General features: G+C 66.6%; 61 protein-coding genes and 3 riboswitches (1 of these 64 cut by a window edge). Of the genes, 40 read left to right on the top strand and 21 right to left on the bottom strand.

All coding sequences use genetic code 11. From position 1 onward, the window contains the following. The 6 genes in view from ureC to RBB31_RS14565 are tightly spaced (at most 20 nt apart) and all read right to left on the bottom strand, a layout consistent with a single transcriptional unit that may run on beyond the window. Positions 1–1185: the 5' portion of an urease subunit alpha gene (ureC, locus tag RBB31_RS14590; RefSeq protein ID WP_306130033.1), read on the bottom strand. The gene continues 576 nt to the left of window position 1, outside the view; the window shows 1185 of its 1761 coding nt (coding positions 1–1185); the start codon lies at positions 1183–1185; the stop codon falls past the left edge of the window. A gap of 4 nt (positions 1186–1189) precedes the next feature. Further along, positions 1190–1504, bottom strand: a complete 315-nt coding sequence (locus RBB31_RS14585) for an antifreeze protein (protein WP_306130032.1) — start codon at positions 1502–1504, stop codon at positions 1190–1192. Further along, positions 1504–1809 (bottom strand): urease subunit beta, encoded by a 306-nt coding sequence (locus RBB31_RS14580; RefSeq protein ID WP_306130031.1) that lies wholly within the window; start codon positions 1807–1809, stop codon positions 1504–1506. The genes RBB31_RS14585 and RBB31_RS14580 overlap by 1 nt, the downstream gene beginning before the upstream one ends. 4 nt (positions 1810–1813) lie before the next feature. Further along, positions 1814–2389 carry a HupE/UreJ family protein gene (locus RBB31_RS14575; RefSeq protein ID WP_306130030.1) on the bottom strand — a complete coding sequence of 192 codons (576 nt, stop codon included), beginning with the start codon at positions 2387–2389 and terminating at the stop codon, positions 1814–1816. A gap of 20 nt (positions 2390–2409) precedes the next feature. Next, on the bottom strand, positions 2410–2712 hold the full coding sequence (locus RBB31_RS14570) for an urease subunit gamma (protein ID WP_306130029.1): 303 nt from the start codon (positions 2710–2712) through the stop codon (positions 2410–2412). A gap of 5 nt (positions 2713–2717) precedes the next feature. Continuing rightward, a complete protein-coding gene (locus tag RBB31_RS14565; protein ID WP_306130028.1) occupies positions 2718–3554 on the bottom strand; it encodes an urease accessory protein UreD in 837 nt (278 codons plus the stop codon). Positions 3555–3789: 235 nt separating this feature from the next. On the opposite strand from RBB31_RS14565, the gene RBB31_RS14560 reads away from it, so the two are divergent. The 6 genes from RBB31_RS14560 (at position 3790) to urtE (ending at position 10453) form a co-directional block, all read left to right on the top strand. Continuing rightward, the gene (locus tag RBB31_RS14560) at positions 3790–4164 is read left to right on the top strand and encodes a hypothetical protein (protein ID WP_306130027.1); all 375 of its coding nucleotides are present in this window, start codon (positions 3790–3792) and stop codon (positions 4162–4164) included. Positions 4165–4458: 294 nt separating this feature from the next. Beyond that, positions 4459–5733 carry an urea ABC transporter substrate-binding protein gene (urtA, locus tag RBB31_RS14555; protein ID WP_306130026.1) on the top strand — a complete coding sequence of 425 codons (1275 nt, stop codon included), beginning with the start codon at positions 4459–4461 and terminating at the stop codon, positions 5731–5733. A 66-nt stretch (positions 5734–5799) separates the two neighbouring features. Next, positions 5800–7755, top strand: coding sequence for an urea ABC transporter permease subunit UrtB (gene urtB, locus RBB31_RS14550; RefSeq protein WP_306130025.1), 1956 nt, complete (start codon positions 5800–5802; stop codon positions 7753–7755). Between the two features lies 1 nt (position 7756). After that, positions 7757–9019: an urea ABC transporter permease subunit UrtC gene (gene urtC / locus RBB31_RS14545; RefSeq protein ID WP_306130024.1), complete on the top strand. Its 1263-nt coding sequence runs from the start codon at positions 7757–7759 to the stop codon at positions 9017–9019. Continuing rightward, positions 9016–9756 carry an urea ABC transporter ATP-binding protein UrtD gene (gene urtD, locus RBB31_RS14540; RefSeq protein WP_306130023.1) on the top strand — a complete coding sequence of 247 codons (741 nt, stop codon included), beginning with the start codon at positions 9016–9018 and terminating at the stop codon, positions 9754–9756. The genes urtC and urtD overlap by 4 nt, the downstream gene beginning before the upstream one ends. Before the next feature lies 1 nt (position 9757). Further along, entirely contained in the window at positions 9758–10453 is a 696-nt protein-coding gene (gene urtE / locus RBB31_RS14535; RefSeq protein WP_306130079.1) for an urea ABC transporter ATP-binding subunit UrtE, read from the top strand. A gap of 165 nt (positions 10454–10618) precedes the next feature. On the opposite strand, the gene RBB31_RS14530 is transcribed toward urtE, so the two are convergent. After that, entirely contained in the window at positions 10619–10948 is a 330-nt protein-coding gene (locus RBB31_RS14530) for a nuclear transport factor 2 family protein (RefSeq protein ID WP_306130022.1), read from the bottom strand. Between the two features lie 244 nt (positions 10949–11192). Here RBB31_RS14530 and RBB31_RS14525 point away from each other — a divergent pair, with 244 nt between their 5' ends. The 3 genes from RBB31_RS14525 (at position 11193) to RBB31_RS14515 (ending at position 14471) form a co-directional block, all read left to right on the top strand. Next, positions 11193–11972: an SDR family oxidoreductase gene (locus tag RBB31_RS14525; RefSeq protein ID WP_306130021.1), complete on the top strand. Its 780-nt coding sequence runs from the start codon at positions 11193–11195 to the stop codon at positions 11970–11972. 193 nt (positions 11973–12165) lie between these two features. Beyond that, the gene (locus tag RBB31_RS14520; RefSeq protein ID WP_306130020.1) at positions 12166–13809 is read left to right on the top strand and encodes a GMC family oxidoreductase; all 1644 of its coding nucleotides are present in this window, start codon (positions 12166–12168) and stop codon (positions 13807–13809) included. A gap of 182 nt (positions 13810–13991) precedes the next feature. Next, positions 13992–14471: an Lrp/AsnC family transcriptional regulator gene (locus RBB31_RS14515; protein WP_306130019.1), complete on the top strand. Its 480-nt coding sequence runs from the start codon at positions 13992–13994 to the stop codon at positions 14469–14471. Between the two features lie 42 nt (positions 14472–14513). Here RBB31_RS14515 and wrbA read toward each other — a convergent pair whose 3' ends face one another. Next, the gene (gene wrbA / locus RBB31_RS14510; protein WP_306130018.1) at positions 14514–15137 is read right to left on the bottom strand and encodes an NAD(P)H:quinone oxidoreductase; all 624 of its coding nucleotides are present in this window, start codon (positions 15135–15137) and stop codon (positions 14514–14516) included. A 99-nt stretch (positions 15138–15236) separates the two neighbouring features. Between wrbA and RBB31_RS14505 the strand changes: the two genes are divergently transcribed. After that, positions 15237–16142 carry a LysR family transcriptional regulator gene (locus tag RBB31_RS14505; RefSeq protein ID WP_306130017.1) on the top strand — a complete coding sequence of 302 codons (906 nt, stop codon included), beginning with the start codon at positions 15237–15239 and terminating at the stop codon, positions 16140–16142. Between the two features lie 12 nt (positions 16143–16154). On the opposite strand, the gene RBB31_RS14500 is transcribed toward RBB31_RS14505, so the two are convergent. The 3 genes from RBB31_RS14500 to RBB31_RS14490 all read right to left on the bottom strand — a co-directional run bounded on the left by RBB31_RS14500 (position 16155) and on the right by RBB31_RS14490 (position 19174). Then, positions 16155–17063: a LysR family transcriptional regulator gene (locus tag RBB31_RS14500; RefSeq protein ID WP_306130016.1), complete on the bottom strand. Its 909-nt coding sequence runs from the start codon at positions 17061–17063 to the stop codon at positions 16155–16157. 120 nt (positions 17064–17183) lie between these two features. Continuing rightward, positions 17184–17840, bottom strand: coding sequence for a response regulator transcription factor (locus tag RBB31_RS14495; RefSeq protein WP_306130015.1), 657 nt, complete (start codon positions 17838–17840; stop codon positions 17184–17186). After that, the gene (locus RBB31_RS14490; RefSeq protein ID WP_306130014.1) at positions 17837–19174 is read right to left on the bottom strand and encodes a histidine kinase; all 1338 of its coding nucleotides are present in this window, start codon (positions 19172–19174) and stop codon (positions 17837–17839) included. Before RBB31_RS14490 ends, RBB31_RS14495 begins: the two co-directional genes overlap by 4 nt. 152 nt (positions 19175–19326) lie before the next feature. Here RBB31_RS14490 and RBB31_RS14485 point away from each other — a divergent pair, with 152 nt between their 5' ends. After that, positions 19327–20310, top strand: coding sequence for a MoxR family ATPase (locus RBB31_RS14485; RefSeq protein ID WP_306130013.1), 984 nt, complete (start codon positions 19327–19329; stop codon positions 20308–20310). A 29-nt stretch (positions 20311–20339) separates the two neighbouring features. Here the strand turns inward: RBB31_RS14485 and RBB31_RS14480 are convergent, their stop codons facing one another. Beyond that, entirely contained in the window at positions 20340–20567 is a 228-nt protein-coding gene (locus RBB31_RS14480; RefSeq protein WP_306130080.1) for a hypothetical protein, read from the bottom strand. Between RBB31_RS14480 and RBB31_RS14475 the strand changes: the two genes are divergently transcribed. From RBB31_RS14475 to RBB31_RS14415, 13 genes are all read left to right on the top strand, one after another. Beyond that, positions 20463–21152, top strand: a complete 690-nt coding sequence (locus tag RBB31_RS14475) for a DUF58 domain-containing protein (RefSeq protein ID WP_306130078.1) — start codon at positions 20463–20465, stop codon at positions 21150–21152. The genes RBB31_RS14480 and RBB31_RS14475 overlap by 105 nt on opposite strands. After that, positions 21149–21517 (top strand): hypothetical protein, encoded by a 369-nt coding sequence (locus tag RBB31_RS14470; protein WP_306130012.1) that lies wholly within the window; start codon positions 21149–21151, stop codon positions 21515–21517. The genes RBB31_RS14475 and RBB31_RS14470 overlap by 4 nt, the downstream gene beginning before the upstream one ends. Continuing rightward, a complete protein-coding gene (locus RBB31_RS14465) occupies positions 21514–22470 on the top strand; it encodes a VWA domain-containing protein (RefSeq protein WP_306130011.1) in 957 nt (318 codons plus the stop codon). The genes RBB31_RS14470 and RBB31_RS14465 overlap by 4 nt, the downstream gene beginning before the upstream one ends. Beyond that, on the top strand, positions 22467–23402 hold the full coding sequence (locus tag RBB31_RS14460; protein WP_306130009.1) for a VWA domain-containing protein: 936 nt from the start codon (positions 22467–22469) through the stop codon (positions 23400–23402). Before RBB31_RS14465 ends, RBB31_RS14460 begins: the two co-directional genes overlap by 4 nt. Next, complete coding sequence (locus tag RBB31_RS14455) at positions 23399–24052, top strand: hypothetical protein (protein WP_306130008.1); 654 nt, start codon at positions 23399–23401, stop codon at positions 24050–24052. The genes RBB31_RS14460 and RBB31_RS14455 overlap by 4 nt, the downstream gene beginning before the upstream one ends. After that, positions 24046–25251, top strand: a complete 1206-nt coding sequence (locus tag RBB31_RS14450) for a hypothetical protein (RefSeq protein ID WP_306130007.1) — start codon at positions 24046–24048, stop codon at positions 25249–25251. The genes RBB31_RS14455 and RBB31_RS14450 overlap by 7 nt, the downstream gene beginning before the upstream one ends. A 48-nt stretch (positions 25252–25299) precedes the next feature. After that, positions 25300–25511: riboswitch (cobalamin riboswitch) on the top strand. Positions 25512–25635: 124 nt separating this feature from the next. Further along, entirely contained in the window at positions 25636–27582 is a 1947-nt protein-coding gene (locus RBB31_RS14445) for a TonB-dependent siderophore receptor (RefSeq protein WP_306130006.1), read from the top strand. 4 nt (positions 27583–27586) lie between these two features. Further along, positions 27587–28438 carry an ABC transporter substrate-binding protein gene (locus RBB31_RS14440; RefSeq protein WP_306130005.1) on the top strand — a complete coding sequence of 284 codons (852 nt, stop codon included), beginning with the start codon at positions 27587–27589 and terminating at the stop codon, positions 28436–28438. Beyond that, on the top strand, positions 28435–29418 hold the full coding sequence (locus tag RBB31_RS14435; RefSeq protein ID WP_306130004.1) for an iron ABC transporter permease: 984 nt from the start codon (positions 28435–28437) through the stop codon (positions 29416–29418). The genes RBB31_RS14440 and RBB31_RS14435 overlap by 4 nt, the downstream gene beginning before the upstream one ends. Then, the gene (locus tag RBB31_RS14430) at positions 29415–30170 is read left to right on the top strand and encodes an ABC transporter ATP-binding protein (protein ID WP_306130003.1); all 756 of its coding nucleotides are present in this window, start codon (positions 29415–29417) and stop codon (positions 30168–30170) included. Before RBB31_RS14435 ends, RBB31_RS14430 begins: the two co-directional genes overlap by 4 nt. Beyond that, a complete protein-coding gene (locus RBB31_RS14425; RefSeq protein WP_306130002.1) occupies positions 30170–30832 on the top strand; it encodes an adenosylcobinamide amidohydrolase in 663 nt (220 codons plus the stop codon). Before RBB31_RS14430 ends, RBB31_RS14425 begins: the two co-directional genes overlap by 1 nt. Continuing rightward, on the top strand, positions 30819–31820 hold the full coding sequence (locus tag RBB31_RS14420; protein WP_306130001.1) for a hypothetical protein: 1002 nt from the start codon (positions 30819–30821) through the stop codon (positions 31818–31820). Before RBB31_RS14425 ends, RBB31_RS14420 begins: the two co-directional genes overlap by 14 nt. Before the next feature lie 49 nt (positions 31821–31869). Then, positions 31870–32214 (top strand): DUF1636 family protein, encoded by a 345-nt coding sequence (locus RBB31_RS14415; protein WP_306130000.1) that lies wholly within the window; start codon positions 31870–31872, stop codon positions 32212–32214. Here the strand turns inward: RBB31_RS14415 and RBB31_RS14410 are convergent. From RBB31_RS14410 to RBB31_RS14400, 3 genes are all read right to left on the bottom strand, one after another. Continuing rightward, complete coding sequence (locus tag RBB31_RS14410) at positions 32198–32695, bottom strand: hypothetical protein (protein WP_306129999.1); 498 nt, start codon at positions 32693–32695, stop codon at positions 32198–32200. The two genes, RBB31_RS14415 and RBB31_RS14410, sit on opposite strands and share 17 nt — an antisense overlap. A gap of 73 nt (positions 32696–32768) precedes the next feature. Next, on the bottom strand, positions 32769–33470 hold the full coding sequence (locus RBB31_RS14405) for a CbtA family protein (RefSeq protein ID WP_306129998.1): 702 nt from the start codon (positions 33468–33470) through the stop codon (positions 32769–32771). Between the two features lie 4 nt (positions 33471–33474). Continuing rightward, positions 33475–33651, bottom strand: a complete 177-nt coding sequence (locus RBB31_RS14400; protein WP_306129997.1) for a CbtB domain-containing protein — start codon at positions 33649–33651, stop codon at positions 33475–33477. Positions 33652–33686: 35 nt separating this feature from the next. Then, a riboswitch (cobalamin riboswitch) is annotated at positions 33687–33893 on the bottom strand. Between the two features lie 263 nt (positions 33894–34156). Between RBB31_RS14400 and bluB the strand changes: the two genes are divergently transcribed. After that, entirely contained in the window at positions 34157–34831 is a 675-nt protein-coding gene (bluB, locus tag RBB31_RS14395) for a 5,6-dimethylbenzimidazole synthase (protein WP_306129996.1), read from the top strand. A 19-nt stretch (positions 34832–34850) separates the two neighbouring features. On the opposite strand, the gene RBB31_RS14390 is transcribed toward bluB, so the two are convergent. Genes RBB31_RS14390 through cobU form a run of 3 tightly spaced genes read right to left on the bottom strand, consistent with a single transcriptional unit; the run spans position 34851 to position 37103 of the window. Then, complete coding sequence (locus tag RBB31_RS14390) at positions 34851–35576, bottom strand: adenosylcobinamide-GDP ribazoletransferase (protein WP_306129995.1); 726 nt, start codon at positions 35574–35576, stop codon at positions 34851–34853. Beyond that, positions 35573–36589 carry a nicotinate-nucleotide--dimethylbenzimidazole phosphoribosyltransferase gene (gene cobT, locus RBB31_RS14385; protein ID WP_306129994.1) on the bottom strand — a complete coding sequence of 339 codons (1017 nt, stop codon included), beginning with the start codon at positions 36587–36589 and terminating at the stop codon, positions 35573–35575. Before cobT ends, RBB31_RS14390 begins: the two co-directional genes overlap by 4 nt. Further along, the gene (gene cobU / locus RBB31_RS14380) at positions 36573–37103 is read right to left on the bottom strand and encodes a bifunctional adenosylcobinamide kinase/adenosylcobinamide-phosphate guanylyltransferase (protein ID WP_306129993.1); all 531 of its coding nucleotides are present in this window, start codon (positions 37101–37103) and stop codon (positions 36573–36575) included. Before cobU ends, cobT begins: the two co-directional genes overlap by 17 nt. On the opposite strand from cobU, the gene RBB31_RS14375 reads away from it, so the two are divergent. Genes RBB31_RS14375 through cobD form a run of 4 tightly spaced genes read left to right on the top strand, consistent with a single transcriptional unit; the run spans position 37103 to position 40419 of the window. Then, positions 37103–37735, top strand: coding sequence for a histidine phosphatase family protein (locus tag RBB31_RS14375; protein WP_306129992.1), 633 nt, complete (start codon positions 37103–37105; stop codon positions 37733–37735). The two genes, cobU and RBB31_RS14375, sit on opposite strands and share 1 nt — an antisense overlap. Further along, positions 37732–38505 (top strand): hypothetical protein, encoded by a 774-nt coding sequence (locus tag RBB31_RS14370; RefSeq protein WP_306129991.1) that lies wholly within the window; start codon positions 37732–37734, stop codon positions 38503–38505. The genes RBB31_RS14375 and RBB31_RS14370 overlap by 4 nt, the downstream gene beginning before the upstream one ends. Then, the gene (gene cbiB, locus RBB31_RS14365; protein WP_306129990.1) at positions 38502–39437 is read left to right on the top strand and encodes an adenosylcobinamide-phosphate synthase CbiB; all 936 of its coding nucleotides are present in this window, start codon (positions 38502–38504) and stop codon (positions 39435–39437) included. Before RBB31_RS14370 ends, cbiB begins: the two co-directional genes overlap by 4 nt. 16 nt (positions 39438–39453) lie before the next feature. Next, positions 39454–40419: a threonine-phosphate decarboxylase CobD gene (gene cobD, locus RBB31_RS14360; RefSeq protein WP_306130077.1), complete on the top strand. Its 966-nt coding sequence runs from the start codon at positions 39454–39456 to the stop codon at positions 40417–40419. 2 nt (positions 40420–40421) lie between these two features. Here the strand turns inward: cobD and RBB31_RS14355 are convergent, their stop codons facing one another. Together RBB31_RS14355 and cobO are read right to left on the bottom strand one after the other, a co-directional pair. Then, positions 40422–41867 carry a cobyric acid synthase gene (locus RBB31_RS14355; protein ID WP_306129989.1) on the bottom strand — a complete coding sequence of 482 codons (1446 nt, stop codon included), beginning with the start codon at positions 41865–41867 and terminating at the stop codon, positions 40422–40424. 64 nt (positions 41868–41931) lie between these two features. Continuing rightward, positions 41932–42555 carry a cob(I)yrinic acid a,c-diamide adenosyltransferase gene (gene cobO, locus RBB31_RS14350; RefSeq protein ID WP_306129988.1) on the bottom strand — a complete coding sequence of 208 codons (624 nt, stop codon included), beginning with the start codon at positions 42553–42555 and terminating at the stop codon, positions 41932–41934. Positions 42556–42588: 33 nt separating this feature from the next. Further along, positions 42589–42789: riboswitch (cobalamin riboswitch) on the top strand. A gap of 76 nt (positions 42790–42865) precedes the next feature. Here cobO and RBB31_RS14345 point away from each other — a divergent pair. The 7 genes from RBB31_RS14345 to cobJ are packed head-to-tail and all read left to right on the top strand — an operon-like array spanning position 42866 to position 50804. After that, on the top strand, positions 42866–43243 hold the full coding sequence (locus tag RBB31_RS14345; protein ID WP_306129987.1) for a DUF1636 domain-containing protein: 378 nt from the start codon (positions 42866–42868) through the stop codon (positions 43241–43243). Further along, the gene (gene cobW, locus RBB31_RS14340) at positions 43240–44292 is read left to right on the top strand and encodes a cobalamin biosynthesis protein CobW (protein WP_306129986.1); all 1053 of its coding nucleotides are present in this window, start codon (positions 43240–43242) and stop codon (positions 44290–44292) included. The genes RBB31_RS14345 and cobW overlap by 4 nt, the downstream gene beginning before the upstream one ends. Before the next feature lie 3 nt (positions 44293–44295). Further along, on the top strand, positions 44296–47571 hold the full coding sequence (cobN, locus tag RBB31_RS14335) for a cobaltochelatase subunit CobN (protein ID WP_306129985.1): 3276 nt from the start codon (positions 44296–44298) through the stop codon (positions 47569–47571). Then, positions 47568–48698 (top strand): cobalamin biosynthesis protein CobG, encoded by a 1131-nt coding sequence (locus tag RBB31_RS14330; protein ID WP_306129984.1) that lies wholly within the window; start codon positions 47568–47570, stop codon positions 48696–48698. The genes cobN and RBB31_RS14330 overlap by 4 nt, the downstream gene beginning before the upstream one ends. Further along, positions 48698–49327: a precorrin-8X methylmutase gene (locus RBB31_RS14325; protein WP_306129983.1), complete on the top strand. Its 630-nt coding sequence runs from the start codon at positions 48698–48700 to the stop codon at positions 49325–49327. The genes RBB31_RS14330 and RBB31_RS14325 overlap by 1 nt, the downstream gene beginning before the upstream one ends. Next, complete coding sequence (locus RBB31_RS14320) at positions 49324–50055, top strand: precorrin-2 C(20)-methyltransferase (protein WP_306129982.1); 732 nt, start codon at positions 49324–49326, stop codon at positions 50053–50055. The genes RBB31_RS14325 and RBB31_RS14320 overlap by 4 nt, the downstream gene beginning before the upstream one ends. Then, a complete protein-coding gene (gene cobJ, locus RBB31_RS14315; RefSeq protein WP_306129981.1) occupies positions 50052–50804 on the top strand; it encodes a precorrin-3B C(17)-methyltransferase in 753 nt (250 codons plus the stop codon). Before RBB31_RS14320 ends, cobJ begins: the two co-directional genes overlap by 4 nt. Here cobJ and RBB31_RS14310 read toward each other — a convergent pair. Continuing rightward, positions 50777–51526 carry a cobalt-precorrin-6A reductase gene (locus tag RBB31_RS14310; protein WP_306129980.1) on the bottom strand — a complete coding sequence of 250 codons (750 nt, stop codon included), beginning with the start codon at positions 51524–51526 and terminating at the stop codon, positions 50777–50779. The genes cobJ and RBB31_RS14310 overlap by 28 nt on opposite strands. Here RBB31_RS14310 and cbiE point away from each other — a divergent pair. The 4 genes from cbiE to RBB31_RS14290 form a co-directional block, all read left to right on the top strand. Continuing rightward, positions 51525–52709 carry a precorrin-6y C5,15-methyltransferase (decarboxylating) subunit CbiE gene (gene cbiE, locus RBB31_RS14305; protein ID WP_306129979.1) on the top strand — a complete coding sequence of 395 codons (1185 nt, stop codon included), beginning with the start codon at positions 51525–51527 and terminating at the stop codon, positions 52707–52709. The two genes, RBB31_RS14310 and cbiE, sit on opposite strands and share 2 nt — an antisense overlap. Further along, positions 52706–53062: a cobalamin biosynthesis protein gene (locus RBB31_RS14300; protein ID WP_306129978.1), complete on the top strand. Its 357-nt coding sequence runs from the start codon at positions 52706–52708 to the stop codon at positions 53060–53062. Before cbiE ends, RBB31_RS14300 begins: the two co-directional genes overlap by 4 nt. Further along, positions 53059–53862 carry a precorrin-4 C(11)-methyltransferase gene (gene cobM, locus RBB31_RS14295; protein WP_306129977.1) on the top strand — a complete coding sequence of 268 codons (804 nt, stop codon included), beginning with the start codon at positions 53059–53061 and terminating at the stop codon, positions 53860–53862. The genes RBB31_RS14300 and cobM overlap by 4 nt, the downstream gene beginning before the upstream one ends. Continuing rightward, positions 53859–54571 (top strand): cobyrinate a,c-diamide synthase (locus tag RBB31_RS14290; RefSeq protein WP_306129976.1); only part of this gene is annotated, 713 nt, incomplete at its 3' end. The genes cobM and RBB31_RS14290, both read left to right, overlap by 4 nt.

Here is a 54571-nt window from a genome sequence, read left to right as displayed (position 1 = left end):
CTGCCACGTGCGGATGATCACCTCTCCGACACGACCCATGGCCTGGCTGTCCGAAGCGATGATGCTGAACGCTCCCATGTCGTGCAGGATATCCTCGGCGGCGATGGTCTCGCGCCGGATGCGGCTTTCGGCAAAGGCGATATCCTCGGGGATCGACTTGTCGAGGTGGTGGCAGACCATCAGCATGTCCAGATGCTCTTCCAGCGTGTTCACCGTGAAGGGCCGCGTCGGGTTGGTCGAGGAGGGCAACACGTTTCCCTGCCCGCAGATCTTGATGATATCGGGTGCGTGCCCGCCACCCGCGCCCTCGGTGTGGAAGGCATGGATCGTCCTGCCCTTCATCGCCGCCACGGTGTTTTCCACGAAGCCCGACTCGTTGAGCGTGTCCGTGTGGATCATTACCTGCACATCCATCGCGTCCGCGACGGACAGGCAGCAGTCTATGGCCGCCGGGGTCGTGCCCCAGTCCTCGTGCAGTTTTAGCGCGCAGGCCCCGGCGATAATCTGCTCTTCCAGCGCCGCCGGCAGCGACGCGTTTCCTTTTCCCGCGAAGGCCAGGTTCATCGGAAAGGCATCGGCGGCCTGCAACATCCGCCCGAGATGCCACGGCCCCGGCGTGCAGGTGGTGGCGAGCGTACCGTGCGCCGGCCCCGTACCACCGCCCAGCATCGTCGTCAGTCCCGAATGCAACGCGTCCTCGATCTGTTGCGGACAGATGAAATGGATATGACTGTCGAAGCCGCCTGCCGTCAGGATGCGGCCTTCGCCTGCAATGACCTCGGTTCCGGGGCCGATGATGATGTCGACGCCCGGCTGGGTGTCGGGGTTGCCGGCCTTGCCGATCTTAAGGATGGTGCCGTCCTTCAGACCGACATCCGCCTTGTAGATGCCGGTGTAGTCCAGGATCAGGGCATTCGTGATCACGGTATCCACCGCGCCTTCGGACCGGGTGGCCTGGGACTGCCCCATGCCGTCCCGGATAACCTTGCCACCACCGAATTTGACCTCCTCGCCGTAGAGGGTGGCGTTGTCTCCGGTACCGCCCGTCGTGGCTGCACCCGCGTTCAGGGCCGTCAAGTCGCGTTCGACCTCGATGATCAGATCAGTGTCGGCCAGCCGCACCTTGTCGCCGGTCGTGGGACCGAACATGGCGGCATAATCCGAGCGAGAGATACTGGTGGGCATAAACTTACCTTCTCTTCGGACCGCGTTTGGCGAGGCGGCGGGCGTTGGCACGGGTTTTCTGCCGGACGGGCTTCATCGCGGCGGCGATGATCCGGGACGGGTCACCACCGCGAAAGGCAGCGGTGTTGGCATCGAGCATCGAGCGCGTCAATGCCGCCGCCTTTTCGGACATCATGCGGTGGTTTTCGGACGGTGTGACCGCCCACAGCCCGGCCATGCCCCAAAGCCGCATGGCGATGACGGCATAGGCCTCGGCCATGATCATCCCGGCTTCGAGCGCGTTCGACCAAGCATTCATTGCGTCGGATGTGCGACCCATCATAGCTCTCCCATGACCTGCTGGTTGAATCCAAAAATTCGGCGCGCGCCCGAGATGGGGATCAACTGTACCTCGCGGCGCTGGCCCGGCTCGAACCGCACGGCAGTACCGGCGGCGATGTCCAGACGGTGGCCACGGGCGGCGTCACGATCGAAATCAAGCGCCGGGTTCGTCTCGGCAAAGTGGTAGTGGCTGCCCACCTGAACGGGCCGGTCGCCTGTATTCGCGACCTCCAACGTGATAGCCTGACGGTCAGCGTTCAACTCCAGCGCGCCTTCTGCGGCAAAAATTTCTCCGGGTATCATCGCCTCATCCCCCCATGACCAGCGCAGACCCGCCAATGGCGACCGCCAGCCCGGCCCCACGTGACAGCAAAGCGCCGCCCGACCGGCCCAGTGCCCAGCCGGCGGCGGCGCCCAGCGCGTGCAGCACCCCCGTCGCGACGACGAAACCCGCAAGGTAGGCCAGCGCCCCCGCGCTGCCGATCTCGGCCCCGTGCGCGTGACCGTGAAAGAGACCCATCGCCGCCACGATCGTCACGGCCGCAGGCAATGGCAGCCGCGCCGCAAGCGCGATCAACAGCCCAAGCAAAAGCACCGAAGCGAGGATCATCGGCTCGACCAGGGGCAGCGGCACACCGCCCAGTGCCATCACGAACCCACCGGCCATCGCGCCCACAAATCCCGCCGGCAATGCCCAAAAGGCCCGTCCGCCAAGGCTGGCCGCCCACAGCCCTACCGCAACCATCGCCATAATATGGTCGGCCCCGAATACCGGATGCGAGAAACCCGCCGCGAAAGAACCGTGTTCACCCGGATCGAGATGGGCAAGTGCCGGGCCGGCAGCCAGCAAGGCAGGAACGAGGGTAAGGGCGAGGCGTCGCATGGATTATGTCTCCTATCGGGTCAGCGGATGGGATTGTGAACGGTGACAAGCTTGGTGCCGTCGGGAAAGGTAGCCTCGACCTGAACCTCATGGATCATTTCAGGTACCCCTTGCATGCATTGACCGCGCGAGACCACTTCGGCCCCGGCCGCCATCATGTCTGCGACAGATCGGCCGTCGCGCGCGCCCTCCACGACCGCATCGGTGATCAGGGCAATCGCTTCGGGGTAATTCAGCTTCACCCCCCGCGCGAGGCGCTTGCGCGCGACTTCTGCCGCCATCGCGATCATCAGCTTGTCCTTTTCTCTTGGCGTAAGTTGCATGTTTCTCAAAGCCTCCAGGATCTTGGCAGTACGGCCCCGGACAATGCCTCAAGCACCGGACACAGCGCCGACCGCAGCATGAAACCATCCCCCCCAAGCAGTCGGACCACGAGTATATCCGGACGAAGCAGGCTGGCCCCTCCGGTTGCCGGCAGAAGCGCGCGCACCTGTTGCAGCAGAGCTTCGGCACGGGGGCCGACATAGAGCGCGCTGGCCATCGCCTGCATCCCGCCTGCGGTCGCGGTCTGATCCAGAAGCGCCTGCACATCGCCCGTCAGCGAAAGGCGGTCTTCATAGACCGGTCGCCCGCCGCGCCGAACGCTGATCCTGTCGAGAAAGGTCGCATCATGGATCACTTCGCGCATGGCGGTACGGCCCAGGACGATCGGCTCGGCCATTAAGAATTCCGCCGCTTTCGCGGACAGGTCGACATCCAGCCGCCGATCGAGAGCCGCCCCTTCGAAGATCAGCAATTCCTGCGGAAGCCAGCACATCGTCGCCTCTGCCTCTACGGCAATCTTCGTTCTGACGCGCGCCTGCCCGCTGGTGCTGCGATATGCCCGTTCGGCGGCTTGCGTCGTGATCACCAGCCTGCTGCCACGTCCGGCGCGTGCGTCGACGTCGAAACTGTCACCCCCCGTCAGCCCTCCCGACGTGTTCACCACGATGGCCTCAACGGCATCCGTTCGGCGCGGAAAGACAGCCCGTGCGCAGCCCGCGCTGTACAGCGCGTCGATGCAACTGGTCCCGTCGCGCATCTTGGAGGACACGCGCAACTGGCCGATCGCCCGGGGAAGGCGCGGTGCGTCGGCGGAGGCCTCGAAGTTCTGAACAAGGTGCATAGGGGCTTTCGCTTACCAGGACGCCGGAACCGAGCATGCACCGCGCCACCTGATCCAGCCCAAGCGTTTCCGGCGGCCACAACGCCCCATCCATGCGCCTATTAATTTTGCGATATTCTTGCACCTGCCTTTAAAACAGGCGTGCATGAGATGGATTGGCCACACGTCAAGCGGGCCTTGAAGCGGTGGAAAAACATCACTTGCCCGCCTGCTTTATTGGCGTGATGATCAAGAAATGAGCGGATTGAAAACTATCATCATTGCTCTGAGCATCCTGCTTGGCGGCCCGGCCGCCGCCGCCACGCTACCGCAAGTTTTCGCCGGGTGCACCGGGCGCTTTTCCGCAGAACTTGAACATGCGTGGCTGATGCGGGATGCCAAGGCCGAAGCGCTGGAACGGCGGCGGGCGCGTTTCGAGGACATGCTCGCTTCCGTGACTCCACATGGCATGCGCAGCGTCCTCATGGACCAACGGATAAAGGCCAAAAGCGCGCATGCGCACATTCTGAACCTGGCACAATTCTCTGGCGATCCCGGCATCGCCCGCTGGGCCAGACGCCGCGCCGAAGTCGAGATCGGCTATTGCCAAAGCTTGCTGCTGGACAGCTGATCGTCGCGCACAGAGCGACCGGTCAAAAAACAGGCGAACACCGCGAATCGCGCTGAAAAATTGGGCTCCTGCCGCAGGTTTTGGCTCGTTACGCCGCTGCATCCTCGCCGCAGCGCAGAAGCTTGTGGAAGCACTGTTCCCGACGGACGAATCTTGTCCTGTCGAACGTGCGATGGTGCAGGCCTTGCAATCCAGATCACCACCGCACTCCGCAACAAGTTGCGTGGGGGATATATGGGACATTCGACTTTAGTCCACAAGCACCCTGCGCGTTACGCAAAGGGGACTGAATAAATGTCTAAAAAGCTGTTGAGCACTGTCGCTGCCGTAATGGCGACCGCGCTGCCCGCGATGGCGCAGGACTGCCCGATCAAGGTCGGCGTGCTGCACTCGTTGTCCGGCACCATGGCAATCTCGGAGACCACGCTCAAGGACACCATGGAAATGCTGATCGAGCAGCAGAACGAAAAAGGAGGCGTTCTGGGCTGCCAATTGGAAGCGGTGGTCGTCGATCCTGCCTCTGACTGGCCGCTCTTCGCCGAGAAGGCGCGCGAACTTCTGACCGTACACGAGGTCGACGTGATCTTCGGCAACTGGACGAGCGTCAGCCGCAAGTCGGTTCTGCCCGTAATCGAGGAACTCAACGGCCTGCTGTTCTACCCAGTCCAGTACGAGGGCGAGGAAAGCTCCAAGAACGTGTTCTACACCGGCGCCGCGCCCAACCAGCAGGCGATCCCCGCCACGGATTACTTCCTCGATGAACTGGGCGTCGAAAGCTTCGCGCTACTGGGCACCGATTATGTCTATCCGCGCACCACGAACAACATCCTGGAATCCTACCTTAAATCCAAGGGCATCGCTGACGAGGACATCTTCGTCAACTACACCCCCTTCGGTCACTCCGACTGGTCCAAGATCGTGTCGGACGTCGTGGCGCTCGGCGCAGGTGGCAAGCAGGTGGGCGTGATCTCCACCATCAACGGCGACGCCAACGTGGGCTTCTACAAGGAACTGGCGGCCCAAGGCGTGTCAGCCGATGACATCCCCGTAGTCGCGTTCTCGGTGGGCGAGGAAGAGCTTTCGGGCCTCGACACCTCGAACCTCGTCGGCCACCTGGCGGCATGGAACTACTTCCAGTCCGCCGATACCGACGCCAACGCCGAATGGGTCGAAGCGTGGAAAGCCCGCATGGGCGAGGAACGCGTAACCAACGACCCGATGGAGGCGCATTACATCGGCTTCAATATGTGGGTGAACGCCGCGGAAGAGGCCGGCACCACCGATGTCGACGCGGTCCGCACCGCCATGTACGGGCAGGAATTCCCGAACCTGACCGGCGGCACCGCGGTCATGCTGCCGAACCACCACCTGGCCAAGCCCGTCCTGATCGGCGAGATCCAGGAAGACGGGCAGTTCGACATCATCAGCCAGACCGAGGAAGTGCCGGGTGACGCGTGGACCGACTTCCTGCCGGAATCGGCCGTGCTGAAGTCCGACTGGCAGGAGCTCGAGTGCGGTATGTACAACACCGAGACCGAGACCTGCGTGCAGATCGAATCGAACTACTGATCTCCTGAGAACCGAAAGGGCGGCCACGCGCCGCCCTTTACCCCCTTCCGATAAGGAGGCCCGTGCATGGCACGCCTGCCGCTGATCCTCGCATTCCTCGTCGCATGTCTGCCCGCAACGGCGCAACAGGCCGACGCACCGATCCAGCAACTCCTGCAGGTACATGCAGACCAGTTGGCCAAGCCATCGCGCACCAAGGTCGCGCCCACCATCGACGCCATCGCATCCAGCGGCCTCCCCGAGGCGCAGACCGTCCTGCGCAAATGGCAGGACAAGGAACTCTGGCGCAACGTTGAGACCGGCCTTTTCATCTGGGCCGAAGAGATCGACCGCGACACGATCCGCGGCTTCGACTTTGCCGGTGACACGGCCCTGGGCGAGTTGCCCGACGACGACTACGACCAGTCCAAACCCAATTCCGGTGTCCGCAAGATGATCGGTGCCGCGCTGGTCAAGTTCCAGCTGACCGCCGAAGACATCGCCACCCGCCGCACCGCAATCAATAACATCGAGCGTGACGCCGAAGCCTCGCACCTCGCCCCCCTGCGCGAGGCGATCGAGGCCGAGACGAGTCCGACCCTCAAGGCTCGCGCGGAACGGCTCGAACGTCTGCTGACCATCCGTTTCGGTGAAACCGAAGACGAACGCATCGCCGCCATCGAAAGCTTCAAGGGTGACTTGGGCGTCGACCTGCGCGGCGCGCTCAACCCGCTGGTCACGACAGACCTCGAGGCGACCGAAACCGAACCTGAAGGCCCGGAAGTTGCCCGCGTCCTGAAACCGGGCTCCGAAGCTCTGACGCGCGAAGCGGCCTATGACCTTCTGGTCACCGAAGGTTTCGCCAAGCCCCGCATCAGCCGCGCCGACAAGGCTGCAGCACTTGTCGCCAATATAGACGGAGAGGCTGTCGCTGGCATCCAGGTGGCATCCCTCGACACCGAAGACGCCCGCGACATGGCCTACGCCAAGCTGGCCGAGCAAGGCACGGTCGACCCCGTCGCCACAGAGGCCGAGATCGACGAGACGCTGGACCGATACACCTTCTACGAGATCTTCACCGGCGCCCCGCCTGCCGTCGCGATGGCCGCGATGGACGCGCTCAACGGCATCGAGACCCGCGTCGCGGTCAATCAGGCCGCAGACCTCGCGCTCGATGCCATCTCGCTCGGCTCGATCTATTTCCTCGCCGCCATCGGTCTCGCCATCACTTTCGGCGTGATGCGGGTGATCAACATGGCCCATGGCGAATTCATCATGATGGGCGCTTATACCGGCTTCGTCGTGCAGCAGATCATCCCCGACCAGACGCTGTCGGTCATCCTCGCCATCCCGCTGGCCTTTGCCGTGACCTTCGCGGCGGGTGTGGCGATGGAACGGCTGGTCATCCGCTGGCTCTATCACCGCCCGCTGGAAACGCTGCTGGCCACCTTCGGCATCTCCATCGCGCTGCAACAGATCGCCAAGAACATCTTCGGCACGCAGGCCCGCCCGCTGACGGCCCCCGGCTGGCTCGACGGGTCGCTTGTATTCAACGACATCGTTTCAATCAGCTATATCCGCATCGCGATCTTCGTGCTGGCGCTGCTCTTCCTTGCGCTGTTCCTCCTGGTGATGAACCGCACCCGGCTGGGGCTGGAGGTGCGCGCGGTGACGCAGAACCCCCGCATGGCGGCCTCTATGGGCATCAACCCCGACCGGATCAACATGCTGACCTTCGGCTTCGGCTCGGGCATCGCGGGCATCGCGGGCGTTGCCATCGGGCTATACGCCAAGGTCACGTCCGAAATGGGCGCGGACTACATCGTGCAAAGCTTCATGACCGTGGTCGTCGGCGGCGTCGGCAACATCTGGGGCACGCTGCTGGGCGCCACGCTGGTCGGCTCGCTTCAGAAAGGCATCGAATGGCTCAACCCCTCGAATACCTTGGCGGCCCAGACCTACATGATCCTCTTCATCATCCTCTTCATACAGTTCCGGCCGCGCGGCATCATCGCGCTCAAGGGCCGGGCGGCGGAGGCCTGACATGACCGACAGCACCCTAACCGGCACCGCCCCGCGCCAGCCCTTGGCTCTGCGCTTTCCGGCGATCCTGATCTTCATGGCCTGCCTCGCGCTCTTTACTGTCGGCGTCACCATCCTGTCCGAAGGGTTCGGCATCGGCGTGATTTCCACCAGCTTCGTCAAGACGCTGGGCAAGACGCTCTGCCTTTGCCTCGTGGCACTGGCGATGGACCTCGTCTGGGGCTATTGCGGAATCCTGTCGCTCGGGCACATGGCCTTTTTCGGGCTGGGCGGCTACGCCATCGGCATGTGGCTGATGTATGAACGCACCCGCCTCATCGTGGTCGAAAGCATGTCCGCACAAGCACTGCCGCCCACGCCCGAACAAATCTCCGACGGCATCGCCAGCCAGATCTTCGGCGTCGTCGGCGCGTCCGAGTTCCCGCCCATCTGGGCGGTCGCCCACTCCCTGCCCCTGCAACTTGCCGCCGTGGTGTTGGTGCCCGGTCTGCTGGCCCTGGTCTTCGGCTGGTTCGCCTTCCGCAGCCGGGTGACGGGAGTGTACCTGTCGATCCTGACCCAGGCGATGACCCTCGCCCTCGCCCTCTACCTCTTTCAGAACGACAGCGGGTTGCGCGGCAACAACGGCCTTTCGGGCCTGCAAAACCTGCCCGGCCTCGGCAATGTCCCGCAATCCGTCGTCTCGGTGTGGTTCCTCTGGGCCTCGGCGCTTGCTCTCGCCTTGGGCTTCTGGTTGGCCACATGGGTCGTGTCGGGCAAGTTCGGCTCGGTCCTGCGCGGCATCCGCGATGACGAGGCCCGGGTGCGATTCCTCGGTTACCCGGTCGAGGCGTACAAGCTTTTCGTCTTCACCCTGTCGGCGGTCATCGCCGGCATCGCCGGCGCGCTCTATTACCCGCAGGCCGGCATCATCAACCCCGCCGAACTGGCGCCCATCGCCTCGATCTATCTCGCCGTCTGGGTCGCCATCGGCGGGCGCGGGCGGCTTTACGGGGCAGTCATCGGCGCCGCTTTCGTATCGCTTCTATCGACGTGGTTCACTGGTGGACAGGCCCCCGACATCGTGCTGGGCAGCTGGCGCATCCAGTGGGTCGACTGGTGGACGGTCTTGCTTGGCGTGTCATTCGTTGCGGTCACGCTCTTTGCCCCCAAGGGAATCGGCGGGCTCTTCGACCTGCTGGCGGATTGCCTGACCCCCAACCGCCACGGCGCCGACCTCGGCCCCGACCAGGGCGCTCTGCGCGAACAGGAGGCCGACAAATGAGCCAGCTTCTGGAGGTTTCCGGCGTCTCGGTCAGCTTCGACGGTTTCAAGGCATTGAACAACCTGTCCTTCTCTATCGCCAACAAGGAACTACGCGCCGTCATCGGCCCCAACGGCGCGGGCAAGACCACCTTCATGGACGTGGTCACCGGCAAGACGAAGCCCGACGAAGGCCGCGTGCTCTGGGGCGAGCCGCCCATCTCCCTGCTGGGCAAATCGGAAAGCACCATCGCCATGGCGGGTGTCGGCCGCAAGTTTCAGCGCCCCACCGTGTTCGAGGACCAGACCGTGTTCGAGAACCTGATGATGGCCCTGCGCAAACCCCGCTCGCCCTTCGCCGTCCTCTTCTTCAAGCCCAGCGCCGAAGACCGCGACCGCGTCGCCGATTTGGCGGGCACGATCGGCCTCGCGCAGGCGCTTCAGCGCAAATCTGGCGAACTCTCGCACGGTCAGAAACAATGGCTGGAGATCGGGATGCTGCTGGCGCAGGAACCGCAGCTTCTGCTGGTCGATGAACCCGCGGCGGGCATGACCACCGCCGAGCGCGAGAAGACCACCGACCTGCTGCGCGAAGCCGCCAGAACCCGCGCCGTCGTCGTCGTCGAACATGACATGGAATTCGTCCGCCGCCTCGGCTGCAAGGTCACGGTGCTGCACGAAGGCTCGGTGCTGGCCGAAGGCTCCATCGACCATGTCACCAAGAATGAAAACGTGATCGAGGTGTATCTTGGCCGATGACATCCTGAGCGTCGAGGGCCTGACCCTCCACTACGGCGGCAGCCAGATCCTGAACGGCATCGACATGGGCGCACGTCTGGGCGAAGTGACTTGCATCATGGGCACCAACGGCGTCGGCAAGACCTCCCTGCTCAAGGCGCTCTCCGGCACTCATCCCCGCTCGGGTGGCACTTATACGCTGGCGGGCGAGACCGTCGGCAAACTCGGCGCCTATGACATGGCGCGGCGCGGCATCGGATACGTGCCACAGGGGCGCGACATCTTCCCGTTCCTGACGGTCGAGGAAAACCTCGAGACCGGCTTCGCCTGCCTGCCGCGCAGCGAACGCCACCTGCGCGACGATATCTTCGACCTCTTTCCGATCCTCAAGGAATTCATGCCCCGGCGCGGCGGAGACCTGTCGGGCGGGCAGCAACAGCAGCTTGCCATCGCCCGCGCGCTCATCACCAAGCCCAAGGTCCTGCTCCTCGATGAGCCGACCGAGGGCATCCAGCCCAACGTGATCCAGCAGATCGGCGAGGCAATCCGCCTGCTGCGGTCCCAGGGCGACATCGCAATCATCCTGGTCGAGCAGTATTTCAGCTTTGCCTTCGACCTCGGCGACCGTTTCTATGTGATCGAACGCGGAGCGGTCAAGCTGAGCGCGGACAGGGATAGCGTGACAAGCGAAGAACTCGCCAGAAGCACTGCCATCTAACCACCCGCAAGGACCGCTTCAATAAACGCGAGGCACGTCAGACGACATGCCTGCGTTTCTTGATGCGGTCCGGCGCGGGCGTTTGCTGTCACGTCGACGTCTGATCTCGAAACAAGCTCGCAAAAGGTCTCGAACATCACACACCGCCCCGGACAACGCGTCTCGTCAGGGAACGATCTCCAGCTCCGCGATCCTGTCCCCCTCGAGACGGAACAGGTAACGCAGATCGACCGGGCTGCCGGGAAAGTTGCCGACAAGGTGGCTGGTCACGATCGTGCGCTCACCTTCCTCGGTCAGGGAAAACGGCTCGACGGTATAGGTATATTGGGTCGAGGCATTGGCCATCCACTGCCGGATCGCCTCCCGGCCCTTGTACGTATTTCCTTCATCAACGACCACGGCGTCCTCCGTAAAGCACTCCGCTATAGCTTGCGCGTTGCCCTTCTTGTCGGCCGAGAAATACTTGGCGATCACTGTCGGTAGTTCGGGTTTCATGGTCATTCTCCTGTTGTGGTTCAAGGCGCTGCGACCTCTGCCAGTCGCGCTGAAAGCCAATTTAGGACCAGATGAAAATTTAAGAATGTGGATAAATCGATACGTCAAATCCCGAAAATCAGGATAATGCCATTATCCGGAAATTCAGAACAGCGCATACTCGTTTATCCCAGTTATCCAAACCACACATATTGCCTAGGTTTTCCAGCAAGCAACACTCAGCGATAAATCTGGAGCTCGGATCATGCACGATTTTCTCAACCTGAAAGACAAGCGCGCACTCGTGACCGGGGGCACCCAGGGCGCCGGCGCCGCCACCGTCGAGTTGCTGCGAATGCTCGGCGCGACGGTCCTGACAACCGCGCGCTCGCGCCCGGACCAGATGAATGCCGACGCATTCGTTGCCGCAGACCTGACGACACCCGCAGGCTGCAAGGCGGTTGCCGACGCAGTCAAAGACGAGCTGGGCGGCATCGACATCATCGTCCACATGGTCGGCGGATCCTCCGCACCGGGTGGCGGATATGCGGCACTCGATGACGATCAATGGCAAAGGGAGCTTGACCTGAACCTGTTCCCGTCGGTTCGGCTCGACCGCTTGCTGGTGCCGCAGATGGTGGCTCAGGGCCACGGCGTCGTCATCCACGTCACCTCGATCCAGCGTCTCCTGCCCCTGCCGGAGGCCACGACAGCCTATGCCGCGGCCAAGGCCGCGCTCTCGGCCTATAGCAAGAGCCTCTCCAAGGAAGTCTCCCCGAAAGGTGTCCGCGTCCTGCGCGTCTCCCCCGGCTGGATCGAGACCGAGGCATCGGTGCGCCTCGCCCAGCGCCTCGCCGAGGAGACGGGGACCGATTACGAAGGCGGCAAGCAGATCATCATGCAGTCGCTCGGCGGCATCCCCATAGGCCGCCCGACCAAACCCGACGAGGTCGCCAGCCTGATCGCCTTTCTGGCCTCGGATCGCGCGGCCACGATCACGGGCACCGAGTACACCATAGACGGTGGAACCGTTCCGACCGTCTGAGCCCCTGACCCTTTGCCCGTCGGGCCCCGAAACACCGGCTCCAGACCGCATGGCCAACGGTCGGCGCTGCATCGTCCACCCCGGTGAACGGTGAAACCACCAATGGTGGTCTGTTGGTTGCGCCCCGCCGCAACCACGTGATCGCGATCTGACCCATTTCGACCAGACGACAAACATCCCCAAGGAGATCCTTATGGACACCAATCCTGACCTCTCGCGACACGACATTGACGTCGCGGAAAACCAGAATGCCCTGCGCCAAGCGCTTCGCTCCGAATACGATTTCATCGTCTGCGGTGCCGGGTCCAGCGGTTCGGTCGTCGCCGCCCGGCTGGCAGAACAGCCGGAGGTCAGCGTTCTCCTGGTCGAGGCCGGCGGCGACGACACGGCAGACACGGTCACCAACCCCGCCATGTGGCCCTTGAACCTCGGCAGCGAGCGCGACTGGGGCTTCTCTAGCGAACCCAGCCCGACCCTCAATGGCCGCAGGCTTCCGCTCAGCATGGGCAAGGGCCTGGGTGGCGGGTCGAGCATCAACGTCATGGTCTGGGCCCGTGGCCACAAGGAAGACTGGGATCACTTCGCCGCCGAATCCGGCGACCCCGCCTGGGGGTACCAATCCGTCCTTGGCTACTACCGCCGCATCGAGGATTGGCAGGGCACACCCGACGACGAACGGCGCGGCAAGGGCGGCCCCGTCCATGTCGAACAACCCGCCTCGCCTCAGCCCGCCGCCCGCGCGATGCTCGAGGCCGCCGGCCAGATGGGCATCCCGGTTTTCGACAGCCCGAACGGGGCGATGATGGAAGGCCCCGGCGGCGCCGCGATCGCCGATTTGCGCATCCGCGACGGCCGGCGCCAGTCGATCTTCCGCTCCTACACCCACCGCGTCATGCACCAGCCCAACCTGACCGTCCTGACCGGCGCCCTGGTCACCCGCATCCTGCTGGAGGGCACCTCCGCCACCGGCGTCGAACTCCTGCTCGACGGCAAGCCCCGGCAGATCCGCGCGCGTTGCGAGACGATCCTGTCGCTCGGCGCCATCCAGACGCCGAAGGTGCTGATGCAGTCCGGCATCGGCCCCGAGGAAGAGCTCGCCGCCCACGGCATCCCGATCGTGCGCGACCTTCCCGGCGTCGGCCGCAACCACCAGGACCACCTCGCCTTCGGCTGTACCTGGGCCTATCACAAGCCCGAAGGCATCGGCGGCGGCGGGTGCGAGGCGACGCTCTATTGGCAGAGCGACTCGCGCCTCCGACAGCCGGATATCCTGCAATGCCAGCTCGAATTCCCGGTGCCCGCGCCCGCCGAAGCCGGCATCGAGACGCCCCCGCATGGTTGGACCATGTTCGCCGGGCTGGCCCAGCCGAAAAGCCGGGGCCGCCTGCGGCTGTCCGGGCCGGATGCCGACGATCCGCTCCTGATCGAGCCCAACGCCCTCAGCGAGGCCGAGGATCTGGAGACCGCCTTTGCCGCCGTCGCGATGTGCCGCGAGCTCGGCAACCACCAGGCCTTCACGCCCCTCGTCCGGCAGGAAGTCGCGCCCGGCAGGCGGGATCGCAAGGCGTTGGCCGATTTTATCCGCAACTCCGCGGTCACCTACTGGCACCAATCCTGCACCGCCAAGATGGGACGGGACGAGATGTCGGTCGTCGATCATCAGCTCAAGGTCTACGGCATCGACAACCTGCGCATCGCCGATGCCTCGATCATGCCGCGCATCACCACCGGCAACACGATGGCCCCCTGCGTTGTGATCGGGGAACGTGCCGCCGACATGATCCGCCTTCAGCACGAACTGGCGCACACCGCAATGCCCGTCGAAGCCGGGGCATAAGCGAAACGTCAGCGGATCGGTGGCAAGCCCTTCGATCCGCACGACCTGCCGACTTCGCCCCCGGTTTGCGCGCGCCACACGCGGCGAGGCGCCCACAGCACGCTTTCACCCACACCCGATCTGTGTCTTAGATGATCCAGAAAGGTGCACAAGAGCGCCTGAAAGCCGCAAAAGGGCATAGAATGCCGGAAGATCCCATCAGTCCGGACCTCGACCGGATCGACCGAAACATCCTGCGCGCGCTGCAGAAAGACGCCCGCGTGCCCAACTCCGACCTGGCCCAACTGGTGAACGTGAGTGCCGCGACATGCCACCGCCGCACCCAGCGCCTGATCGAACAGAAGTACATCTCGTCCGTCCGCGCGCAGATCGCACCGGCCAGCGTGGGGCTGGGCACGCTCGTGATGGTCGGCGTCGTGCTGGACCGCTCCACACCCGAGAGCTTTTCCGAGTTCGAAGAGGCTGTCGGAGGGATGAAAGAGGTCCTGGACTGCAACCTTGTCGCCGGAGACTTCGATTATCTTCTGAAGATCAGGACGCGCGACATGGAAGGGTTCAATCTGTTGCACGGCCGCAAACTCATCACCCTGCCGGGCGTCCGCCAGATCCGTACCTTCTTCGTGTTAAAGGAAGTCAAGGACAACGCACCTCTGGCGTTCTGACTGAGAGTCCGGGGGCCATGCCCCCGGACCGCCCTTGCGCTCTCACCCTGCCCTGACACGTCGCGCCGCCTGCGCCCATGTGGCCGTCCGCGACCCCTGGTGCCGCGCCGCTTGCAACGTCGTCTGGGGCAGCGCCGCGCCCTGCCCGTCGGTAAAGCTGGTGCCGTAAGGATTTCCGCCGGCCGCATGGATCGCCGGATCGGTATAGCCCGGAGGCACCATGATCCCGCCCCAGTGGTAGAACACGTTATGCAGCGCAAGCAGGGTGGATTCCTGTCCACCGTGAACGTTACCGGCCCCGGTGAATGCACTGACGACCTTGTCCGTCAGCGCCCCGTTCATCCACAGACCGCCGCAGGTGTCCAGGAACTGCTTCAACTGCGCAGCCGGCAGTCCGAAACGCGTCGGCGTGCCGAAAACGAAACCGTCCGCCCATTCCAGGTCCTCGTGAGTCGCCACGGGAACCTCGCGCGTGGCCTCGAGGTGTTTCCGCCACGCCGGGTTCGCATCGATCGCCGCGTCAGGCGCCAGTTCCGCCACCCGCCGTATCCTGACCGCGGCGCCGCGTGCTTCGGCGCCTGCGGCGATTTCCCGTGCTATCGTGTAGGTGTTGCCGGTACTGCTGTAATAGACGATTGCCAGCCGGACGGGTTCTTGATCTGTCATGTCGCTTTCCTCTTGTTGAGAAAGGAAAGCTATGCGCGCCCAACCGTCGCCACTATAGAGTGGAATTTCGTTTCACTGTCTGCCCGGATGGACAATCACATGCCGAAAACGCCCAGCCTCGATGACCTGGCCCGCTTCAGGAAAGTCGTCGACAAAGGCTCTTTCGCAGCCGCAGCGCGGGACCTCGGCATACCCAAAAGCACCCTAAGCAAGGCCATCGCCCGGCTCGAACAGGATCTTGGCGTGCGCCTGCTGGAGCGAACGACGCGCAACATGCGACCCACCGACATCGGGCGTATCGTTGCGGATCACGGCAAGACGATGGTCGACGCGTTCGACGCGGCAAGGCTTGCAGCCAGCGACAGCGACGGGCCCTCGGGCCGCGTCCGCGTCGGGTGTCCGCCGGGGCTGTTGGATGATCTGCTCGATGATGTCATCGCCGATTTCCTCACCGACTTTCCCAAGGTCCGGATCGAACTGGTCGCGATGGCGGGCCCGCTCGACCTCGTCAGGGACGATGTGGATATCACGATCCGCGCGCGGTCGCAGGTCGAGGCCGGCGCCTCGCATGTCGTACGGCGGCTCGGCGTGTCGCGTGGCATCCTGGTTGCCGCGCCGTCCCTTGCCGGTACAAGCCATCTGCTGACGCCTCGGGACTTGCAGACTGTCCCCACCCTGTGCCTGCCCGGCGACAGCCGCGAATGGGCGCTTTTCGACCGGGCTGGCACACCCCACACAATTGACGTCTCTCCGCGGCTTGTCACCAGCGACATCGCCACCTTGCGGCACGCCGCGATCAGGGGGCTGGGCGTCGCCCTGCTGCCCGAACATGCCTGTATGCCGGATATTGCAGCCGGCCACCTGATGCGGGTCTTGCCGGACATCTCGACGGTCGAGGGCACAATCTACGCCGTGTTCTCGCGCGACACCGCTAGGGCCTCGGCGCTTCGCGCCTTCATCGACCACCTTGCCCGCGCCTTCGCCATCGCCCCGTTCCGGCGATAGCCCGGCCACTCTTCACGCCGCCCGTGCCGAGCGCGCCAACTCGCGCGCAAGGTCGACGAACACCTTGAACGCGGCCGGTGGGTTGCGCCGGCTGGGGTAATACAGGCACAGCGGCGCAATCGGCGGGGTCCAGTCATCGAGGATCCGCACCAGCCGGCCCGCCGCGATATCTTCGCGCACGTTCGACTCCATGAAATACCCGATGCCCACACCATCGAGGACCGCTGTGCGCGCCAGGCTGGCCTCATCCAGGGTCAGTGGCCCGTCCACGTCCACATGCACTGGCTGGCCTTCGGATTCGAACTGCCAGCGATACAGCGCGCCGTTCGGCAGGCGGACGCGGATACAGGTATGCGCCTTCAGGTCGGCCGGAACGCGCGGGACATCCCGGTTCGCGAAATAGGACGGCGCGGCCACGACGGCATGTCGGCGCGCGGGCCCCAGCGGAATCGCGATCATGTCCGACGGCACGAGCGTCTTGCTGCGCACCCCGAAATCAAATCCGTCCGCCACGATGTCCACAAGGCTCCCCTCGGTCACGAGATCGATCTGAACCTCCGGAAACCGCTTCAGAAACTCCAGGACCAGCGGCGCAAGAATTTCCTGCGCGGCAGTGACGAAGGTGTTGATGCGCAAGGTGCCGGAAGGCGTCTCCTGTTGCGACCGGACCGTGTCCAACGCCTGATGGATATCCCGCACCGCCGGACTGACCTGATCGACGAATCTGTGCCCCGCCTCGGTCAGCGAGACACTGCGCGTCGTGCGATTGAACAGGCGCACCCCCAACTGCCCTTCCAGCTTGGAAACCGCATTGCTGAGAGCACTCGTCGACATCCCCAAATCGAGTGCCGCGGCCCGGAACGTCCCTCTGCGGCTGATTGCGAGCACGGCATCGAAGTCGGTCAGTTTATAGTTTTTCATTGTCCCGAATTTCGTAATTCGACGCCTCAATTTATCCCTAGTGTCAAAACGGCGTCAAAAGCTAAATTTTCGGTGACGCACCAGTATCCACCGTTGGCCTTGGCCCGGCATTATCAAAAGCTAGCTTTGCGCGTCCCTCGACCCGTCCACCAGCCCTGCCTTCAGAGCGAACCAGACCATCTGCGCGTCGGTTTCCAGCCCCAGGACGCTCTTGATCTGGTAGTGGTTGTTGCGCACCGTTTTGAGGCTGATCGACAGGGCATCGGCAATCTTCTCCGCGGGCCATCCGCTTGCCAGCAGGCGCAGGATCTCGGTCTGGCGTGTACTCAGCTCGTCAAGGCCGATGCCCGCCCCGGCAATCCGGTCCTGCGCGATAGACTCGATTACATCCGGCGAGATCACGGTCCGCCCCTCCAGCACCCCAAGGATAGCGTTGATCAGGTTCGCCGGATCGCTGCTCTTGGTGACATACCCCGCCGCCCCGGCCTCGACAGACTTCAATGCAAAGGCCGATCCCTGGTGCATCGTGAAAACCACCACTCTGGCGGTCTCATCGTACTGCCGGATATGGCGGATCGCCTCGATGCCGCTTGCGCCGGGCAAGGTCACGTCCATCACCACCACGTCCGGCTTCGTCTCCCGGAAACGAATGTAGGCGCTGCGCGCGTCTTCGGCCTCGGATACGATGCGCAGGCCCGGTTGCAGGTCGATCAGCCGGCGATACCCCTCGCGCACGACCGGGTGGTCATCGACGATCATGATGCGATGCTCGGTCATGCGGCGCTTCGCATGATCGCGCCGGGAACGGTCACGTCGACCCTGACGCCGTCTATCGTCTGCTGCATGTTCAATCGCCCGCCCATGGCCGCCGTCCGCTCGGTGATGCCTAGGATGCCATGACCCGGCCGCTCCCGGGCCAGCGTCCCGCCTCCATCGTCCTCGACGGTAAGCGTGATGCTTCCCTCCACCTGCCGCAGCATCACGCGAACATGTTCCGGTGCGCCATGCCGCATAGCGTTCGTCACGCATTCCTGAACGATGCGGTAGAGATCCAGCGCCACGGCATCCGTCATCCCGCCTTCGTCCAGGTCACAATCGAGCGTCAGGCGGGTGCCGCGCTGCTTTTCCCACCCGCCCAGCATCGTGCGCAGGCTGGCGGCAAGGCCGACCTCCTCCAGATCCGGCGGTCGCAGACGCGCGAACGCCCCGCGCAGGCAATCCATCATGTTGCGGATATTATCACCGACGGCCCCCGCGTCGCGCTCGATATCGGGGCGGTCCCCCGAGGCGGCATAGCGCATCGAAGCGGCAAGCGCGGCCGTCGCGGTGAGCGTCTGACCGAACTCGTCATGAAGGTCGCGCGCCAGTTGGCGCCGCTCCACGTCCTCGACCTCGATCAGCTTGCGGGTCAGCGCACGGCTCCGCTCGGCGCTGGCTCTCAGGCGCTCGGCCAAATGATTGACGGCCTGCGCTATCTGGCCGAACTCGCGCGCGCCACCCAGTTCGACCCGCGCATCGAGGTCGCCGTGGGCCAGCCGGTCTAGCCCGGCGACGATGCCGCGCACCGGCCCCAGGCGCCAGACAATCGCGAAAGAGCCCAAAATCAGCACGCCTGCCGCCATCGCCAGTGTCTGCCACAGGGCCAGCCGTGTGCGCTGCCAGGCCAGCGTCGCGGCGGCCACCGGATCGAAGGTTGCCTCGACACGGAACGCGCCGCTTTGTGACGCCGATCCGGACCGCGCGACCGGCGCGGGCGGCTCGAAAACGCGTTCGGACAGGTCGCGGAACCAGCCGGGCGCGATCTGCCCGAAGACCTGCCAGCCGGCACATAGCCGCCGCTCCGAGATCATCCGTTGGTCAAACCGGATGCAGGTGCCCGGCGCCATCACACCCAGAAGCTTGATCGACGTCATCTCGGCATAGAGCGGGTCGCCCACGCGCGGCTCCATGTGATAGTTCCGCTCCAGCACATAGCTGGCCCGCGTCAGCGTCGTCTGGGTATCGCTGCGGGCGCTCCGGTATGCATCTGTTGCTGCCAGGCCAAGGGTGATCGCCCCGGCCAGTGCCGTCACCAGCCAGAGCGTCAGAACCAGTCGGAACCGAAGGCTCATGTCATTCCCTCCCGAAATGTACTGCACCCGAGGATCGGGCAAACCGGCCGTCATGTCTCGGGCAATTTGCCCGACATGCGCCGAAAAGGTCAGCGAGATCTTCTTTGCATGTCCCGGCCATGTTTCTGTGTCACGGGCAAAAGGAGGACCGGATGGAGGATATCGCAGACAGGACGACAGGCACTCGGGCAGACCCCGCGGCGTTGCTGGCGGCTCGTATGGAACTCGGCCTCGTGGGCCACGCGGTGCTCGTGGAACGGCTGTTGATCGCGCTCCTGACCGACGGGCACGTCCTGATCGAAGGCGCGCCGGGCCTTGCAAAGACCCGCTCGGTGCGGCGGCTGGCCGAGGGGGTCGAGGGCAGCTTTTCCCGCATCCAGTGCACGCCCGACCTGATGCCGTCTGACGTCACCGGCACACAGATCTACCGGCAGGACAGCGGCACGATGGATTTCCTGCCCGGCCCGGTCTTTCACAATCTTGTCCTGGTCGACGAGATCAACCGCGCGCCGCCCAAGGTGCAATCCGCGCTGCTCGAGGCGATGGGCGAAGGCCAGGTCACCGCCGGTGGCCAGACCCGTGCCCTGCCCGACCCTTTCATGGTCATCGCCACGCAGAACCCGCTGGAGCAGGAAGGCACCTTTCCCCTGCCCGAGGCGCAGCTTGACCGGTTCCTGATGCATGTCATGCTGGACCTGCCCGATGAGGCCGCCGAGATGGAAATTCTCGACCTTGTCGAGGCGGAACTGCGCAGCCATGCCGGGCGCGAAGCACCAACGCTGGATCACGCGACGCTCGCCGCCATGCAGGAAGACGTGCTTCAGGTCCACCTGTCGCCCGCCTTGAAGCAATACATAGTAGCGCTGGTCATGGCGACGCGCCGCGCGACCGAGGCCATTGACGTGACCGACCGGATCCGCCACGCGGTCAGCCCGCGCGGCACGCTTGCCCTGGCGTCGAGCGCCCGTGCCCGTGCCTGGCTGCACGGTCGCGACTATGCGGTGCCCGAAGACGTCGCGGCCCTGGCGCCCGATGTGCTCTGCCACCGCATGGCGCCGACATGGCGGGCGCAGGCCGAAGGCCACACGGCCCGCTCGATCCTTTCCGAGATCCTCGCCGGTGTGGCGCCGCTATGAGCCTGCCCCGAGCATCGGGGGCGGAGGTCTCACTCGACCGTCTCGTCGCGATCGGCGGCCTCGTCGCGGGCAAACACCCGCCCGGTCTCTCCCACGGGCTCGCGGGTGGTCTCTCCGGTCCGCGCCGCGGCGAGGGCGGCGATCTCTTCGACCTGCGCCCGTTTCAGGACGGTGACGACCTGCGCCGGATCGATCCGGCCGCCACGGCGCGCAGCGGGCGGCCCCAGGTTCGCAGCCGCCACGAGGAAGTGGAACACACCCCGCTTCTGGTCGCCGATTTTCGCCCGCCAATGCTCTGGGGCACCCGCGGGCGTTTCCGCTCGGTCGCCGCCGCAGAGGCGCTGGCGGTGGAGGGCTGGCGCGCGGTGCTGGCCGGCGGGCGCGTGGGCGCGATGCTCGTCACCGGCAGCGCCATCGAGATGATGGCCCCGCGCCCGCGCGAAACGGCAATGCTGCGCGCAGCGGGCGCATTCTCACGCGCCCATGCCGCCGCACTCGATGCGCCGGAGGCCGGCTACGACAGCCTCGCGGTGCTCCTCGAGGCAATCTCCGCCCGTGCAGCGCCCGGCACGGCTGTAAAGATCGCAACCGGGCTTGACGCGCCCGGCGCGGATTTCGGCAGGGCGGCGGCGGCCCTGATGCAGAAATGCCCGCTCGAACTCCTGCTGATCCGCGACAGCGTGGAGGCCACACCACCAACCGGGCGCTTTGCGGCACGTATCTGCGGGCGCATCACCCGCGGCCGGTTCGGCACCTCCGCCTCGGCCGACCACCTTGCAGCCCGGTGCATCCCCCACCGGATCGTAAACGCGGCAGACCCGGTACTTCCGGAGGCCGCATGACACCCGAGGACCTGACCGCCCATCTGGCCGATATCCGCATACCCGAAAGCTTTGCCCGCTTCGGCCTTCAGGACGCGATGGCGGCTGCGGCCCTCGGTCTGGTTGCGGGGCTTTTGGTTGCACGGATCGCCCGGTTCGCAACGGTGCGCAAGACACGACCGGCCGAGGCCGCCCGCGCCGCCATCGCCGGTTTGTCCGATGCCGCACCGCAGGCCCGGCTTGCAGGTCTCACGCAACTCCTGCTGGACCATGGCGGCACGCCTCCCGACGGGCTGGGCCCGGCGCTCTATAACCCGCGCCGCCGGTTCGACCCGGCCCCGCTGGAAGCCGCCATCATCGCCGCCGCGAAAGGCCCGCGCCAATGAGTTTCGCAGCCCCCTGGGCGGCGCTGCTGCTGGTGCTACCACTTCTGCTGTTTCGCATTCTGCCAAAGCGCCGGATCGCGGAAGGTGCCATAAGCCTGCCACCGGCCATCGCAGAGACATTCCGGCCCACCGACACGTCTCCGGCTCGGCTCCATGCGCGCACAACCCTGCTGATCCTCGCTTGGGTCTTGCTGGTCGCCGCCCTGACCGGCCCGCGCGCGGAGCGCATTCTCGATGTTGTGCCGGCCTCGGGGCGCGATATCGTCCTTGCGCTCGACCTTTCCGGCTCGATGGAGCGTGAGGACTTCACCCTGAACGGCGCGCAGGTGTCACGCCTTGCAGCGGTGCAGGACGTGGGCGCCCGCTTTGTCCGCGGCCGCACGGGTGACCGTGTCGGGTTGGTCGTCTTCGGCGACCGGGCTTATGTGGCGGCGGCCCTGACACATGATGTGTCCGCCGTCGCACAGGTGATCGAAACCGCCCAGATCGGGGTTTCGGGCAAGGCCACGGCCATCGCCGACGGGCTTGGCCTGGCGCTTCGACGCCTGCGCGAGCGCGAGGCCGAAAGCCGCGTCATCGTGCTGCTGTCGGACGGGCAGGACACGACCGGCGCGGTCGATCCCGTTGCCGCCGCTATCACCGCCAAGACGCTGGGCGTACGGGTCTACACCATCGCGCTCGGTCCCGCCGACCTCGAGACCGCCCGGGATGCGCGCGACGCGGTGGACAGCGAAACCTTGCGCCGCATCGCCGAGGCCGCAGACGGCAAAACCTTTCGCGTGCGCAGCACCGAGGACCTTCTGGCGGTGACCGAGGCCATCGACCGGCTTGAACCGAGCCTGGCCGACTCGCCGCCGGTTCGGGGCTGGCAGGAATACTGGCCATGGCTGGCCAGCGCGGCGCTCGCGTTGCTGGCCACGGCGCTCGGGCTGCAGGCGCGGGAGGCGGCATGACGGACGGCGGGGAGTTCGTGCTGCTGCGCCCGCTGTGGCTGATCGGCATTCCGCTGGCCTTGCTGGCCGGCGGCGCCGTCGCCTGGGCCGCACGCGGGCTCGATCGTTGGCGCCGGGTGATCGACCCCGAACTGCTCTCGGCGCTGCGCAAGCTGGGGCATGTATCGGACGGGCGCCGCACTATCGACCCGTGGTTGCTGGCCATGGCAGGCGGGCTGACCGCCTTGGCACTGGCCGGCCCTGCCACGCGAGACCCGGACGCGCCGGTGCTGCGAAACCTCGACGCCGTGATGATCCTGATGGACCTTTCGCCCTCGGTCACCCAGGGCGGCGGGTTCGACGACGCGCAGGCCGCCGTATCGCGCCTGATCGACCGTCATGGCACGCGGCCCGTCGCCATGGCCGTCTATTCCGCCGAAAGTTTCCTGGTCAGCGTGCCGACCGAGGATCCGGCCGCCCTGCAAACGGTCATCGCCGTGGCCGACAGCCAAACGATTCCGGTCGGCGGCAGCCGTCCCGACCGCGCGCTCGACCTCGCGCGCCAGACCCTGACCGACGCCGCCGCGGCGTATCCGGATGTCGTGCTGGTCTCCGACGGCGGCGGTGCCGGCCCCGAGGCGCTGGACCGTGCCCGCCAGATGGCCGCCGAGGGTATACGCGTCTCGGCCGTCTTCGTCCCGCCTGACGAGCCACCCTACGGGATGCCGCCGCCTGATCGCGACGGGTTGGCCGCCATCGTTTCGGCGGGCGGCGGCATGATCGCGGACGCCACAGATATCGCCACCGTCGAAAAGATCCTGTCCGAGCGTCAGGGAGCAGTCGCGTCGGACCCCACCCTGCGAAACCTGCGCTACGCCGATCAGGGCCGGTGGCTGCTGGCCTTCGCGTTGCTGCCACTGGCTTTCCTCTTGCGCAGAAGCGATGAAGCATGAGCCGCGGTTCGCTGTCGATCCTTGCCGCTGCCTTGTTCTGCGCCACCGCCGCGGGCCCCGAGGGCTGGGCAAAGCTGATCTGGCGCGCGGGCCATCCCGCGCTTGCCCTGCCCCTGATCGAAAACCCCGGCGCGCGCGGCGCGGCACTCTTCCAGGCCGGACGCTATGCCGAGGCCGACGCCGTTTTCGCCCAGATCGGCCGCAGCGCCACCTACAACCGGGGCATGACCCTGGCCGCGACAGGCGACTACAGCCTGTCGGTCGCCTATTTCGATGCCGTGCTCTTCGCCGACCGCTACGATGCCGACGCGCAGCACAACCGCCGGGTCGTTTCGGCCCTGATCGAGCCGGTGATCGGCGAAGCGCGCGGCCACGGACGCATCGAGACGATCCTGTCCCAAGGCGGCGTCGAAACCGCGGCCTTCGATCCCGACGCCCCCGCGCGGCCCATTCAGGCGGCGGAACGCGACCCAAAGCGTGCCAGCCTGAAACGCTCGGTCACCGGCGAGCGGACGGCGGCGGCGGATATGGGCTGGCTCGATTCGCTGGCCGATGCGCCTGGGGCCTATCTCAAGGGCCGCATCGCCTCCGAGATGGAACGCCGGCGCAAGGACGGCGAGGCCCATCGAGAGGAGCCCAGCCGATGGTGAAAATCCTGGTACTCCTGCTGTTGCTCGCCACCCCCCTGGCCGCACAGGAGCACGAGACGCTGAGCCTCGAACTGGTGCTCGACCCGCGCGACGAAGCCCCGATGGAGGGCGAGATGATCCTTGCCACGATCCGGGGGATCTATCGCGAGACCATCACCAACGAGGAATTGAAGCTGCGCAGCATGACCGATTTCGATTGGACGCGGCTGGGCCAGGACGAATGGACCGACCAGCGCGTCGACGGGCGCATGTCGCGGGTGTTCGAGCGGCGGATCGCCTTCTTTCCCAAGCGCGCCGGAACGCTGGAGGTCCTGCCTATCGTGCATGAACTGGAGGTCCCCGGCGACAGCGGACAACGCGAAACCGTGCTTGTCCGATCCGAACCGGTGCGCATCGAGGTGGTTGAAAAACCCGCACGCGCCGAAGAGACATGGTTCCCCGTCCGCGCGCTGGAAGTCTCCGACACGTGGGACGCCGACGCGGCGCAGCTAGAGGACGGACAAGGCGTGACGCGCCGGGTCGTGCTTCGCGCGCTCGGCGCCACGCCCGAGATGATGCCGCAACAACCCGCCTTGCGCGAGCCGTGGCTGATCACCTTCACCCCGCCGGAGGAGCGCGACTTCCAGGTCACCTCGCAGGGTCCTGTCACGACCCTGGTCTGGGTCTGGAAACTGCGCCCCATCACCGGAGAGCCCGGCGTGCTGCCAGAGGTCACGATTCCCTATTTCGACACGGAGGCCCGCACGGCGCGTGCCGCCATACTGCCCGCCGCGCCCATCGGCTATGCAAGCTTTGGCGACAACGCCGCGGCCGGCTGGCGCAAGGACATCGGCGTCGGCCAAGCGCACATCGCGGTTTTTTCCGGGGCCACGATCATCGTTGTCTTGTTGGCGCTCCGAGGCCGCTCGGGGGCATCATCCGCCACCCTCGCCCTGCGCCGCAAGTTGCATTTGAAGAAACAGCTGCGCCGGCTGCGGAAATACGCCGCCACCGAAGATATTCCGCGGTTTCGCGCCCTTGCGGCCCACCTTCTGTCCAGCGAAACCATAACGCCACCGACCAGGGATCACATCGCCCTGCGCCCGGTTGATATCTTTCTGTTCGGCAGCAAGAGTGCACAGCCTGCCCTGGATCTCAGGTCGGTTCTGCGCGACATCGAGGAAAGATTGCGTACCTCTTCCCGCCACGTCGGAATGTAAAAGTTTCCAGTCTTCAAGTTTTATCTTTTCTCGAACCTTTCCATCCTTTACGCATCGATTCACTTCGGTTCCCGGCGGTTTGCCGGCGGGATAATAGGGAATGCGGTGCGACGCCCAAGGCGTCCATTCCGCAACTGCCCCCGCAACTGTAGGCGGAGAGCGAAGCCGGACCATGTCACTGTCATGCTGTGCATGATGGGAAGACCCGGCCAAGTGTTGACCCGCAAGTCAGGAGACCTGCCGAGGTGATCACCCTGTCCGAACGCGGGGCGCGTTTCGACAACGGACTTTCCGTAGCGGTGACGTCATCACCGTCTGCGGAGTCACCCCTCCAAAGGCCAAACCAACAGCCATCGCGTCAAGCGAGATCCGGAGGGGCATGCCATGTCACGCTCATTCAAAGCCGCACTTGCGGCATCCACTGCCCTTTTCACCCAACCCGCCATTGCGCAGGACACGCCCTATGACCTCGGGACGATCTTTGTCTCCGGCGGCCTGACCCCGATTGAAGGCAGCGCCTATGGCCGCGCCGGGACCGTGCTGACCGAACAGGATATCGAGGATCGCGGCTCAAGATACGCCGTCGATCTCATCCGCTCACTGCCGGGCGTTTCCGTCTCGCGGACCGGCCCCGCCGGCGGCCTGACCCAGGTCCGTATGCGCGGCCACGAGGGCAACCACACGCTGGTCATCATTGATGGCGTCAAGGTGGCCTCGCCCAGCCAGGGCGAATACGATTTCAGTGGCCTACTCAGCGCCGACATCGAGCGCATCGAGGTCCTGCGCGGGCCACAATCCTCGCTTTACGGCTCGAACGCCATCGGCGGCGTGATCTCGATCACCACCAAGCGCGCGACCGAGCCGGGCTTCAGCGGGCAGGCCGGGTTTGAGATCGGCACCGACGAGACCACGCAAGTCAGCCTGGCCTTGCGGCAGCGCACGGACAAACTGGCGCTCAGCTTTTCCGCGACGCGCCGGGATACCGGCGGCTATGACGTGTCCGGCCTGAACGGCGAGGACGACGGCGATCTCAATGAAACCTACAACCTCAACGTTCAGTATTACGCGACCGAGACGCTGACCTTCGGCGGCACGCTGCGGCACGTGAAAAGCGACTCGGACTTCGACGGCCAGATCTACACCGCGCTCACACCTGCCGGGCAGATCCTCGTCGATGACTTTTCCGGTTCCGATACGGCCGAGACCTTCGGTTCGATCTACGCCGTGCTCGACACGTTCGGCGGACGTTTTCGTAACCGGCTCGACCTGTCCTTCGCGGACATCCAGACCGATCGCTTCAACGGCACCGGCGCGCAGTCGGGCGACACCACAGAGACACGGCACAAGATCAGCTACAAGGGCAGCGTCGCGCTGGATGGCGGCACGGTCGATACCGCCCGCCACATCCTGACCCTCGGCGCCGAGTGGGAGCGGGAAACCTTCGTCAACAACAACCCCGCCTTCGTCTTCGCACCCAGCCAGCTGATCAAGCAGACGCGCGAGCAGACCGCTCTCGTGGCGGAATACCAGGGCAACCTGACCGACAGTCTTGATGTGCAGGCCAGCGTCCGACATGATTTCAACGACGAATTCGAGGATTTCACGACCTACGCCGTCGGTGTGTCATACAAGCTGTCCAACCAGACCACGCGACTGCATGCTTCCTACGGCACCGGCGTCCAGAACCCCACCATGCTCGAACAGTTCGGCTTTTCCAACAACTTCATCGGCAACCCCAACCTGGAACCCGAGCAGAGCGAAGGCTGGGATATCGGCGTCGAGCAACAGTTCCTGGGCGGCCGTGGCCTTATCGACGTCACCTATTTCGATGACGAGCTGACCAACGAGATCTCGTCCACCGTCGATCCCGGAACCGGTAGCCTGACACCTTTCAACCAGGCCGGCAAAAGTGAACGCCGAGGCGTGGAAATCGGTGCGACCTGGCAGGTGAACGCGCGGCTCGACCTCGGGGGGAACTATACGTGGCTGGACGCCGAGAACCCCAACGGCAGCACCGAGGTCCGTCGCCCGGAACACGAGGTGCTCTTGCAGCTTGGCTACGATTTCCCGGATGACCGCACGCGCTTCACCATGGACGTGCAGCACGTGGCGAACAATGTCGACTCGTTCTTTCCGCCATTTCCCAACCCATCCGTAGCGGTGACCCTGCCGGACTACACGCTTGTCAATGTCGGCCTGCGGCACCAGCTGACCGACAGCGTCGAGATCTATGGCCGGATCGAGAACCTGACCGACGAAAATTACCAGGAGGTCCTAGGCTTCGAGACCCCTGGCCGCACGGCGTTCTTCGGCCTGACGGCGACCTTCTGAGATGATGTCGCTGCGTCTTCCCACTGCCCTTGCCGGACTGACCCTCGCAGCCTTGCTGTGCGGGGCCAGTCCGGTCGTGGCCGAGGCGCCGCGCCGCGTCGTCTCCATGAACCTCTGCACCGATCAGTTGGCCATGATGCTGGCAGAGCCTGGTCAGCTGCATTCGGTGACCTATCTCGCGGCGGACCCCCGCGCCTCGGCCATGGCAGAGGAGGCACAAGAGTACGTCATAAATCACGGTCTCGCCGAAGAGGTCTACCTGATGCAGCCGGACCTGGTGATCGCGGGTGCCTATTCGGCCCGCGCCACCGTGGAAATGCTGCGCCGGCTGGATATCCCGGTCGTCGTGTTCGATCCCGCCTCGTCGCTTGACGATGTGCGCGACCGCATCCTGCAGATGGGCGAGGTGCTGCACCGCGAGGATACGGCCCAAGCCATGGTGTCGGACTTCGACACGCGTCTGGCCAACCTGCGGGCCGACGTGGCGCAGCGGCCCCGTGCGGTGCTTTTCTACGCCAACGGCTACACCTCGGGGGAACAGACGCTGGCGGGCCAGATCCTGACCACGGCGGGTTTTGCCAACGCCGCGGCAGAGGCCGGGTACGGATCGGGCATGAAGATCCCGCTCGAAGTGCTGGCGGTCACGAACCCCGATCTGGTGATCACCTCGCAGCCCTATCCCGGCGAGTCCCGCGCCGAGGCGATCATGAACCACCCCGTCATCGAAACGCTGCGCCGGACGGGCGAACGGGCCAGCATCACCGATCGCGACTGGGTCTGCGGCACGCCATACGTGCTCCGCGCCATAGAGGAGCTTGCCGCCGATCGCGAAGCCCTCTTCGGGAGCCAGCAATGAAGGCACTGTTCCTCTCGCTCCTGCTGGTGGTCGTCGCGCTATTCGCCGCGTCGCTCTTGATAGGCCCCGCCGGCATCGGCATCCGGCAAAGCCTGTCGGCGCTTTTCCTGGGCGATGGCGGCCCCCTGACGCTGGTGATGCGCGAGGTGCGCCTGCCGCGCGCCATCCTCGCCGTGCTTATCGGGGGCAGCCTCGGGCTGGCCGGGGCGGCAATGCAGGGCTACCTGCGCAATCCGCTGGCAGAGCCCGGCCTGATCGGTGTCTCCGGCTCTGCCGCGCTGGGGGCTGTGCTGGCAATCCATACCGGGATGGCGGGGGCGTTCGCGCTCGGCCTTCCCCTGGCGGCACTCACGGGCGCCTTGCTGGGGGTGGTGCTGGTCATGTCGCTGGCCGGCCCGCGCGGCACGTCCCTGACACTGATCCTGGCCGGCATCGCGGTCTCTGCCCTGGCCGGAGCGCTGACCTCGCTGGTGCTGAACCTCTCGCCCAATCCCTTCGCCGCGAATGAAATCGTCTTCTGGATGATGGGCTCGCTCACCGACCGCTCGATGACGCATGTGTGGCTCGCCCTGCCCTTCATGGCCGTGGGCTTTGCCCTTCTGGCCGGCCTGGGGCGTGGCCTCGACGCCATGACGCTGGGCGAGGACGCCGCGGCGGCCATGGGCATCCGCCTTGTCCGCCTGCGCCTGCTGCTGGTGCTAGGCACTGCCTGCGTGGTCGGCGCGGGTACGGCGGTCGCAGGCGCGATCGGTTTTGTCGGCCTCGTTGTCCCGCACCTCCTTCGGCCCCTGGTCGGGGCGCATCCCTCGCGCCTGCTCTGGGCCTCGGCACTTGGCGGCGCGGCCATGGTGTCGGCCGCCGACATCGCGGTGCGGGTCATCCTGCCCGCCCGGGACCTCAAGCTTGGCGTGCTGACCGCCCTTGTCGGCGCGCCCTTGTTCCTGCATCTCATCCTGAAGCTGCGAAAGGAACGGATATGAGCCTTCTGTCCGTCAAGAACCTCACGGTCTCTTTGCGCAATCGCAATGTGCTGCGCGACGTCAGTTTCGAGATCGGGACAGGCGAGTTCGTCGGCCTGATCGGCCCCAATGGCGCGGGCAAGACCACCCTGATGCGGGCCGCGCTCGGCCTGCTGCCCTTCACCGGCTCCAGCAACCTCGCCACCCTGTCGGAGAACGCCCGCGCCAGACAGGCCGCCTGGATGCCCCAGGCACGCGAGATCGCCTGGCCGGTAACCGTGGAAACCGTGGTGATGCTGGGCCGCACCCCCTATCTCAGCTCGATCCAGAACCCGGGCGACCATGACCGCAAGGCCGTCGACGACGCACTCGACTGGATGGAGCTGACCGAGTTTCGCCACCGAGATGCCACGCAGCTTTCGGGCGGCGAACAGGCCCGTGTGCTGATCGCCCGGGCGCTGGCACAGGAAACCCCGCTGCTTGTCGCCGACGAACCGATCGCCGGGCTGGATCCCGCCCACCAGATTTCCACCATGCAGACCTTCGCGGCGCTGGCACGGACCGGCAAATCCTCTCTGGTGTCGCTGCATGACCTGGGGCTTGCCGCCCGCCACTGCACCCGCCTGATCATGCTGGGCGACAAGGGCCTCGTCGCGGACGGCAATCCCGCCGATGTCCTGACCGACCAACGCCTTGCCGACATTTTCGGCGTCACCGCATGGTTTCAGGACACCGACAGCGGCTTCGTGTTCCAACCGCTCAAGGTGCTGTGATGAACCGCGTCTCGCTCCACCGCCCCTGGCTGGACTTCGACCTCGGACAGGACATGCAGGTGCTGAGCTGGGCCGTCCACAGGCCCGGCCTCGTTCAGGCGCGCCGCATCGTCTGGCGCGAAGTGCGCGATGCGGACCTGACACCGGACCTTGAGGCCCATGATTGGCTGCAAGCCGAGCTTGCCGCGCGAAACGCCGAGGATGCCGTGGCCTTTCTGACCTCCCGCGATGTTCGCAGCTTCACCCACGCCGTCGCCACCGTCGGCGCGACAGAGGCGCAGGCCGTCGCGACCGTCGGTCTCAGCAATGCCGAGCGCGTGGGGCACAGGACCGCTCCTGAAGGCGAACACTGGGGCACTATCAATATAGCACTCCGTCTCAACCGCCGTCTTGCCGAAGCCGCCCTTATCGAAGCCATGAGCATCGCGGTTCAGGCGCGCACGGCTGCGGTGATGGACGTGGACTTGTCACTCGCGCCCGGTCGCGCCACCGGGACCGGAACCGATTGCCTTGCCGTCGCGGCGCTGCCGGGGCAGGCACGCTATGCCGGCCTTCACACCGAAATCGGCGAAGCCACGGGCCGCGCCGTCTATTCCGCCGTTCTGGACGGCGCACGCCAATGGTTGGCCACAAGAGGAGAAATGTTCGATGCAACATCTTGAAGCGGTACTGAAGGAAGGGCTGAACGACCCGAACGCGGGCTGGAACATGGGCTCTTTCGGCGCGATTGCAGAATTTCACCACGTGGCGGGCGATCCCCCGGCGTCCGAAGCATCGGCATTGCAGCAGGTCACATCGCGCGGCGGCATCCGTATCGACACGCTGGAGGGCGTCCGTCCCGTGGCCTACGAAACGCTCAGCCCCAAATCCCACCGCTGGACGCAGGCGGTCTCGCTCTGCCTGCCCGAAGACGCCGCTTCGATGAACCGGCGCGATGTTCTGACCGAACTCGGCCCCGACACCGATGCGATCCGCAAGGAAGACCGAGAGGCAGTCATCTTCGACATGGGCCTCGCCCAGCCGCAGGTCGATTTCTGCATCCGCACAGCCGATCCCGCGTTGCTCGAGACTCTCCGCGCGAACGCCGGTCGCTCGCTTTTCGAACAGGACAACCCGGCAATGGGTGCGATCCTCAAGATGCATCCGCATCGCGTGGCCCTCACCTGCCTGGGCCGGGTCGAGGTCTACCAGATGATCGGCGGACCGGACACGGGCGGCACCTCGCCCGAGGGGCCGCACACCCATGTGCTGCCCAAGCTGTTGCGTGCCAACCGGACCCATTCCGCCAACACGCCCATTCCCGACGGCTGGGTGCCGTGCTGCGGCTTTCACCCGAACAGTCCCGTCATGGGACGCCTCGGCGAGGACCAGGACTTTGACGAGGCGGCATTTGCGGCCTTCCAGATACTGTTGTCCGATTGGGGCCCAACGGACTACGTCGACCAGAAACATCGCGTGTGGACCGCGCTCCGCGAGGCACGTGACCCCGAAACCTGGGTCGAACCCGACACCCGCGTGGCCCGGGCCGGCCTGCGCAACGCGATCCGCCAATGGCGCCGCCAGCACGGCGACAGCGCGTTGCTGAACGCTTGGGCGGTCGCTTTCGACCGCGGCGATGCGGATGCCGACCCGGAAAATCCGGGACACTGAAGGCTGGGATCTGTATGCATCGAAGCCTGTAAGCAATGCGAGACACCGGATGACCCCCGCCGCCACCGTCCATTTCTGTCAGAACTGCGGCCCCTTGGACCTTGCGCCCCTGCACGAGGAACTGGCGGCCTCAGGCCTGTCAGACGCGGTGAGTATCGTCGAGCGCGGATGCATGAACGGCTGCGCCAGCCCGGTTTCCATGGCCATGCAGGGCCCTGGCCGGGCCACCTATTTCTTCAACGGGGTCGACCCGGTGAAGGACGCTGCGGATATCGTCGCAACCTTGCGCGCCTACCTCGCCGCCCCGGACGGTTGGATCGAGGACGCCCAGCCCTGCGGCAGGCTTCGGTTCTGTCTGGTGGGCCGCGTCCCCGCGCTCAGTTGCCAAGCGTGACGGTCTGCGCAACCGGAGCACCGTCCACGGCCAAAGGCCGATGGTCGTTGCTGTTCAACGCCACCTCCAGTTCCACCTCGCCTTCGGGCAGGGTGTCCAGATGCACCCAGGGACTATAGACCCGGGCCAGCTTGACGCCGTTGGCATAGACATGGGCATGTCCTTCGCCCGGAACATGGTCGCGGCTGGCATTTTCCGGGGAGAACCGAAAGTTCTCGGTCATGATATGCAGGTTCCAGCCGGCAGACGGATCAGGCGTCACCTCGATCTCCAGCTTTGGCGCATCGGCGCCCGCCGGAACCGACAACATGTCGCCGTGGTCGTGCATGGCCGCCCCGGCGTGCTGCTCATGACCGCCATGATGGGCCGGGTCGCCATGATCATGACCGTCAAGGGCGACACCGTTCGCCGCGGCGACCGTAAACCCGATGCCCCCGCCGAAAACGAGGCCGATCAGAAGCATTGGAATGGAACGGTCCATTGGCGAATCCGACCTCAGGCTTGAAAAGAAAACGGGCGCGCACGGCACGCGCCCGAAATATGATATGCCGGTGTCAGACGGTCTGCGCCTGGCCCGTCGCTTCGCTTTCGCGCGACCAGAAGAAACCCGCGAAGGCCCCCAGCATGACCCAGGCCGCCAATCCGATCCCAAGTGCGCGCGACGCGAACAGGGCGCCGATCTCGGTCGGAACGGGCCCGGTAAAGACCTCGGGCTCGGGCGCACCGATGACATGCGGCGCCAGCAACAGCACCACGGCGGCACCCCACCCGGCCCAACTCCGGCTGAACGCGATCAGCCACATGGCGATCGCCGCCGTCAGCACGGTCGCAAACCACCAGATCTGGCGTTCGTAGACATCCGCCGCAGCCACGCCCGGAACCTCCGGCGCGAGGGTAAAGCCCGGCGCCAGGTGCACCGCCACGAACCCGGCAACACCCCATACCAGGCCCGCCCGCGCGTTGATCACCGCACCACGGCTCTCGGCCAGCGACATCAGCGCCACCAGGATCATCGCGTAACCGGAATAGATCAGCATCGTGAAGATGATACTCAAACCATCCCGCACGGCATCGAAGCCAGGCAGCTCCGGCGTGGCCGAAACGGTCGAGTCGGTGCCGAAATGCACCAGATCACCGCCTTCATAAAGCTCGGCATGAAGCAGGACCGGCTGCACGAAAAAGAGCTGCAACAGGGCGATAATCAACCCTGCGGCAGCGCCAGCGAACAGGGCGCTGGTCAGCAGACGCGTGAACATCGGTTCAGTGGCAGGGGAAGCCGGTGGCGTGACGCACGTCATGCGCCGCGTCGTGAAGCGTCCCGGCCTGCACATGGCCTGCCAAGAAGATCACACCAAGGCCCAGCGCGGCAATCGCGAAAACCGAAACCAGCGCAGAGGCGGATGTCGTCTGTGTGGCTGTTGCAGTCTCTACATTCATAATTCTACCTCTTTGCCTTCACACCCGAAGGCCTTGTGGTTTCAGTCGCGATCAGCAGGTCTCCTGGCTTGCGGGTCTTCATCGTCTGGCTGGCCTTCCCGGATTGCTCCAGTGACGTATTCAGCCTGATTCGCCGCCTACAGTTGCGGGGACAGCCACGGAATTGCCGAATGTTTTCCGGCGCACCGCGTTCCCTGTTCTCCATCCCGTGCGGAAATGGAACCGATCATCCCCGTTAGTCTAGCAAGCATTGCGACCTGTCAACAATACAACGCATAACAATAAGCGAATCTCGAACCCAGCGACCGAACCGCAAGGCCAGGGTTCCCGCCGGCCCCGGGCACGCAATCTGCGTCATGCTTGCAAAGTCCCGCCCCACTCTGACATAGACATGACAACCGCCGCGCCGGAAGCCAAAGCAAAGCCGCTTGCCGACGCTTTTCACACGATATCGCCCTCCGAAAGGGTCGCCCGAAACTCGCCGCATCTATCGCAGAGGCCCCTCATGGCGGATCAACCCAGGCCAAGCCCGGCACGCGTCTTTTCCTCGCAGGAAAGGCAGAGCCTCTATGACATCATCGCCGCGCGCCGCGACGTGCGGAACGAGTTCCTGCCCGACCCGATCGACGAGGACGCCCTGCGCCGGGTTCTCGAAGCGGCCCATGCCGCGCCGTCCGTCGGTTTCATGCAGCCGTGGAACTTCCTGCTGATCCGCGACCCCGAGCGCCGGGCCGAAGTGCAGCGCGTCTTCAGCCGCGCCAACGAGGAAGCCGCCGCCATGTTTCCCGACGACCGGCAGTCCACCTACCGGTCGCTGAAGCTGGAAGGAATCACCAAGGCGCCGCTCAATATCGTGGTCACCTGCGACCGCACTCGCGGCGGCAAGGTGGTCCTGGGCCGGACGCATAACCGCGACATGGACCTCTATTCGACCGTCTGCGCGGTGCAGAACCTCTGGCTCGCCGCGCGGGCCGAGGGGATCGGCGTGGGATGGGTCAGCATTTTCGATCACCGCGAAATCGCCGCCCTGCTCGGCATCCCCGAACATGTCGAGCTGGTGGCCTATCTCTGCGTGGGATACGTCGATCAGCTCTACGACCAGCCCGAACTGGCAGCCAAGGGCTGGCGGCAGCGGATATCGCTCGATGACCTGATCATGCACGAGGGCTGGCAGGACTGACGGCCCGGCCAAAGGGCCGTCAAAGGCACGCCATCGCCACCCAGATCGCGGTTTCCGAGACCAGTTGCACGGCCCCCAGAACGTCGCCGGTCTGCCCGCCGATCTTGCGCCACGCCAGCCAGCCGATGGCCGCCGTCACCAACGCGCAGGCCAGTAGCGCCCAGGGCGAAACCACCAGCGCCGCCACCGCCACAACCGCCAGAACCCCGCGCGCGGCCTTGCTGCGCCCTGCCGCGCTGCGCCCCAGACCATCCGCGCGGGCCGGCGCCAGGCTCTCCTGCACCGCCACCATCGCCCCCCGGCTCAGCATGGCCGCGCCGACGAACGCCCAAATGCCGGGATCGGCGTCGGCCACGGACACTGCCCACAGGGCCGCGACCACCCCAATCGCAACCACGCCATAGCTGCCGATGCGGCTGTCGCGCATGATCTCCAGCGCGTGCGCCTTGTCGCGCCCGCCGCCATGCCCATCGGCAAAATCCGCCAGCCCGTCGAAATGCAGCGCCCCGGTGACCAGCGCCAGCCCGCCCAGCGCCAGAAGGGCCGAAATCTGCTCGGACGCTCCGGCCGCCGCTGCCAGACTGAAAACCAGCCACGTCAGGGCGCCGACAAGCGCCCCCACCGGCACGAACGCCCACCGCGCGGCCAGCATCGTCGGCGGGTCGTCACCGATCCGCCCTGCCGGAAGCCGGGTCAGCAGCATCACCGCCAGTTGAAGCTCGGCAACGCGCGCACGCAGGGTCATTGACCGGACACCCCGGCCTCGGCAAAGGTCGCCATCCCGTTGTGACAGGCCAGCGCCGAGCGCAACACGCCCAGCGCGATCGCCGCGCCCGAACCTTCGCCCAACGCCATGTCCAGCGACAGGATCGGCCGCATCCCCAATTCCGACAAAAGCCGCGCATGGCCCGGCTCGCGGCTGACATGACCGACAAGGCAATGGTCGAGAAACCGCCGGTCGGCAGCGAAAAGCGGCACGGTCGCGGCCGTGCAGATGAATCCGTCGAGGATGACCGGAATGCCCCGCGCCCGCGCTTCCAGCACGGCGCCGCAGATCGCCGCCTGCTCCCGCCCGCCGAGCCGGGCAAGAATGTCCAGACCCCTGGCGTCCGAATGACGCGCACAAGCGCGTGTCACCACGTCGATCTTGCGCGCGACCCCTGCGTCATCCGACCCCGTCCCCTTGCCGACCCAGTGCGACGCAACTCCTCCAAATGCGCCCATGGCCATCGCGGCGGCAATGGTCGAGTTGCCAATGCCCATCTCGCCAAGGATCAGCACGCTGACACCGGGATCGACGGCCGCAGCCCCGCGGCGCAATGCGTCCAGCGTCTCGGCCTCCGACATGGCGGGCCCGGCGGTGATGTCAGCGGTCGGCCGGTCCAGGTCCAGCGCAATCACCGACAGATCGGCTCCGTTCGCGCGGCACAGCTGGTTGATCGCCGCGCCACCCTGCTCGAAATTCGCCACCATCTGGGCTGTCACGTCCTGCGGGAACGGGTTGACCCCCTGCGCGCAGACGCCGTGATTGCCGGCAAAGACCAGGGCCTGCGCGCTGGCGATGGCGGGCCGTTCCGTGCCTTGCCACCCCGCCATGAAGATCGCCAGCTCCTCCAGCCGCCCCAAGGCGCCCGGCGGCTTGGTCAGGCTGTTCTGACGCGCCAGCGCCGCCTCGGCGGCCTCGGCATCGGATACGGGCAAAGACCCGGCCAGCCCGGCCACCTCGCCCAGCGACGAGACGTCAGAAAGAATGGTCATTCGGCTTCACCTTCATCGGATAGCCCGCCACGGTCAGCCACACCTCGTCACAGGCCAGCGCCACGGATTGGTTCACATGCCCCGCCGCATCGCGGAACAGCCGGGCCAGTTTGTTTTCCGGCACGATCCCCTGCCCCACCTCGTTGGTGACAAGGATCACCGGCGCGGCCTGTCCCGCCAGCGTCTCGACCAACCTGTCGGTCTCGGCCCGCCAGTCGCTGTCATCCAGGATAAGGTTCGTCAGCCACAGCGTCAGGCAATCGACCAAGCGCGGCAGCGTGCCATCGGTATCCCGCAGCGCCCCGGCCAGTTCGGTCGGCGCATGCACATCCTCCCACGCCGCGCCGCGCCGCGCCTTGTGTTTCGCCACCCGGTCGGCCATCTCGTCGTCGCCGGCGTGCAGACGCGCGGTGGCGACATAAATCGCCCGGCCGGCGGGCTGCAAAGCCATCCGCTCGGCCAGTGCGGACTTGCCCGAACGCGCGCCCCCGGTGATGAGTATCGACTTTTTCATTGCAGCGTGGGAAAGCACTTTTCGAGAAAAAAAGAAAGCTGAAAGGCGACATCCTGGAACCCGTTGCGCCCCCCCGGCCAGAGCTTGTCCTGATCCGTCACGCCCCCGTGGCCGATCCCGGCCGCCTCTATGGCCGAACCGATGTCGCGGCCACCCTCGACGACACCGCGGTTGCGGCGCTCAGACCACGGCTGGCCTCCATCAAGCAGGTCATCAGCAGCCCTGCGCAACGCTGCCGCCAAACGGCCGAAGCGCTTTTCGGACCCTTCGAGCAGGACGCACGCCTGTGGGAGCAGGATTTCGGCACGCATGACGGCCTCGGCCTTGATCAGCTACCCGACATCGGCGTCCTGGACAGCGCGGCACTAGCGGCGCACCGATCGCCTAACGGCGAGAGTTTCAACGACCTCTGCGCGCGCGTGACCCCCGCCCTGATCGAGCATGGGCGCCACGCCGCGGCGCACGGTCCGGTGGCGCTGGTCGTTCATGCCGGCGTGATCCGCGCCGCGCTCGGCTTCGTGACCGGGCACGCCCCCGGCGGGCTGGCATTCGAGGTGGCGCACCTGTCGGTGACGCGCCTGCGCTGTGGCCCGGACGGCCCGCTCTCGGTGATCGAGGTCAACCGCACATGAAGCATGTCACGGTCTGCGGCCATTTCGGGGAATGGATTCAAGGGCGGTACGGCCCGTCGGGGCCGGTGGCCCTTATCACCCTGGCCTGTTCCCCGTTGCGTGTCACGGCCCCGTCCGGGGAGGCCCTGCCGTTCACCGCAGACCAACTGGCTCGCTTTGCCGCCGCCCTCGGGCTAAGCACCCTCCCCGGCGCCACCCGCAATTTCGCCCTCGGCATCGGGGCAGGCGGTTCGACGGCAACACTGGTCGCCGCCGCCAGGGCAGCGGGCTATGACGGCACGCCGGAACGGCTGGCCAGCGCCTGCATCGCTGTCGAGGGCGCCACCGATCCCCTTATGTTCGACACTCCCGATCAGCACCTCTGGGCCTCCCGGTCGGGCAAGGTGCTCAGAACCATGCCCGCCCCGCCCCGTGCCGCGATCCTTGGAGGCTTGTGGGGCGCGCCCGTGTGTACCGACGCACAGGACCAGGCGTTCGACGACGTGTCCGACCTCGCCGAGGAATGGGCCGCGGCGACCGAGGCACGCGACCTGCCCCGCGTCGCCGCCCTGGCTTCGGACTCCGCGCGCCGTTGCACCGCCCGCCGTGGCCCGCCCGATCCGATGGCCGATCTCGCACGTGATCTCGGCGCCCTGGGTACGGTCCGCGCGCATACCGGGTCCGCCCGCGGTCTGATCTTCGCACCGGGAACCATCCCGCCGCACGGCGCATCCGCCCTGCAGGAAGCGGGCCTTGAGGCCATTCTCAGCTTCGAGACAGGCAGCCCATGAGTTTCGCCCTGATGATGCTGGGCGCCCTGGCCCTCGACCTCGCCTTCGGCTGGCCCGATAGGCTCTACGCCCGGATCGGCCACCCGGTCACGTGGCTTGGCTTGGCGATCACGGCGGCCGAGCATCGCCTGAACACCGGCGCCCGCCATCGGCGTCTGATCGCCGGCGGCGTGACGGTCCTCGGGATAACCCTTCTCGCCGCCCTGCCCGCCCTGCTCGTCCAGACGTTTCTGCCCGATGGCTGGACCGGCGCGCTGATCGGCGCGGTACTGGCCTGGCCTCTGGTTGCAATGCGCTCCATGCACACGCACGTGGCCGCCGTCGCACGCCCGCTGGCCTCCGGCGATACGCCCGCCGCCCGCCACGCCGTCAGCATGATCGTCGGGCGCGACCCATCCCAGCTCGATCCGCCAGCCATCGCGCGGGCAGCCACCGAAAGCCTGGCCGAGAACACCTCCGACGGCATCATCGCCCCCGTCTTCTGGGGCCTGATCCTGGGTCTGCCCGGCATCGCCGCCTACAAGGCCATCAACACGATGGATTCCATGATCGGCCACCGCAACGACCGGTTCGAGGCCTTCGGCAAAGCCGCCGCCCGGCTGGATGATCTGGTGAACTGGCTTCCCGCCCGCCTGACCGGGCTACTCTTCGCACTGGCTTCGGGGGCGTTCTTTCACGCGCTTCACATCATGCGCCAGGACGCGCCCGGGCACCGGTCCCCGAATGCGGGCTGGCCCGAGGCCGCGATGGCCGGTGCCCTGAACGTCCGCCTGTCCGGCCCCCGCAGCTATGACGGTCGTTCCACCAATGAGCCCTGGCTGAACGCCGCCGCCCCCGACCCGGCCGCCGAAGACCTGACGCGCGCCTTGTCGCTCTACCAGCGCGCGATGGCGCTTTGCGCCCTTGCGCTGGCCGGTCTTGCGCTGCTCTAAGGGCCTCATGACACAGATCCGGGATCACGGCGGCAACCTCGACGCCGCCATCGCCAGGCTGGGCGGCACCCCCGCCGAATGGCTCGATTTGTCGACCGGCATCAATCCCGAACCCTACCCGGTGCCACCGATCACCGCCGACGCCTGGGCAGTTCTGCCGCGCAAATCAGACCTCGCGCGGCTGCGCGATGCGGCGGCCAGCGCCTATGCCACTCCCCTGCGCGTCATCCCGATGAACGGCGCCCAAGGCGCAATCCAGCTCGTGCCGTGGCTGGCCAAACCGGGCTGCGCCGCCGTGATGGCCCCCACCTACAACGAACACGCCGCCGCGCTCAGGGCCTGCGGTTGGCAGGTCGCAGAGGTGGCCTCAACAGACGCCCTGCGCGGCGCAGACCTCGCGGTGGTGGTCAACCCGAACAACCCCGACGGTCGCCGCACGTCGCCAGATGCATTGCTCGACCTCGCGGGCGATGTAGGCCTGCTGGTCGTCGACGAAAGCTTCGTCGACCCCGAGCCGCACCTGTCCGTCGCCTCAAGGGATTGTCCCGCCAATTGCCTCATCCTGCGATCCTTCGGAAAGTTCTACGGGTTGGCCGGCCTGCGCCTCGGTTTCGCCCTCGCCTCGGGGGCGGTCGCCGACCGTCTCGCCGAGCTGGCAGGCCCCTGGCCCGTCTCCGGTCCCGCGATCGAGATTGCCTGCACGGCGCTGGCCGACAAGGAGTGGCAGGCCCGAACAGTCCAGCGCCTCACGAAAGACGTTGCGCGACTGGACGACCTGGCGGCTCGCGCCGGCTGGACCCTGGTCGGAGGCACCCCGCTCTTTCGCACCTACGAGGTACCCGAGGCCCACACGGCACAAGAGGCCCTTGCAATGCACAAGGTGTGGTCCCGCATCTTCCCCTATTCGAACCGTTGGCTACGCCTCGGCCTGCCGCCGCGAACCCGATGGACGCAGCTGGAGGCGGCGATCGGCGCCGCCTGACCTCACTTGGCCAGCGCCAGAAGGCCCGCGACATCCAGATGCGCCTCAAGATGCGCCGCCAGTTCATCCAGCGTGCGCTCCACCATGGCCAGGTACCCCAGGTCAGACGCATCTGCCCCGTTCGAGCCAAGCCAGGCCGCGCGGAACCTGTCGTCGCCGAACATGCCATGCAGATAACTGCCCGCCACGCGACCATCGGCAGACACCGCCCCCTCGTCCATACCAGCCACCCTGGCGAAAGGTCTCGCGCGGTCCGGGCCGTCGCTGCGGCCGATGTGAATCTCGTAGCCGGCAAACGGCAGGTCCAGCCCCACGTGGTGCGCGTCGACCTGGGCCAGGCTCTTGTCGCCCCCCATGACCGTCTCGATGTCCAGCAGTCCAAGCCCCGGCGTGTCCCCCGGCGGCCCCTCGATTCCGTCAGGGTCAGAGACCATGCGGCCCAGCATCTGGTAGCCGCCGCAGATACCCAGCACGCGGCCACCCCTCCTGTGATGCGCCAGAAGGTCGATGTCCCATCCCTGCCGGCGCAGAAATTCCAGATCGCCACGCGTCGATTTCGAGCCCGGAATGATCACCAGATCGGCGTCGCACGGCAGCACTTGTCCCGGTTGCAGCATCGTGACACGCACGCCCGGCTCCTGCGTCAACGGGTCCAGATCGTCGAAATTCGCGATCCGCGACAGTTGCAGGCAGACGATATGAAACGCGCCCTGGATCGGGCTGTCGGCAATATCCAGCGCGTCCTCCGCCGGCAGCCGCCACGCCTCGGGAAACCACGGCGCCACGCCATAGCCGCGCCACCCCGTGCGCGCCTCGATTTCCCTGTAACCATCCTCGAACAGCGCCGGATCACCGCGGAACTTGTTGATCAGAAACCCCCCGATGCGCGCCGCATCCGCCTCCGGCAAAACCGCCTGCGTGCCTATGATCTGCGCGATGACGCCGCCGCGGTCGATATCGCCACACAGGACCACGGGCACGTCCGCCGCCTCGGCAAACCCCATATTCGCGATGTCGCCCTTGCGCAGGTTGATCTCGGCGGGCGAGCCTGCGCCCTCGACGATCACGAGGTCATGCTGTGCGCTGAGCCGGGCAAAGCTGTCCTGCACCGCCGCCGTCAGCGTCGGCTTCAGCCTGGAATACTCCACCGCCTTCGCCGTGGTCAGACGCTTGCCCTGCACGATCACCTGTGCGCCCACATCCGTTTCCGGCTTCAGCAGAACCGGGTTCATGTCGGTGTGCAGCGCCACCCCGCAGGCCATAGCCTGAAGCGCCTGCGCGCGCCCGATCTCGCCGCCATCATCCGTCACGGCGGCGTTGTTCGACATGTTCTGCGGCTTGAACGGCGCCACGCTCAGGCCCCGCTGCCGCGCCGCCCGGCACAAGCCCGCCACCAGCATCGACTTGCCGACATTCGACCCCGTACCCTGGATCATTATCGCAGGCATGGCCGGCCCCCGTCACATGGTATCGCCGCCGGGCACCTCACCTCGCCGGCCACGACGGAACGCATCAGAACTCCACGCCTTTCTGGGCCTTGATCCCGTCCCGGAAGGGATGCTTGACCAGGTTCATCTCGGTCACGAGGTCGGCGGCCTCGATCAGTTCGGGCTTGGCATTGCGCCCCGTCAGGCAAACATGCGTCATCGCCGGTTTCTCGTGCAGCAGGAAATCCACGACCTCGTCGATATCGATATAGTCATAGCGCAGCGCGATGTTGATCTCGTCCAGCAGCACAAACTTCATCTCGGGGTCGCGAATCTGCTCTTTCGCGATGCGCCAGCCATTCTGCGCCGCGGCGATATCGCGTTCCCGGTCCTGCGTCTCCCAGGTGAATCCTTCGCCCGAAATGAAGAATCGGCATTCGTCCGAGAACCGATTGCGCAACATCTCGGCCTCTCCGGTCACCCAGTTGCCCTTGATGAACTGCACCACCGCGCAGGGCATCCCGTGCGCGATGCAACGCAGAATCATCCCGAATCCAGAAGACGACTTGCCCTTGCCCGGCCCGGTATGGACCATGATCAGGCCTTTCTCCTCGGTCTTGTCCGCCATCATGCGGTCGCGCGCGGCCTTTATCTTCTTCATCTTCGCGTTGTGGCGTGCGGTCTTTTCCGCGTCAGACGGGTCGGACATGGGACGTCTCCTTGACACAAGGTGGGTTTTCGCAGCATGTCGCACCGTGTTGGTGCCTGTGTAAACAGGTGAAAAGGGAATGTGCAGCGCAACGCGCCAGGCACAGCCGCCCCCGCGACCGTGAACCGGGAAGGTTTCCACCGCCACTGGCGCAATGCCGGGAAGGCCGGAAACCGTGGGCTCAAGGGCCCGAAACCGCAAGCCGGGAGACCTGCCAACCAGAAGGAAAATACGGACCGGACGGGGTGTGCCGGGCTCGGATGCGTGGCCACCCGCCACTCCCGCGCGCACCCCTGATATTGGAGGATACATGAGCACGCCCATCGAGCTTCTGATCTGCATCAAGTGCCGCAAGGGGCAGGAGCTCCCCGAGGACGAGCGCCGCCCCGGCCAGCGCCTCTATGAGGAGGTCACGGCGCGTGCGCTGCCCGACGGCGTCACGGTGACGCCCGTGGAATGCCTGCAAAACTGCGACGCGGGCTGCACCGCCGCCATGCGCGGCGGCGATCGCTGGACGTATCTGTACGGAAATCTCGATGAAACGTCGCATCCCGACATGCTGCTGGAAGGGGCGGTCCTCTATCAACAGACCGACGACGGGCTGATCCCATGGCGCCAGCGCCCCGAACACTTCAAGCGCAACTGCGTTGCGCGCATCCCACCCCTGACCGCAAAGGCTGACCAATGACCGATCTCGCGAAACTTCCCGTCACCGTCATCACGGGCTTTCTGGGCTCCGGCAAGACGACGCTGGTGCGCCACCTGATGCAGAACCCCGGCGGCCGTCGCCTGGCCGTCGTCGTCAACGAATTCGGCGATGTCGGCGTCGACGGCGACATCCTGAAAAGCTGCGCCATCCCCGATTGCCCGGCGGAAAACATCATGGAACTGGCCAATGGATGCATCTGCTGCACCGTGGCCGACGATTTCATCCCGACCATCGAGGCGCTGATGGCGCTCGATCCGCGCCCCGATCACATCCTGATCGAAACCAGCGGGCTGGCCCTGCCCAAGCCTCTGCTCAAGGCATTCGACTGGCCCGACATCCGTTCCAAGATCACCGTCGACGGTGTCATCGCCCTCGCCGATGCCGAGGCCGTCGCCGCAGGCCGTTTTGCCCCCGATGTGGCCCGGGTCGACGCCCAGCGCCTCGCAGATGACAGCATCGACCACGAGACCCCGCTGTCCGAGGTGTTCGAGGACCAGATCTCCTGCGCCGACATCATCCTGCTGACCAAGCCCGACCTTGCCGGCCCCGAAGGCGTGGCCAAGGCGAAGGAGGTCATTGCCGCCGAAGCCCCCCGCCCGCTGCCCGTGGTCGAGGTCGCCGAGGGCGTCGTCGATCCCCGCGTGATCCTCGGGCTGGAAGCCGCCGCCGAGGATGACATGGACGCCCGGCCCAGCCACCACGACGACCATGACGATCACGAGCATGACGATTTCGAATCCGTCGTCATCGACATCCCGGAACTGGGCGATCCCGCCGATCTGGTCAGCCGCATCGAAGACTTGGCCAACAGCCAGAACATCCTGCGCGTCAAGGGCTATGCCAGCGTCGCCGGCAAGCCGATGCGCCTTCTGGTGCAGGCCGTGGGCGCGCGCGTGCGCCATCAATACGACCGCCCGTGGAAACCCGACGAGGCCCGCCGCGGGCGTCTCGTGGTCATCGCCGAGCATGACGACGTGAATGCCGACGCGATCCGCGCCGTCCTGGCGCCGGCCGAGGCGGCCGAGTAACCGATGCACGTCGTCTTCCGCGAAAGCCACGGTCTGGAAGAAACCGACACCCCGACCGACCTGGGTCAAAGCCCGGCGGACCTGGTGGTGCTGTCGTTTTCCGACAGCGACCTTGGCGCCTTCGCGGAAGGCTGGCATCGGCGGCGCGACGGCCTGCCCGGCCTGCGCCTGGCAAACCTCACCGCCCTGCGCCACCCGCTGTCGGTCGACACCTATGTCGAACAGACGCTGACCGGGGCCAAGGGCATCCTGATCCGGCTCATCGGCGGGGTGCCCTACTGGGAATACGGGCTGCAGCAGGTCCTGGCCCTGGCGCAGGAAAAAGGCATCGCGCTCGCCGTGCTGCCCGCCGACGGCCGGCCCGATCCCCGGCTCGACGCCTATTCCACCCTGCCCGTCTCGACCCTGCGAAGGCTGGCCGAGCTTTGCGACAACGGCGGCAGTATCGCGGCACAGGCCGCGCTGCAACAACTGTCGCTGGCCGCGGGCCTATACGCCGCGCCGGTGCGCGGGGCCAAGGTGCTGCCCATGGTGGGCGCCTGGACGCCCGAGCACGGTGCCTGCTGCCCGCTCGCCGACCTGCCCGTCACCCAGACGCGCATCCTGATCGTCTTTTACCGCTCCTACGTGGTGGCCGCCGACCTCGCCCCGATCGAGGCGCTGATGCAGGCCTTCCAGGCGCGGGGCCACCATGTTCGCGCCCTCTTCACTCCGTCCCTCAAGGCCCCCGAGGCGGCGGGCTGGCTGCGCCGGCAGGTGCAGGCCTACGGCCCCCACGCCATCGTCAACGCCACCGCCTTTTCCGGCAAGGGCGATGACGGCACCTCGCCGCTCGACGCGGGAGGCGTGCCGGTCTTTCAGGCCGCCTTGGCCACCTCCACCCGCGACGCCTGGGACGGCTCCGAACGCGGCCTGTCGCCCGCTGACCTTGCCATGCATGTCGTCCTGCCCGAGGTCGACGGCCGCCTGACCGGCGGCACGATCTCGTTCAAGGAACCGGGCAAGCGCGATCCGGACCTCGAATTCTCCCGCTTTGCACACCGGGCCGAGCCGGACCTGACCGCGGCGCTGGTTTCCCGCGTGCAAGGCTGGCTCGACCTCGCCGCCACGCCCGCCGCGTCGCGTCATCCGGCGATTATCCTCTCCACCTATCCCGGCAAGGATTGGCAGATGGGCCACGCCGTGGGCCTCGACGCCCCCGCCTCGGCCCGCGCCATCCTGTCGGACCTGCGCGACGCGGGCTACACGCTGGACGCGACACCGGCGGCACTGGAAGACCGCCTGCTGGCGCGCGACATGCGCCTGCCGCTTGCGGACTACAAGACGCTGCTGGCGCGGCTCCCCACCCCTCTGCGCGAGGATCTCTACCTGGCCTGGGGCCGTCCCGAGGACGACGCCGACGCGCAGGACGGGGAATTCCGTTTCGCCGCCCTCCGCCTCGGCAACGCCATCGTCGCGCTGCAACCCGAGCGCGGCACGCCCAAGACCCGCGACGATGACTACCACGACCTGTCCCGCGTGCCCCGCCACGCCTATGTCGCCTTCTACCTCTGGCTCCAGACCGAAGCCGACGCACTCGTCCATATCGGCGCGCATGGCACGCTTGAATGGCTGCCGGGCAAGGCCGTCGCCCTGTCGCCCGCCTGCTGGCCCGAGGCGCTGACCGGCGCGCTGCCCGTCATCTACCCCTTCATCGTCAACGACCCCGGCGAGGCTGCGCAGGCCAAGCGCCGCATCGGCGCCGTCACCTTGGGCCACGTGCCCCCGCCGATGCAGGCCAGCGCCGCGCCCGACCGCCTGTCGACGCTGGAATCGCTGCTTGACGAGTTCTCCACCGCCGACGGGCTCGACCCCCGCCGCCGCGACCGCCTGCAGGCCGATATCCGCGCCGAGGCGCAGGCCCTCGGTGTCGAGGACGATCTGGGCCTCGACCGCGCCACATCGACCGCCGAGGCGATCACCCGCATCGACCGCTTCGTGTGCGACATCAAGGAAAGCATGTTCGGCGACGGGCTGCACATCTGGGGCCGACCCGATACCGACGCGGAACCGATGCAAAACAGCGCCCTGGCCGAGCGGCAATCCCTGCTCGACGCGCTCGACGGACGCCGCATTGCGGCGGGCCCCTCCGGCTCGCCCTATCGCGGCCGCGACGACGTGCTGCCCACCGGGCGCAACCTCTACACCACCGATCCCCGCTCTGTTCCCACGCGGGCCGCACACTCCCAGGGCGTCAGGCTGGCCGAGGAACTGATCCGCCGCCACCTGCAGGAAGAAGGCGACTGGCCCCGCGGCCTGATCGTCGATCTCTGGGGCTCCGCCACCATGCGCACGGCCGGCGAGGAATTCGCCATGGCCCTGCATTTGTTGGGCGTCAAGCCGGTCTGGGACAAGGGCTCGGAACGGGTCTCGGGGCTGGAGGTTCTGCCCATCGCCGAACTCGACCGCCCCCGTATCGACGTCACCCTGCGCGTCTCGGGCCTTTTCCGCGACGTTTTCCCGACGCTCTCTGGCCTCTTCTCTCAAGCCGTGCGCGCCCTCGAACAACGCGACGAAGCCCCCGACTGGAACCCCTATGCCGGTCACGCCTCGGGCGCACGCGTCTACGGCCCCGCCCCCGGCAGCTTCGGCCTCGGCATGGGCGCCGCACCCGAAACCTACACCGCAGAGGCCCGCAGCCAGGCGGGCGAGGCGTGGCTTTCCGCCTCCGCCTGGGCGCTCGACGGCGACGAGGCCACGCGCGACGATGCCGGCATCCGCGCCCGGGTCGAAAACGCCGACAGCTTCGTCCACCTTCAGGACCTGCCGGAAACTGACCTTCTGCTGGCCGCCGACTATGCCACGCACGAGGCCGGGTTTGCCGCCGCGCAATCTGTCACCGGCGGGCACGCCGCGCTTTACCATCTCGACAATACCGATCCCAACCGCCCCCGCGCCCGCACGTTGCCCGAGGAAATCGCACGCGTCGTCCATGCCCGTGCCACAAATCCCGGCTGGATCGCGGGCATGAAGCGGCATGGCTTCCGGGGCGCCGCCGAGATCGCCGCCACGCTCGACCACATGGCCGCCTTCGCCCATCTCGCACAGGTCGTCGGCCCGCATCTCTTTGACGCGTACCACGACGCGACCCTGGGCGACCCCGACACCGACGCCTTTTTGCGCGAGGCCAACCCCGAAGCTTATGCCGCCATGCAGGACCGGTTCCGCGCCTTGCTCGATGCCGGTCTTTGGCAGACCCGCCGCAACGCCATCTTGGCCGGGCTGGAAGACAGCGCATGAACGGTGCCGCGCCCCCGATCGTCAAGGGCTGGTGCCCCGGCGCGCACCGCCCGATGATGTCGGGCGACGGGCTGGTCGTGCGCGTGCGGCCCTTCAGGGGTGAGCTGAGCAAGGCGCAGGTTCTGGCCCTGTGCGACCTGTCGCAGCGTTACGGCAACGGCGTGATCGACCTCACCTCGCGGGCCAACCTGCAACTGCGCGGCGTCACCGAGGCCGACCATCCAGCCCTGCTTGGTGCCCTCGACACGCTCGGCCTTATAGATGCAGACCCCGCCATCGAGGGTCATCGCAACATCCTTGTCCCGGCCCGGCGCGATGCGGGCGGGCTGACCGACCGGCTCTATGACCGGGTCCTCGCCACCCTTCCTGACCTGCCCGACCTGCCTCAGAAGATGGGCTTTGCCATCGACACCGGGCCAGCGGCATGTCTGGTCGACGGCTCGGCGGATTTCCGGTTCGAGCGGGACGCCTCCGGCGCGCTGCTCCTGCGCGCCGACGGCGCCGCCAAGGCCCGCCCCGTGACAGAGGCCTCGGCCACATTCGCCCTTCTGGACCTCGCCCACTGGTTCACCGAGACCGGCGGCCACGCGTCGGGCCGCATGGCGCGGCATCTGGCGACGCACCCCCTTCCACAAGATTGGAATGTCGCAGAACCGCGCATGCAGTCCGCCCCAAGCAATCCCGGCCCCGTACCCGAAGGATTCATCCTCGGCGCACCATTCGGCAAACTGGCCGCCGCCGATCTACAGACCCTGCTGGAAACCAGCGGCGCATCGCACATGCGCCTGATGCTGAACCGTCTCTTCCTGCTGGTGGACGGCACGCCCGGTGACACGCCCTTCGTCACCCAACCCGGCAATCCGCTCATGTCCGCCCACGCCTGCCCCGGCGCGCCTTTCTGCCCGCAGGCGACCGTTTCCACCATGGACACTGCCCGCGATCTGGCTGGCCGCGTTTCCGGCACCCTGCACGTCTCCGGCTGCGCCAAGGGCTGCGCCCTTCCCCGCGCCGCCGACACGACCCTGACCGGACGCGACGGACGTTTCGACCTTGTCCGCAACGGAGCGCCGTGGGACACACCCTGCGCACGGGGCCTCAGCCCCGAAGACCTGAACGAGACCCTTTGATGCCATACGAATACGAAAAGGACGGCGCGGCCATCTACCGCGAAAGCTTCGCCACCATCCGGGCCGAAGCCGCGTTGTCGAGGTTCGACGCGGATGAAGAACCCATCGCCGTCCGCATGATCCACGCCGCCGGCATGGTCGGGCTGGAAGAGCATGTGCGCTTCTCCCCCGGCTTCGCCCGCACCGCCCGTGCCGCGCTGGAGAATGGCGCGCCGATCTTCTGCGATGCCCGCATGGTATCTGAGGGTGTCACGCGCAGCCGCCTTCCCGCCGACAACGAGGTGATCTGCACCCTGCACGCCGACGGCATCGTCGAGCGTGCGCGCGAGATGGGCAACACGCGCTCTGCCGCGGCACTGGAACTGTGGCGCCCGAAACTGGCCGGGGCGCTCGTGGCCATCGGCAACGCGCCCACCGCGCTTTTCCATCTTCTCAACATGCTCGAAGACCCGGACTGCCCGCGCCCGGCGGCCATTATCGGCTGCCCCGTCGGCTTTGTCGGCGCGCGCGAATCGAAGGATGCGCTCTGGGCCGATCAGCCGGTGCCCTGCTGCATCGTCGAGGGCCGGCTGGGCGGCAGCGCCATCACCGTGGCCGCCATCAACGCCATCGCGAGCCGCGCGGAATGAGCACGCCGGGCACGATCTGGGGCGTGGGGCTCGGTCCCGGCGACCCCGAGCTTCTGTCGGTCAAGGCCGACCGCCTGCTGCGCGGCGCGCGGCACGTCGCGTTTTTCCGCAAGGCGGGGCGGCAGGGACAGGCCCGGCGCATCGTCGAGGGGATGCTGCGCGCCGACGTCACCGAGATCGCCATGGAATACCCCGTCACCACCGAAATTCCGCTGACCGATCCGCGCTACAACGAAATGCTGTCGGCATTCTACCAGACCTGCACCGACCGCTTGTGTGCCTTGTCCAAGGCAGGCGAGGACGTGGTGATCGTCTGCGAAGGCGACCCGTTCTTCTACGGCTCTTTCATGCACCTGCATTCACGCCTGCGCGACGACTGCCCGGTGCAGGTCGTCCCCGCCATCACCGGCATGTCCGCCGCATGGACGGCCACGGACGCGCCGATTACCTGGGGTGACGACATCCTCTCCACCCTGATGGGCACCCTGCCCGAGGACACGCTGGTCGAACACATGACCCGCGCCGACGCGCTGGTGGTCATGAAGATCGGCCGCAACATCGATAAGATCCGCCGCGCCCTGCGCCGGGCGGGCCGGTACGATGCGGCGTGGCTGGTCGAATACGCCTCGATGCCCAACCAGACAGTGCAACGCCTGTCCGAGGCCGAGGACAAGATCACGCCCTATTTCTCGATTATCATCGTGCACGGGCAGGGCCGGCGCCCATGACGGGCAGCGTCGTCATAGCAGGCCTCGGCCCCGGCGCCGACGACCTGGTGACGCCCGAAGTCACCGCAGCGCTCGCGCAGGCCACCGACGTGGTCGGCTACATTCCCTACGTCGCCCGCGTGTCCGAACGTCCCGGGCTCACCCTGCACCCGTCCGACAACCGTGTCGAGCTGGACCGCGCCCGCCACGCGCTTGAGATGGCGGGCGAGGGCAAGCGCGTGGTCGTGGTATCTTCGGGCGATCCGGGCGTCTTCGCCATGGCCTCCGCCGTGTTCGAGGCGGTCGAGGCCGGCCCGGCCGAATGGCGTAACCTTGATATCCGCGTCCTGCCCGGCATCACCGCCATGCTGGCCGCCGCCGCGCGCGCCGGCGCGCCCTTGGGGCACGATTTCTGCGCCATCAACCTCAGCGACAACCTCAAGCCCTGGGCGCTGATCGAAAAGCGCCTGCGCCTCGCGGCAGAGGCGGATTTCGCGATGGCCTTCTACAATCCACGGTCGAAATCCCGGCCCGAAGGCTTTGCCCGGACACTGGACATCCTGAACGACGCCTGCGGCGACGACCGCCCGGTCATATTCGCCCGCGCCGTCAGCACCCCCGAGGAAACCTTGCAGGTCGTGCCCTTGTCACGCTGCACACCCGAGATGGCCGACATGCGCACGGTCGTCCTTGTCGGCAACTCCACCACCCGGCTGATCGAGCGGCGCGGCGCGCCCCTCGTCTACACCCCGCGCGCGGTCTCGCCATGAAGCCAGTCCAGCACCTCTTCGACGTCATGCGCCTCGGCACGGGCCGGGATGGCGGGCCGGTCGATCATGACCACCGGAAGGCGAAGCTTCCGCGCCGCGACGATCTTGGCCTGCGCCCCCGTGCCGCCCGCGTTCTTCGACACCACCAGTTCGGTGCCATGCGCCCGCATCAGTGCCAGGTCGCCCTCCACCTCGAACGGACCGCGGTCGATGACGACCTGCGCCTTTGGCAGCGGCAACCGATCCGGCGCATCGACCAGCCGCAACAGGTAGTCGTGCTGCGGCTGCGCGGCAAAGGCGGGCAGGTTCATCCGCCCCAGCGCCAGGAAAACGCGCCTCGGCCGACCGGACAGCGCAGCCACCGCGCCATCCATATCCGGCACATGGATCCAGCGATCCTGCGCCCCGGCCTTCCACGGCGCCCGTGTCAGCGCCAGCAGGGGCAGGTCCAACGCATCACAGGCGTCAACCGCATTGGCGCTCATCTGCGCGGCGAAGGGATGGGTCGCGTCGATCACATGGGTCACGCCTTCCGCCTTGAGATGGGCAACCAACCCGTCCACACCGCCAAAGCCGCCAATACGCACCGGCAGGGGCTGCTCCGCGGGGGACTTGACCCGTCCCGCAAGGCTGATCGTGGCGCGCACGCCCCGCGCGGCCAGCGCCTGCCCCATCCGCATGGCTTCGGTCGTGCCGCCCAGCAGCAGAACGGTCGGTGTCATGTCTGAGGCTCCGTGGCTGACGATCATCGGTCTGGGCGAAGATGGCCCGGACGGCCTGTGCGCCGCAAGCCGATCCGCGCTGGAGGCGGCGGAAATCGTCATGGGACCCGAGCGGCACCTGTCACTGATCGAGACGCCCGCCCGCACGATCCCCTGGCCCGTGCCCTTTGCCAAGGGGGTCGAAGACCTGCTGGCCCTGCGCGGCACGCCCTGCGTCGTCCTGGCCTCGGGTGACCCGTTCTGGTTCGGCGCGGGCACGACGATCACCGGGCATCTGGATCCGTCCGAATGGCGTGCCTATCCGGGCCGGTCGACGTTTTCTCTCGCCGCGAACCGCCTCGGCTGGCCGCTCGACCGCACAATCTGCACCGGCCTGCACGCGGCGCCGCTGACCCGCCTGCGCCCGCACCTGGCCCCGCGCGCGCGCCTGATCGTCCTGCTGCGCGACGGCGACGCGGTGACAGAGCTTGCGACCTACCTGCGCGACACCGGTTTCGGCACCTCAAAGGTCTCCGTGATGGAGGCACTGGGCGGCCCACGCGAACGTATCACGCACGACACCGCCGAGGCCTTGTCCGGCGACTTCGCCCACCCGGTCTGCACCGCGGTCGAGGTTGCGGGCGACGGCCCGGCCCTGCCCCGCGCCAGCGGCCTGCCCGACACACTCTTCGAAACCGATGGCGTCATGACCAAGCGTCACATCCGGGCGCTGACTCTTTCGGCATTGGCCCCGAAACCGGGCGAGCACCTGTGGGACATCGGCGGCGGCTCGGGCAGCATCGGGATCGAATGGCTGCTCTGCGATCCATCCCTCACGGCCAGCGTCGTCGAGCCCCGCGCCGACCGCATCGCGCTGATCAACGCCAATGCCCGCGCGCTCGGCGTCGACCGCCTGCATGTGGTCCAGGGCACGGCCCCCGCCGCCCTGAAAGACCTGCCGAAACCCGACGCCGTCTTCATCGGCGGCGGTCTTTCCTCCGACCTTCTGACCTTTGTCGAAGGACTGAAAGACGTGCGCATCGTCGCCAACGCGGTCACCCTGGAATCAGAGGCGCTTCTGGCCGATGCCCACGCCCGCCGCGGCGGCGAACTGCACCGCTTCGAAGTGGCGCAAGCGCAACCCATGGGGCGCAAACGCGGTTGGGCGCAGGCTTACCCGATCACGCAATGGAGCTTTCCATGATCGTCGCCGGCATGGGCTTCACCACACGCGCCACACGCACATCGTTCCGCGATGCCCTGGCCCGGACCGGCGGCACGCCCGATGCGCTGGCCACCGCGCAGGACAAGGCCGATCAACTGGCGCCCTTCGCCCGCGAACTTGGCCTACCCCTGCACGCCATACCGCCCGAAGACATGACGCGACAAGCCACGCAGAGCACCTCCGCGGCGTCCTTGCGCGCACGCGGCACCGGCTCGGTCGCCGAAGCCGCGGCCCTCGCCGCCGCAGGTCCCGGCGCGACGCTGCTGGCCCCCCGCTGCATTTCAACCGACCGCATGGCCACCTGTGCCCTGGCCAAAGGAAAGACCCCATGACCGTTCACTTCATCGGCGCCGGTCCCGGCGCGCCCGATCTTCTGACCCTGCGCGGCCGCGACATCATCGCGTCCTGCCCGGTCTGCCTTTACGCCGGCTCTCTGGTGCCCGAGGCGGTGCTGTCGCATTGCCCGGAAGGCGCGCGTATCGTCAACACGGCCCCGCTCGATCTCGACCAGATCATCGCGGAGATCCAGACCGCCCATCGGGCCGGGCACGATGTCGCCCGCCTGCATTCCGGCGATCTTTCGGTCTGGTCGGCCATGGGCGAACAGATGCGCCGGCTGCGGGCGCTCGACATCCCCGTGTCTGTCACACCGGGCGTACCGGCCTTTTCCGCTGCCGCCGCGGCACTGGGCGCGGAACTGACCCTGCCCGGCATCGCGCAATCCGTCGTGCTGACCCGGACGCCCGGTCGCGCCTCCTCGATGCCCGCGGGCGAGACGCTCGCCAATTTCGCCGCCACCGGCGCGACGCTGGCCATTCACCTGTCGATCCAGAACCTCGACACCGTCACCGCCGACCTCACCCCGGCCTACGGCGCCGACTGTCCGGTCGCCGTGGTGTACCGCGCCTCCTGGCCGGATCAGCAGATCATCCGTGGCACGCTCGGCGATATCGCCTCCCGCCTGGGCGAGGACATCACCCGCACCGCGCTGATCCTGGTAGGCCCCGCGCTTGCCGGCGAAGGGTTCGACGACTCCTGCCTCTATGCCGTGGATTACGACCGCCGCTACAGGCCGCAAAGCGCCGACAGCCCCTGGTCGAACTGGACCCCGGAAAGCGAAGGCACGTCATGAGCGCCGGCCTGCTGATCTCCGCGCCATCCTCGGGCACCGGCAAGACGACCGTGATGCTGGGCCTGCTGCGGGCGCTGGCCGAGGACGGTCTGAATGTACAACCCTTCAAGTCCGGCCCCGATTACATCGACCCCGCCTTTCACAAGGCCGCCTGCGGGCGGGACAGCTTCAACCTCGACGGCTGGGCCATGGGCGAGGGCCTTTGGCAGGCCATCGCGGGGCAGGCCGCAGGCGCGGATATCTGCGTGGCCGAAGGCTCGATGGGGCTCTACGACGGCGTCGCCACGCGCGGCCAGCAAGGCTTCGGGTCAAGTGCGGAAACCGCGCTGGCCATGGGCTGGCCCGTGGTACTGGTGCTCGACGTGGGCGGCCAGGCGCAATCCGCCGCCGCCACGGCGCTGGGGTTTCGGCAATACATGCCCGACCTGCCCTTTGCCGGGGTCATCCTCAACCGATGCGCCTCGCCCCGCCACGAACGGCTGACCCGGCTGGGCATGGACCGCGCCGGCTTGCCCGTGCTGGGTGTCCTGCCCCGGCGCGGCGACCTGACACTGCCGGAACGGCACCTGGGGCTGATCCAGGCGGTCGAGCATCCCGACCTCGACGCCGCCATTGCCGGCTATGCCGCCTTCCTGCGCGAGAATGTCGATCTTGACGCGATCAGATCCGCCGCCCGCGGCACCCCCCTGCCCGCGCCCGCCGCATTGCC

The organism is Roseovarius sp. MMSF_3350, from assembly GCF_030733425.1.
In the GTDB taxonomy this organism is placed as follows: domain Bacteria; phylum Pseudomonadota; class Alphaproteobacteria; order Rhodobacterales; family Rhodobacteraceae; genus Roseovarius.
This window is presented reverse-complemented; position numbering and strand designations above follow the sequence as displayed.

Coding starts and splice junctions, on each gene's coding strand:
- RBB31_RS14585 (WP_306130032.1), bottom strand. CDS start 1,504: ATGGGTCGCACATCCGACGCAATGAATGCTTGGTCGAACGCGCTCGAA.
- RBB31_RS14580 (WP_306130031.1), bottom strand. CDS start 1,809: ATGATACCCGGAGAAATTTTTGCCGCAGAAGGCGCGCTGGAGTTGAAC.
- RBB31_RS14575 (WP_306130030.1), bottom strand. CDS start 2,389: ATGCGACGCCTCGCCCTTACCCTCGTTCCTGCCTTGCTGGCTGCCGGC.
- RBB31_RS14570 (WP_306130029.1), bottom strand. CDS start 2,712: ATGCAACTTACGCCAAGAGAAAAGGACAAGCTGATGATCGCGATGGCG.
- RBB31_RS14565 (WP_306130028.1), bottom strand. CDS start 3,554: ATGCACCTTGTTCAGAACTTCGAGGCCTCCGCCGACGCACCGCGCCTT.
- RBB31_RS14560 (WP_306130027.1), top strand. CDS start 3,790: ATGAGCGGATTGAAAACTATCATCATTGCTCTGAGCATCCTGCTTGGC.
- urtA (WP_306130026.1), top strand. CDS start 4,459: ATGTCTAAAAAGCTGTTGAGCACTGTCGCTGCCGTAATGGCGACCGCG.
- urtB (WP_306130025.1), top strand. CDS start 5,800: ATGGCACGCCTGCCGCTGATCCTCGCATTCCTCGTCGCATGTCTGCCC.
- urtC (WP_306130024.1), top strand. CDS start 7,757: ATGACCGACAGCACCCTAACCGGCACCGCCCCGCGCCAGCCCTTGGCT.
- urtD (WP_306130023.1), top strand. CDS start 9,016: ATGAGCCAGCTTCTGGAGGTTTCCGGCGTCTCGGTCAGCTTCGACGGT.
- RBB31_RS14530 (WP_306130022.1), bottom strand. CDS start 10,948: ATGAAACCCGAACTACCGACAGTGATCGCCAAGTATTTCTCGGCCGAC.
- RBB31_RS14525 (WP_306130021.1), top strand. CDS start 11,193: ATGCACGATTTTCTCAACCTGAAAGACAAGCGCGCACTCGTGACCGGG.
- RBB31_RS14520 (WP_306130020.1), top strand. CDS start 12,166: ATGGACACCAATCCTGACCTCTCGCGACACGACATTGACGTCGCGGAA.
- RBB31_RS14515 (WP_306130019.1), top strand. CDS start 13,992: ATGCCGGAAGATCCCATCAGTCCGGACCTCGACCGGATCGACCGAAAC.
- wrbA (WP_306130018.1), bottom strand. CDS start 15,137: ATGACAGATCAAGAACCCGTCCGGCTGGCAATCGTCTATTACAGCAGT.
- RBB31_RS14505 (WP_306130017.1), top strand. CDS start 15,237: ATGCCGAAAACGCCCAGCCTCGATGACCTGGCCCGCTTCAGGAAAGTC.
- RBB31_RS14500 (WP_306130016.1), bottom strand. CDS start 17,063: ATGAAAAACTATAAACTGACCGACTTCGATGCCGTGCTCGCAATCAGC.
- RBB31_RS14495 (WP_306130015.1), bottom strand. CDS start 17,840: ATGACCGAGCATCGCATCATGATCGTCGATGACCACCCGGTCGTGCGC.
- RBB31_RS14490 (WP_306130014.1), bottom strand. CDS start 19,174: ATGAGCCTTCGGTTCCGACTGGTTCTGACGCTCTGGCTGGTGACGGCA.
- RBB31_RS14485 (WP_306130013.1), top strand. CDS start 19,327: ATGGAGGATATCGCAGACAGGACGACAGGCACTCGGGCAGACCCCGCG.
- RBB31_RS14470 (WP_306130012.1), top strand. CDS start 21,149: ATGACACCCGAGGACCTGACCGCCCATCTGGCCGATATCCGCATACCC.
- RBB31_RS14465 (WP_306130011.1), top strand. CDS start 21,514: ATGAGTTTCGCAGCCCCCTGGGCGGCGCTGCTGCTGGTGCTACCACTT.
- RBB31_RS14460 (WP_306130009.1), top strand. CDS start 22,467: ATGACGGACGGCGGGGAGTTCGTGCTGCTGCGCCCGCTGTGGCTGATC.
- RBB31_RS14455 (WP_306130008.1), top strand. CDS start 23,399: ATGAGCCGCGGTTCGCTGTCGATCCTTGCCGCTGCCTTGTTCTGCGCC.
- RBB31_RS14450 (WP_306130007.1), top strand. CDS start 24,046: ATGGTGAAAATCCTGGTACTCCTGCTGTTGCTCGCCACCCCCCTGGCC.
- RBB31_RS14445 (WP_306130006.1), top strand. CDS start 25,636: ATGTCACGCTCATTCAAAGCCGCACTTGCGGCATCCACTGCCCTTTTC.
- RBB31_RS14440 (WP_306130005.1), top strand. CDS start 27,587: ATGTCGCTGCGTCTTCCCACTGCCCTTGCCGGACTGACCCTCGCAGCC.
- RBB31_RS14435 (WP_306130004.1), top strand. CDS start 28,435: ATGAAGGCACTGTTCCTCTCGCTCCTGCTGGTGGTCGTCGCGCTATTC.
- RBB31_RS14430 (WP_306130003.1), top strand. CDS start 29,415: ATGAGCCTTCTGTCCGTCAAGAACCTCACGGTCTCTTTGCGCAATCGC.
- RBB31_RS14425 (WP_306130002.1), top strand. CDS start 30,170: ATGAACCGCGTCTCGCTCCACCGCCCCTGGCTGGACTTCGACCTCGGA.
- RBB31_RS14420 (WP_306130001.1), top strand. CDS start 30,819: ATGCAACATCTTGAAGCGGTACTGAAGGAAGGGCTGAACGACCCGAAC.
- RBB31_RS14415 (WP_306130000.1), top strand. CDS start 31,870: ATGACCCCCGCCGCCACCGTCCATTTCTGTCAGAACTGCGGCCCCTTG.
- RBB31_RS14410 (WP_306129999.1), bottom strand. CDS start 32,695: ATGGACCGTTCCATTCCAATGCTTCTGATCGGCCTCGTTTTCGGCGGG.
- RBB31_RS14405 (WP_306129998.1), bottom strand. CDS start 33,470: ATGTTCACGCGTCTGCTGACCAGCGCCCTGTTCGCTGGCGCTGCCGCA.
- RBB31_RS14400 (WP_306129997.1), bottom strand. CDS start 33,651: ATGAATGTAGAGACTGCAACAGCCACACAGACGACATCCGCCTCTGCG.
- bluB (WP_306129996.1), top strand. CDS start 34,157: ATGGCGGATCAACCCAGGCCAAGCCCGGCACGCGTCTTTTCCTCGCAG.
- RBB31_RS14390 (WP_306129995.1), bottom strand. CDS start 35,576: ATGACCCTGCGTGCGCGCGTTGCCGAGCTTCAACTGGCGGTGATGCTG.
- cobT (WP_306129994.1), bottom strand. CDS start 36,589: ATGACCATTCTTTCTGACGTCTCGTCGCTGGGCGAGGTGGCCGGGCTG.
- cobU (WP_306129993.1), bottom strand. CDS start 37,103: ATGAAAAAGTCGATACTCATCACCGGGGGCGCGCGTTCGGGCAAGTCC.
- RBB31_RS14370 (WP_306129991.1), top strand. CDS start 37,732: ATGAAGCATGTCACGGTCTGCGGCCATTTCGGGGAATGGATTCAAGGG.
- cbiB (WP_306129990.1), top strand. CDS start 38,502: ATGAGTTTCGCCCTGATGATGCTGGGCGCCCTGGCCCTCGACCTCGCC.
- RBB31_RS14355 (WP_306129989.1), bottom strand. CDS start 41,867: ATGCCTGCGATAATGATCCAGGGTACGGGGTCGAATGTCGGCAAGTCG.
- cobO (WP_306129988.1), bottom strand. CDS start 42,555: ATGTCCGACCCGTCTGACGCGGAAAAGACCGCACGCCACAACGCGAAG.
- RBB31_RS14345 (WP_306129987.1), top strand. CDS start 42,866: ATGAGCACGCCCATCGAGCTTCTGATCTGCATCAAGTGCCGCAAGGGG.
- cobW (WP_306129986.1), top strand. CDS start 43,240: ATGACCGATCTCGCGAAACTTCCCGTCACCGTCATCACGGGCTTTCTG.
- cobN (WP_306129985.1), top strand. CDS start 44,296: ATGCACGTCGTCTTCCGCGAAAGCCACGGTCTGGAAGAAACCGACACC.
- RBB31_RS14330 (WP_306129984.1), top strand. CDS start 47,568: ATGAACGGTGCCGCGCCCCCGATCGTCAAGGGCTGGTGCCCCGGCGCG.
- RBB31_RS14325 (WP_306129983.1), top strand. CDS start 48,698: ATGCCATACGAATACGAAAAGGACGGCGCGGCCATCTACCGCGAAAGC.
- RBB31_RS14320 (WP_306129982.1), top strand. CDS start 49,324: ATGAGCACGCCGGGCACGATCTGGGGCGTGGGGCTCGGTCCCGGCGAC.
- cobJ (WP_306129981.1), top strand. CDS start 50,052: ATGACGGGCAGCGTCGTCATAGCAGGCCTCGGCCCCGGCGCCGACGAC.
- cbiE (WP_306129979.1), top strand. CDS start 51,525: ATGTCTGAGGCTCCGTGGCTGACGATCATCGGTCTGGGCGAAGATGGC.
- RBB31_RS14310 (WP_306129980.1), bottom strand. CDS start 51,526: ATGACACCGACCGTTCTGCTGCTGGGCGGCACGACCGAAGCCATGCGG.
- RBB31_RS14300 (WP_306129978.1), top strand. CDS start 52,706: ATGATCGTCGCCGGCATGGGCTTCACCACACGCGCCACACGCACATCG.
- cobM (WP_306129977.1), top strand. CDS start 53,059: ATGACCGTTCACTTCATCGGCGCCGGTCCCGGCGCGCCCGATCTTCTG.